Below are 55,636 nucleotides of genomic sequence, written 5' to 3'. Positions count from 1 at the left end.
AGAGCTCAAGGCCCGTGGCCTGGAAGAGTACGTGCGTGAAAACACCGGTCTGGTGCTGGATGCCTACTTCTCCGGCACCAAGGTGAAGTGGATCCTCGACAACGTCGAAGGGGCCCGCGAGAAGGCCATGAACGGCGAGCTGCTGTTCGGCACCATCGACACCTGGCTAGTGTGGAAGATGACCAACGGTGAAGTGCACGTCACCGACCCGACCAACGCCTCCCGTACCATGCTCTACAACATCCGCGACCTGAAGTGGGATCAGCGCATGCTGGACGAGCTGGGCATCCCTGCCTCCATGCTGCCGGAAGTGAAGCCCTCCTCCGAGGTGTATGGCTACACCACCCGTGGCGGCGGCTCCCGTATCCCTATCGCCGGTATCGCCGGTGACCAGCAGTCTGCCCTGTTCGGCCAGCTCTGCTTCGAGAAAGGGATGGCCAAGAACACCTATGGCACCGGCTGCTTCATGCTGATGAACACCGGCACCGAGCCGGTTCGCTCCAGCAACGGTCTGCTGACCACGGTCGCCATCGGCCCGAAAGGGGAAGTGAATTATGCCCTCGAGGGTGCGGTATTCATGGGCGGCGCCACCATCCAGTGGCTGCGCGACGAGCTCAAGATCATTCACGATGCCCGCGACACCGACTACTTCGCCTCCAAGGTGGGCGACACCAACGGCGTCTACCTGGTACCGGCCTTCGTTGGTCTGGGCGCCCCCTACTGGGATCCGTATGCTCGCGGCACCATGGTCGGCCTGACCCGCGGTGCCAACCGCAACCACATCATCCGTGCCGCGCTGGAATCCATCGCCTACCAGAGCCGCGATGTGCTGGATGCCATGCAGCAGGACTCCGGCATCAAGCTGGCGGCCCTCAAGGTGGACGGTGGCGCGGTAGCCAACGACTTCCTGATGCAGTTCCAGGCCGACATGATGCACACCCCTGTGGTGCGTCCGACCCGGATCGAGACCACCGCCATGGGCGCCGCCTTCCTGGCCGGCCTTGCCGTCGGCTTCTGGAAGAGCTCGGAAGAGCTGGAAGACAAGTTCAGCGTGGACCGTGAGTTCATCCCGCAGATGGACCGCGACGATCGCGCCAAACGCTACAACGGCTGGAAGAAGGCAGTCGAGCGTTCACGCCGCTGGGCCGAAGAGGAGTGATCGGGCAACCGATATCCTTGAAATAAAAACTGAAGGGGCCGACAGCAATGTCGGCCTTTTGTTTTATGGCCTGCCGGCCCCCTGCCAGCCGCCCCTGCCTTGATGACGATTTCATGTCAGCCATTCTCAATTGAGCTATCTATCTATAATCATCTCTTGGGTCGCATATGCGACCTTATTTAATACAGGAGAGCGTTATGGAGCGGGCGATACACCTTGTTAGATTGCAATCACTCTGGTCGGGGCTCGGGATCCGCAGCCGGATCCTGCTCGGAGTAGCCATCCTGATGATCATTGCCATCAGCTGCATCACCCTGATCCTGGAGCAGATCTCCCACGACCAGGCACAGCAGCGGGTGGAACGCTATGAATTGCCAAGCAGCGTGGAGCGCATCGCCAACCAGCTGACCGCCGAACTGACCCAGCACCTGACCGAAGCCGAGGCACTGGCCGGCAACAGCTTTGTCATCGACTGGTTGAGCCAGGAGATGCCCGCCGAGCAGTGGCCGGTCATGGAGCGCTACTTTCTGGCACTGCAGCAACGCATCGGGGGCAATGTGTTTATCGCGCCGCGCCAGAGCGCCACCCTGCTCAACTTCAGCAACGGCACCACGGCCCAGAAGAGACTGAGCGCATCGGACCCCAAAGACGAGTGGTTTTACGGCTTTCTGAAACGGGGCAAGCCCTACGAGCTGAACCTCGACATCTCCGACTTTGACAAGCGCGCCTCCCTCTATATCAATACCGCCGTCACGGCAGGGGGCAAGACTCTGGCGGTGGCCGGTACCTCCATCGACATGAGCGCACTGCGCAAACTCATCAGCAGCTACCGGATAGGCAAGAGCGGGCAGGTCTATCTGGCCGACATGGAGGGTCATATCGAGATCCACCCAGAGCAGGAGCTCAAAGAGGCTGCCCACCATCAGAGCGCCTTCCTCGACACCGTCAGGGCGCTGATCCCGGCAGCCAGAGAACAGGTCGCGGTCCAGGCCCTCACGCTTGGGAAAGAGACCTATCTGATCGCCGTGCGCTACATTCCGGCACTCAATCGCCTGCTGATAGGCGAGATCAATGCAGCCGAACTGGAGGAGGGACGCAGCGAATCCCGCCGGCTTATCATCATGGTGTCGCTGGCTATCGGCGGGCTCGCCATGCTGGCCTCCGCCTGGCTCGCCCACTCCATCAGCCGCCCCATTCGCCAGGCTGCCGACGGCATGCACCACATCACCGCCGATCGGGATCTGGCGACCCGCCTCGACTTCTCGGATCAGTCGGAGCTGGGCCAGATGGCGCAGAGCTTCAACCGCTTGATCCAGAGCCTGAACCAGAGTTTCTCCCGCTTCCAGCAGTCAGGCAGCGCCCTCTCGGCCCAGTCCTCCCAATCCCTGCATCAGGCTCAGGCCCTGGCAGGAGAGGCCTGCCAGCAGGCCCAGAGCATCCAGGAGCTGAGCAATGTGGTCGCCCTCATCGGTGACAATGCCGAGCAGATTGCCGGTCGTTCGGAAGGGGTCAATGAGGTGACCCACCGCATCGCCGACCACATGCTCGCCATCGAGCGGGACGTCAGTCAGAGCGCCCAGCAGCTCGACACCCTGCGCAGCAGCATCGGCAGCTCCTCCGCCCTGCTCGAAGAGGTGGTCAAGGACAGCAACAACATCACCCAGATCATGAACCTCATCCGTGACGTCTCGAACCAGACCAACCTGCTGGCGCTCAATGCCGCCATCGAGGCGGCGCGGGCGGGCGAGATGGGGCGCGGCTTTGCCGTGGTGGCCGACGAGGTGCGCCAGCTGGCAGTGCGCACCCAGACCGCCACCAAGGATGTGCAGGATCTCATCCTGCGCTTGCAGGAGGGTACCCGCCAGGCCAGCGGCTCCATGGCTGACTCCCGCACCCTGAGTGAAGAGAGCCATGACCGCATGCATCAGGCCAGGGCGGTATTGATGGATGCCAGCCGCCAGATCAAGCAGACCGCCCTCGAGATAAACGAGATCAGCGCGCTGGCCCAGGCGCAGGATCAGCAGATGGGACAAGCCAGAGCGGCGCTGGACGAGCTGGCCATGGTGGCCGAGCACCAGCGCGAACATGCAGAGGAGAGCAATGCCGCCAGTCGCGAGCTGTTCGAACTGGCCAAGGCGATAGATGAGCAGATCCGCCAATACCGGATCGGTTGAACCGCCGTCGGTCAGACAAGACGCCACCCTGGGGTGGCGTTTTCATTTTGCGAACGATTTTGCATCACTCCCGAAACGGGAATGGCACGCACATACACAACCGATTGATAAGTAACACGAAAAAATTTGGAACGGCCATTGCTAGTCATCGTTGAGTCATATCAGACGCAACCCAGGGACATCGCCATGAAGCCGACCACCACTCACACCCCCGCCGCCCAAACCTGTGTCATCCACAAGGCGGCGCTGACCCCCCGTGAAGGCACCTTGCTGATGATGGTTGCCCAGTTGCTGGTGCTCACCTGCATCGTCCTGGCCGCCACCCTGGCTGAGCTCCCCTGGTATGGGACGCTGTTGCTGGCCGTGCCGCCTGCCATCGGTGGCGCTCTGCTCAGCCGGGTATGGGGCAGATTGCCCCGCTAAGCCCTCCCCACCTTCCCCGGCAGACGGCCGCCCCTTGAGGCGGCCGTCTGCTTATCCGGTGCAGCCCCTGCCCTCTTCACCCAGCCGCGGGATCACAGGGCATGGCTTCCCAGCTGCTCCTTGAGGAAATCGAGCCAGACCCGCAGCCGGATGTCGCGCTGGGCATCGGAGTAGAAGACCGCATTGATGGGGCGCGAGGCGCCGCTGTTGCTGCGGGCCAGCACCTCCACCAGGGCCCCGCTCGTCCGATCCGGCCCGGTCATGAAATCCGACAGACAGACGATCCCCTGCCCTCGCAGCGCCAGCTGGCGCAGGGTTTCACCGCTGCTGGCGCGCAGGGTCGGGGTGATGGGAAAGCGATCCCCCTGCTCCTGGCTCAAGAGCGGCCAGTGGTTGAGGTGATCGGGGTGCAAAAAGCCGAGCAGCTCGTGCCCGCTCAGCAGATCCGCCGGCTGGCGCGGGGTGCCGTGCTCGCGCAAATAGTCGGGGGACGCCAGCAGCCGCAGTCGCGAGCGGCCCAGCGGCAGCGCCCGCAGAGAAGAATCTGTCAGTTCGCCGATGCGGATGGCCATGTCCACCCGCCGCTCCATCAGGTTGATAAAGCCCTCGGAGCTGTGCAGTTGCAGCTCGATGGCGGGATAACGGCGGCGAAACTCGCCGATGATGGGCACCAGCCGGTGCAGGATGAAAGGAGTGGCGGCATCGACCCGCAATACCCCCTCCGGCTGCTCGCGGCGCATCAGCAGCAGCCCCTCCGCCTCGCTCATCTCGGTCAGGATCTTCACCGCCCGCTGATAGAACCAGCCCCCCTCCTCGGTCAGGCTGACCCGCCTCGTGGTGCGATTGAGCAGCACGGTGGCGAGCTTCTCCTCGAGCCGCTTGATGCCGCGGCTCACCACCGAATTGTCCATGCCGAGGTTCTCCGCCGCCTGGCGAAAACTACCCGCCTCCACCACCGCCACAAACAAGGTCAGTTCATCAGAATGGGTCTTCATTGCTGCAATCCAGACAAGAGTAATGGGCCTTTATAGGCGTGTTGTCCTTGGGTTGGCAAGGGCGCTCTGGCAGCCGTGCCGGTATTTCAGGGAGAAAAATCCAGATATGAGCGCTATCCCTCAACCTGCTTAATCCGTAGAATGCCGCAAAAAAGCACCATATGACGCCGCTACGATATAAGGCAAATCAATGACATTTGAAGAACGGCTGACCATCGCCCATCAGACTCTGGCTGACCAAGGCATCAAGGAATCCGACTACAACCCATGGGGGTTCAAGCTGCTGCGCAAACTCGGCTGCACCGTCAAGCCACCTTATTACGCGGGCTGGCTGGTCAATTTTCTTTATGCCAGCCTCAGTATCGCGCCGATCTGGGGTCTGATTATGTGGACGTTCGTTTGGCACCCAGAGGGAAGATCCTTCGTATCATCCTTGTTCAGCACAGCTCTATTCGCTGGTCTGTTTGGTCTCGTTACCTCAATCAGGCTCTGGCAAAGGCGCAGGCAGCTTGATTTGACCCCATGGGAACAGCTAGCACGCCAACCCATCCGTGAAAGCGCGGCAGGAAAAGGCTGAAACCCCGCCGCAAATTGGCACCAGATGTAATACAGGCTACAGATACGGACCCCCACCTTGCCCGATTTCGTCAAATTCATGATCAGTTTTTCAGTTAACTGCTTCATTCAAACCGCAATTTGTCTTGTGGTTCTCACCTACCGGCTGTTCCGCCACCATAATGGCAACTGGCGCAGCTATCGACGCAGCCGGGATCCTCTCCCTCTCTTCATCTCCATTTTACTTGGCATGGTGGTCGCAAGAAGGCTTCATCCAGCCATCATGGCGGCCCTGGCGTGATGGGGTAACCGCTTCCTGAGATGGTCAGGCCGTCACGACAAGGAGATAACGTGACGGCACGCTCACATGCCACTCGGGGTTTGCCAGTAGAATGCGGCAACCCGGCATCGTATGGCACCAAAGACCTCAAGGAAAAACATCATGGAATTCGAACGTAGACTGGCGGCTGCCCACCGGGAGCTGGCAGAGAAGGGCGTGCAGACGCTCAACTACAACCCGCCGATCACCTGGCTGCTGCGAAAGGCGGGGTTCACCATCAGGCCGCCCCACTACGAACGCTTTCTGGTCAATGTCCTTGCTCTGGGGATTCCCACTGGCGCTATCTGGGGGGTGTTGATGTGGTTCTTCGGCTGGCAACATGAGGTGAGCCCGGCATTTGCCCTGCGCCAGAGCCTGCTGTTCGGCATAGGGGTCGGTCTGCTGATGGCATGTTGGCTCTGGTTTCGGCGCAAGCAGCTCAAGCTGACCCCTTGGGACGCTTTGCCCCACTCCACGATCCGCACGCAAAAACGCTGGCAACCGAAATAATCACCGACAAGGAAATCCTCATGACCAGGGCCCATGAAAAACTGAACTATGTGGAGTTTGCGGCCAGGGATCTTGCCGCCACCAAGGCCTTCTTTCAGGCCGCTTTCGGCTGGCAATTTGCCGATTATGGCCCCGATTACTGCGCCTTCGAGGGAGAAGGGCTGGATGGCGGCTTCTATCGCGCAGACCTCTGCAGCCAGAGTGCGCAAGGCGGCGCCCTGCTGGTGTTCTACAGTGCCGATATTGTCGCAACCCAGACCAAGGTGACCAGCGCAGGGGGCACCATAGTTCGCCCCCTGTTCGACTTTCCCGGTGGCCGCCGCTTTCACTTCGTCGAGCCCAGCGGCAATGAATTTGCGGTCTGGTCGGAGCCGGCCAGCGCCTGATGGCAAAAGGGCGCCCTGCTGGTGTTCTATAGCCCCATATTGCTGAGACCCAGAGCAAGGTAGCTAGCGCGGGGGCACCATAGTTAGTGTCCCTGTTCGATTTTCCCGCTGGCTGCAGCTTCCACTTTGTTGAACCCCGAAAAATGAATTTGCAGTCTGGTCTGGGCCAGACTGCATCTAACCCCTATGGGGAAGCAAGTCAGCATTTTTCAGCTGCTTATTCTATGCGATATCATGCTATTATATTTCGGCGCTAGGACTATTACAGGATAACACTGAAAAATGATGTTCCCGACAGAATTTGAGCGTTCTCATGAATTGTGTTTATATATTCACGATGTCATGGTGGAATTTATTAAGTCTGGGGAGATGCATGATGTTTTCAATCAGTCTATAAATATAAATGAAGAAGAAGTTTCTTCTTTAGAAAAGACCGACCAACATATCTTGGATTGGCTTGAAGAAAATAACAGAAGTGAGCAAAGAAATTTAGTAATACGAACTGTTGTGCTGCCAGCAGTCTTATCCGACATGTTACATTGTATTTTTGAATGCCTATCTACATCCAAAAAAGGTAAAATGGCAGTTTCCTTTATGTTGTTGCGAAAACCATTACAGGAAAGCTTATATCTGCTTGAGTCAATGGCGATAGATAAAAATTCATTTGTAGAGCATTTATCTAAAAACCCATTATTTCTCAGACCTAAAAATGGAGGTGGGCCAGTAGGCCATGCTCAACGAATAGACATTGTTTTAGATAAGATGGGGTTAAGGGAAATATTCAGCAGTCAATATATTTCTGAATTACGGTATGACAAAAAGAGCTATGATAGCTTCGATAGAGTTTGTAATCATGCGATGCATCTTTTTACCGAACACTCATCGATAAAAACAGATTTACTGAACATAAATTTTATTTTTTCAGGTGTTGAACAAATTTATAGTCAGCAACGATATTTATACACAAGGCTTCCATATTTACTTTATTATATATATTGCCTTTTTGAATATGTTGCTAGCGATATTGCACCAACGACTTCAGAATATGTTGAAAATATCAACCGTAGAATATCCGCATATTTTCTAATGGCCTACATCGATATGGATAATGAATTTATTACTGATGAGATACATAGACTAGCTAATCTTTTTAGGTATTCATTACAAATAGATCAGACACAATCGTTGAACTCATCCTCAATTATCAAAAGACTTGTTCATATAGCAGAAACAGGGTCACTAATGACAAATTAAGATAATCAGTCATAAAAAATCTCACTACCGCGATTGCTGCTCTCCCTTCAATACTGTTTTGTGGCCAGCGCCCTGTTTCCTGTGATAGACGGCGGGCATACTGACCCTTCGTTTTTGCAAGGAGGTTCAGATGTCATCCCCCGTGATTGTGATTGCCCAGCTTGAAGCCAAACCCGAATTCGCCGCCCAGTTTCGTGCCGCCCTGGACCCCTTGATCGCGGCCACCTTGCAGGAGGCTGGCTGCCTGCGCTACCAGTTGCATCAGGATTTGGACAATCCCCACAGCTGGATGCTCTACGAGGTATGGGAGAGCGATGCCGCCCTTACCGCCCATCAGGGCCAACCCCATTTCACCAAGTTTGTCACCACGGCCGAGCCCTGGTTTGCCGGCAGCACCATTCGCCGCTATCAACCAGTGGACGCCTGATGTGCCGCGCCGCCGAGCGCATTTTTACAACCCATTTGAGGAATAAATGATGAAGATGCCCAACCTGGGTCTTGGTACCTTTCGCCTGACCGGCCAACCCTTGCGCGACTCCCTGCTGCAGGGGCTCGAGCTTGGCTACCGCCATATCGATACCGCCCAGATCTACGCCAACGAGGCCGAAGTGGGCCAGCTGATGCGCGAGAGCGGCGTGCCCCGCCAGGATATCTACCTGACCACCAAGGTGTGGACCAGCGAGTTCGGCCCGGGCAAGGTGATCCCGAGCCTGGAGGTGAGCCTGGAAAAACTGGGCACCGACTATCTGGATCTGGCGCTGATCCACTGGCCCTCCCCCAGGGATGAGGTGCCGATGACGGTCTATCTGGAGCAGCTGGCCGAGGCCAAGGCCCGGGGTCTGACCCGCGAGATCGGGGTCTCCAACTTTACCGTGGCCCAGCTCAAACAGGCCATCGAGATCCTGGGGCCGGGCGCCATCGCCCACCAGCAGGTGGAGATCCACCCGCTGCTGCAAAACCGCAAGGTGGTGGAGTTCTGCAAGGATCACGGCATCGCCATCACCGCCTATATGCCGCTGGCCTATGGCAAGGTGCTCACCGAGCCGCTGCTGATGGAAATTGGCCAGCGCCACGGCGCCTCGGCGGCCCAGGTGTCGCTGGCCTGGCTGCTGGCCCAGGGCATGACGGTGATCCCGAGCTCCACCAAGCGGGAGAACCTGGCCGCCAACCTGGCGGCGCTGAAGGTCACGCTCACAGCCGAGGAGATGGCCGCCATCGCGACCCTGGAGCGGGGCGAGCGCTGCGCCAACCCGGACTTTGCGCCAGATTGGGATTAAACGGGAGTGGAGCCATGGCCTCTCGCTTAGGCGGCGGATAGCGGCAACCCGCACGAGCCTATTGCAACCACGGGCTATCCCCTCTCCCTGTGGGAGAGGGTCAGGGTGAGGGCAAGCTCCTCTTTTTAGGTCATCAGGCCTTCAACCAGATAGCCCCCTCATCCCCAACCCTTCTCCCGCAAGGGGAGAAGGGAGCAAAGAAAACCCGACAACATCGACGAGAACCTGAGCGGGAGGCATCATGCCTCCCGCTTTTTTGTCTCCAACACCGCGCCACAGCCGCCCGTGCCGATCTCCCAGCGCCTTCCCTCAACCCTTTGTTTCTTAACTATTTCCTCTTTTCTCGTTGTCCTGGCTCGCTATGCACGGATTGCTGCCATGCGCGTTGTCTCTGCCCCCACCTCGTGCGCTACCAGTTGTACTTGCCGCGTTGCCTCAGCCACTCCAGCAACCCCATTTCACGGCGCATTGCTGCTGATTTGGCAAAAGTAATTTGATGTCGCCGTCATTTTTGCCAACAAACCACCTCGGCATACTGGCGCCATTCTCCCGTCGGGAGTCCCTATCCAAGGAGTTGTTATGCCACTGGCGTTGTTTGCCCTTACCTTAAGTGCCTTTGCGATCGGCACCACCGAATTCGTGATCGTGGGGCTCATCCCCACAATCGCCGAGCAGCTCAATGTCTCGCTCCCCTCGGCGGGCCTGTTGGTCAGCCTCTATGCCCTTGGCGTGGCCATCGGCGCCCCCGTACTCACGGCACTCACCGGCAAGGTGCCGCGCAAGTGGCTGCTGGTGGGGCTGATGGCGCTCTTTACCGCCGGCAACCTGCTCGCCTGGCAGGCCCCCGGTTACGAGAGCCTGATCCTGGCCCGCATCCTGACCGGGCTGGCCCACGGGGTCTTCTTCTCGGTGGGCAGCACCATCGCCACGGGTCTTGTGGCCAAAGAGAAAGCGGCCAGCGCCATCGCCATCATGTTCAGCGGCCTCACCATAGCGCTGGTGACCGGCGTCCCGCTCGGCACCTGGATTGGTCAGGTCTTCGGCTGGCGCGACACCTTTCTGGTGGTGAGCCTGCTGGGCCTGGTCGCCATGGTGGGCAGCCTGCTGCTGATCCCCAATAACCTGCCCAAGGGGGCGGCCTCGACCATCCGCGAGCAGCTCTCGGTGCTGACCAAAAAGCCGCTGCTGCTGGTCTACGCCAAGACAGCGCTCGGTTACGGCGGCGCCTTCACCGCCTTTACCTTCCTCGCCCCCATCTTGCAGCAAGTGAGCGGCTTTAGCGCCGGCGCAGTGAGCCTCATCCTGCTGGTGTACGGGGTATCGGTCGCCGTCGGCAATATCTGGGGCGGCAAGCTGGCCGACAAGATGGGCCCCCTGCCTGCGTTGAAGCTGCTGTTTGCTGGTCTCGCATTGGTGCTGCTGGTGCTCACCTTCACCGCGCCACACCCGGTGCTGGCGGTGCTGACCGTGCTGGTGTGGGGCGCCTTTGCCTTTGGCAACGTACCGGGCCTGCAGGTGCTGGTGGTGAAACAGGCCGAGCAGCACACGCCGAGGGCGGTGGATGTGGCCTCCGGCCTCAATATCGCCGCCTTCAACGTCGGCATCGCGCTGGGATCCGTGGTCGGTGGCCTGGTGGTGGAGCACCTCGGCCTGATGCATACCCCCTGGATCGGCGCGCTGATCGTTCTGCTGGCCTATGGCCTCACCCATGTCAGCGAGCGGCAAGCCGCCCGGATGGCACAGGCCTGCCCCCAGTACTGAAACCGCAGGCCTTTGTTCTGCAAAATAAAAACGAGCGGCTGATGCCGCTCGTCTCGCTTTCACGCTCTGTTTATTTTTGTTATGCCGCTTGCGGCCCGGCCTTGCCCGTCACGGCGCGTGCCAGCCAGTAGTCGAGGCTGACGTAGCGACCGCCGCCGTACACCAGCAGTACCAGCAGCATCACGAAGTAGGTGGCGGCAAACTCCATCCCGTTGTTGAGCATCACGGGATCCCCAAGCTCGGTGATGTAGTTGTAACGACCGGGGAAGTTGGCGGCCAGCCACTCGATAAAGCCGTTGAGGCGCAATGTCGCCTCCATGCTGCCGGTGGCGATGGCATCCCAGCCGTGCTTCCAGTGCACCATGGCGCTCGCCACGCTCATCAGGAAGATGGTCGGAATGGCCATGACCCGGGTAAAGAGACCAAGGGCGATGCAGATGCAGCCCAGCACCTCGGTGCCCGCCGCCAGAAAGGCGAGCAGGGTCGGGAACGGCAGGTTGAGCCCCCCTTCCGAGGCTGGCGCGCCAAACCAGGCGACCGTGCCGGCAAACCCCACCACCTTGGAGTGGGCCCCCACATAGATGACCGGGATGAGGTAGAGGCGAATGGCCAGCAGGGCCAGAAAATCGAGCCGCTTGCACTGGGCCACGGCCCGCTCGTACCAATGGATAAGGGTATTGTTCATGGGATGTCTCCTTGGAAAGGGGGTACCTGACGTTCAATGGATATGGGTTCTATGGATGGCGGTTGAGTGGCCAGCAGGCCGAGCCGGTGAAAATGGCGGGCCCACCCCAGCAGATCAAAACCGCTGCGATAGTGGTGCACCTGGGCGGCCAACCCGGCCACACTGACCCCTTGCTGCTGCCCAAGCAGCTGCAGCAGGGCCACATCGAATTCGCGCAGCGCCTGGCTGACCAGCTGATGGGCGGGGCAGCGAAACAGGGCGCAGAGCTCGGGAGTCTGACCGGCCGCCACCACCCGCCCCTGCTGGATCACAAAGGGCAGCGTCAGCAACTGCAGGGTGGGGTTGAGCCAGAGCTGGCTGCCCATCTCCACCGCTTCCCCTGCAAGCGGGCGCGGCACCTGCGCGTCGTCAATCTCGACGCACAGGCAGGCCCACTCATACTCCAGCAGCGCCAGCCGCAGCCCGGGCCAGTTGAGCCAACCCTCACCCTGGCCAAGCTGCACATGGCGCACCAACTCGGTGGCAATCTGGTGAAAGGCGGGCTCGATCGCGCCATGGTGGGCGACGAAACCATTCACCAGCGCATCGCGCTCAGCCGGCGTCAGGTGGTTCAGGGTGAGCGCGAAGGTACTCTCCAGCACCGCCTCGACATTGGCCCGCACACTGCGCACATAGTGGGGGGCGAGTTCGGCTGCCGACTCTCGTATGCAACCGGCCAGCCACTCGGTCTGCTGCCACAACCGGGGCGGGACCGCTGCGGCAGGCCATGCCCCCTGCTCTCGCCTAGTCATGACACACCTCCCGTCCCGCAGGATGCGCCGTCGCCTCGCAGCAGGCCTGATGGACCCGGGCCAGCTCGGCCTCCAGCACGGGCAAGGGGGGCAGATGGTGATCCTGCTCCAGCAGCAGGGGGCGCAGGCCGTGGGTCTGCACCGTATAGCGGGCCAGCGCCACCACCTCCTCGCAGACCGGACGGCCATGAGTATCCAGCAGGGTGCCGTCCGCCTCTTCCAGATGGCCGGCGATATGGAAGTAGCGGATCGCCTGGCTCGGCAGCCCGGCAATCATCCGCTCGGGGCAGTAGCCGTGGTTGCGGCTGTTCACAAAAACGTTGTTGATGTCGAGCAGCAGCTCGCAGCCGCTGCGCGCCACCAGCTCGGTCAGAAACGCCTCCTCCGCCATCTCGTGCTCATAGCCGTGGTAGTAGGAGATGTTCTCCAGCACCAGCGGGCGGGCCAGCGCATCCTGTACCTGCCGGATCCGATCCGCCAGGTAGGGGAGGTTCTCCCACTGGCGCGGCACCGGCAGCAGCTCGTAGAGATAACCCCGGGCATCGCGGGAAAAGCTCAGGTGCTCGCTATAGATGTCGATGGCAAACTCGTCGAGAAAGGCGCGGATCTGGCCGAGCAGGCTCATATTGAGCGGCTGGCAATCGCCGAGGGAGAGGCTGAGCCCGTGGGCCACCAGCGGATAGCGCTCGGCGATCTGCTGCAGTTGCTCCCGCCTGGCGCCGCCAATGGCCATCCAGTTCTCCGGCGCCAGCTCGAGAAAGTCGATGCCAGGGCGGGCAGGCGCCCCACAGAGCTGGGCCAGATGCTCCTGGCGCAGCCCCACGCCACGGCTGCTGGCGCTTATTGGCCGCATACCCCCTCCGTCATCTTGCTCTCCTGGCGCTGGGTCTCGCCGTTGATCCCCTGCTCCGTCAGACCACACTTGCCATCGCGGGCGCGCACCAGCCGGCCCTGCGGGTCACTGTCGAGGGCCTGCTTCTCGAAGCGCTTCTCGGTGCCGCACTTGCCGGCCGCACACTTGCCGCCGTGCTGTTCGCTCGGCGCCGCCTTCACCGGCGCCTCGCTCGGGGTAGCCGCCAGCGCAAGCCCGGGGGTCAGCGCGATCAGGCCGGTCATGGCGATGGAGAGGCTCAGTTTGCAGGAGGTTTTGATGCTGCTTGCGTTACTCATGGCTGGACTCCTTGACGGATGAAACGGGGTAACTGGAGAGATCGCGGGCGGCCACCACCTGGCCGTGGAACTGCTGCTTGACGATGGCCATCGCCTCCTTCTTGTGATTGAGGCCGACCCCCATCCAGTGGTTGAGCACCAGCAGCTTGGGGTTCACTTCGGCGGCAATCCTGGCAACCACCGAGGGCTTGGCATGGAGCGAGGCGGAGACGGGATCGGCGCCCTCGTGGATGGCGAGCGGCATCACCAGGATGTCGGCCCCCTTGGCAAACGGCACAAAAGCCGGATTGCTGCCGTTCTGATCCGCCGAGATGACGATGGTCCCCTCGGCGCTCTCGATGCGATAGGCCAAACAGGGCACGTCCCCGTGAGGGATGCCGAGCGCCGTGATGGTCAGGCCATCCTGCTGATAGACCTGTTGCGGCCGGGGCGCCTGGTAGGGCACATCGTGCACATTGATGGGGAAGAGACCATCGGTGCCATCCTTGAAGCCGCCGAGGTAGGCATAGGCCCCCTTACTCGGGTTGAACAGGGCGTCAAAGTAGCCGCTCATGCTGGGGAAGGCCGAGCCGGCCTGCGGCCCCGCCAGATCGAGGGGATCGCTGCGCTTGAAGAAGTAGGCTCCCTTGAGCAGCGCAGGCAGGTCGGTCACATGGTCGGTGTGAAAGTGGGTGATGCCGATGAAGTCGACCTCTTCGAGCTTGGCGCCCGCCTGGCCGAAGCGCAGATAGACGCCGCCACCGGCATCGATCAGGATGCGCGATTTGCCCTTCCACCAGATCACCTCGCTGGAGGAGGCGCGCAGATCGTCGGAGATGGGGCCGCCGCTGCCGAGCACCTGCAGGGTGAATGCCTTGTCCAGTGGCGTCAGTTGTACGGGCTCGGCCCAGGCCGGCGTGGTGGCGAGCGCGCAGCCGATGGCCAGCGTCACCGCTTTGATTGTCTGTTTCATAACGGATTACCTGTCGGTTGGATGACAAGAGAAAGGGGCCGGGGCAAGGCAGTGTCTGCCCTCCCCGACCGAGGGGGATCAGGGTTGAGAGCGGGGCTCATCCCGTTCATCGGCTTCCCAGCGTGCTTCCAGCCAGAGCAGGTTGCACAGGCCCAGCAGCAGGGCGAAACCCAGGCCCAAAATCCAGGTGAAGTACCACATAGCGGCTCCCTTGGGGTCAGTAGAGTTGATGGCTGTCGCGCTTGATGCCGGCACGATCCAGCTTGCCGCGCACCACCCGGTAGACCCAGCCGGTATAGCCGAGGTTGATGGGCATCAGCACCAGCACGATCCCGAACATGATGATCAGGGTCTTGAAGCTGGAGGTGCCGTCCCACAGGGTCAGGCTGCTGGCCGGATCCAGCGACGAGGGCAGCACGAAGGGGAACAGGGCGATGGCCACCGAGCAGAGCATGGCGGCGCAGGCCAGGCCGCTGGCCAGCAGCGCCAGTCGTCCCTTCTCCTGCCAGGCGGCGATGCCGCTGGCCAGCGGTGCCAGGGCACCGATGAGGGGCACCAGCCACAGCAGCGGGTAGTCAAAGTAGTTGCCAAGCCAGCCGCAGGCGTGGGGGATCACCCCCTTCATCAACGGGCTGATGGCGGCATTGGGGTCAAAGGGCTGGCCCGTCAGGCCGGTCAGCTGATAACCCGGCAACCCCAGCAGATGCCAGCCGGCCAGCAGATAGCAGAGGGTCACCAGCGGCGCCAGCAGGATGGCGAGGCCACGGGCCCGCAGGGCAGGGGTGCCCGTTACCTTGGCTTGCAGGAAGCTGGCGCCGTGCAGCAGCAGCAGGCTCACCCCGGTCGCCACCACGCTGACAATCCAGCTCCAGTGGAAGTCGAAGGCCCCGTAGTGCAGGCGCAGTGCGCTGTCGAAGCGAAACGGCAGGCCCTGCATCACCAGCGCGATGGCGGCAGAGAGCACCAGGGTCGGCACCAGACCACCGGCCACCAGAGCGCGATCCCACCAGCGGCGCCAGAGGGGATCGGCCAGCTTGCTGCGATAGTCAAACCCCACCGGGCGCAGGAAGAGGCCAAGCAGCAGCACTATCATGGGCACATAGAGCGCCGAGAAGGCGGCGGCGTAGACCAGCGGCCAGGCGGCGAACAGGGCGCCGGCGCCGGCGATGAGCCACACCTGGTTGCCCTCCCACACCGGCCCCACGCTGTTGATCACCAGTCGGCGGTCTTCATCCTCTTTCGATACCACCGGCAGCAGCATGGCGATGCCCAGATCGAAGCCATCCATCACGATGAAGCCGACCAGCATGAACAGCACCAGCCCCCACCAGATGAGTTTCAGGGTTTCATAATCCATCAGGCGATCCTCGCAAGTTCGAGTTGTTCACCGCTGTAGCGGCCGGTATGCAGCACGGCGGGCCCCTGGCGGATCACGCGGCGCAGCAGGAACAGCTCCACCACCAGCAGGCAGGAGTAAATGAGACAGATGGAGATCAGGCTGAACCAGAGCTGGCCCGGCTGCAGCAGCGACACCGAGGCCGACACCGGCAGCACGTCGCTGATGGTCCAGGGCTGGCGACCGAATTCGGCCACGAACCAGCCCGCCTCGATGGCAATCCAGGGCAGCGGAATGCTCCACAGCAGCGCCTTGAGTAGGCGGGGCGAGGCGAGCAGCCGGTTGCGGCAGAGCTGGACGAAACCCGCCACGAACAGCCCGAGCATCACTACCCCCAACCCGACCATGATCCGAAATCCCCAGAACAGCGGCGCCACCTGCGGCACCGAGTCTTCCACCGCCCTGGCGATCTCGGCCTCACCGGCCTTGGCGATGTTGCTGGCATAGGGGGTGAGCAGCAGCCCGTAGCCGAGATCCTGGCCGTGCTGGTCGAACAGCGCACGGTTCTCGGCCGAGTCTTTGCCGGCGCGGATCTGCTCGAGCGCCCCGGCGGCCACCATGCCGCTGCGAATGCGGGTCTCGTGCTGGGCCTTGAGATCCTTGATGCCGGTCACCGCCTCATCGAGGGAGCGGGTGGCGATGATGCCCATCAGATAGGGGATTTTGACCGCAGCGTGGGTGGTCTCGGCCCCCTGATCCGGGAAGCCGAACAGGGTGAAGGCGGCCGGCGCGGGCTCGGTCTCCCACTCCGCCTCGATGGCGGCCAGCTTGACCTTCTGCACCTCGCCGGTGCGATAACCCGACTCGTCACCCAGCACGATGACCGAGAGAATGGCTGCCAGCCCAAAGCCGGAGGCGATGGCGAAGGAGCGCAGGGCGAAGCGCACCTCCATGCGGCGCAGCAGATACCAGCTGCTCACCCCCATCACGAACAGGGAGGCAGCCACGTAGCCCGCCGCCACCGTGTGCACGAACTTGACCTGGGCCACCGGGTTGAAGATCACCGCGGCCACGTCCACCAGCTCCATGCGCTGGGTCACCAGGTTGAACTCGGCGCCCACCGGGTTCTGCATCCAGCCGTTGCCGATCAGGATCCAGAGCGCGGAGAGGTTGGAACCGAGTGCCACCAGCATGGTCACCAGCAGATGCTGACCGCGGGAGATCTTGTCCCAGCCGAAGAAGAACAGACCCACCAGGGTGGACTCGAGGAAGAAGGCCATCAACCCCTCCACCGCCAGCGGGGTGCCGAAAATGTCCCCCACATACTGGGAGTAGTAGGCCCAGTTGGTGCCGAACTGGAACTCCAGGGTGATGCCTGTGGTCACCCCCATCACGAAGTTGATGCCAAACAGCTTGCCCCAGAAACGGGTGATGTCCTTGTAGATCACCTTGCCGGTCATCACATAGGCCGACTCTGCGATCACCAGGATCCAGGACAGCCCCAGCGTGAGGGGCACAAACAGGAAGTGGAACATGGCCGTGGCGCCAAATTGCAGGCGCGACAGGCTGACCACGTCATCCGGATTGATCATGCGTCACTCTCTTTTGTTGTATTTACCTTGCACGTTTTGTGCGAGACAAGTACACCACGGAGCATGACACCTATAACAGATGCAGTTATATTGAATTACACCTATAACAGTTACTGCATCACATGTCCCTTTACCGTCAACTGGCCGACCGCCTGCAACAGCAGATTGAAGCCGGGGTGTGGCAACCCGGCGAGCGCATCCCCTCCATCCGCCAGAGCTGCAAGACCCATGGCCTGAGCCCCATGACGGTGCTGCAGGCCTATCAGCTGCTGGAGAGCCAGGGGCGGATCCTCGCCCGCCCCCAGTCCGGCTACTACGTCAAGGCGGCACCTTCCCGCCCTGCCGCCAGCCTGCCCCAGCAGGCGCACTACAGCGGCTCGGTGGACATCAACGATCTGGTGTTCGAGGTGTTGCAGGCGAGCAAATCACGGGGGCTGGTGCCCCTTGGCATGTCGGTGGCCGACCCCACCCTGTTCCCTCATCCCCAGCTCGGCCGGGCACTGGCCAGCTGCATGCGCCGGCTCGACCCCTTCAGCACGGTGGCAGACCTGCCCCCCGGCAACGAGGCGCTGCGCCGGGCCATCGCCCAGCGTTACGCCAGCGAGGGGCTGGCGGTGGATCCCCAGCAGATCATCATCACCACCGGTGCCATGGAGGCGCTCTCCCTCAGTCTGCAGGTGCTGACCGAGCCCGGTGACTGGGTGGTGGTGGAGTCCCCCACCTTCTATGGCGCCCTGCAGGCCATCGAGCGACTCAAGTTGAATGCGGTGGAGATCCCGGTGATCCCCGGGGTGGGCATCGATCTCGCCCTGCTGGAGGAGGCCCTCGCCCAGCGCCCCATCAAGGCGTGCTGGCTGATGGGCAATGTTCAGCACCCGCTGGGTCACACCATGCCGGATGAGCACAAGCAGGCGCTGATGGCGCTGCTCAACCGGCACGAGGTAGCGCTGGTGGAGGATGACGTCTATGCCGAGGTCTATTTTGGTCGTGAGCGGCCAAGGCCCATCAAATACTGGGATACCCGGGGTGAGAGCCTGCTGTGCAGCTCCTTCTCAAAGTGTCTGGCACCGGGCTTTCGGGTCGGCTGGGTGGTGGCCGGTCGCCACGCCGAGCGGGTGCAGCGGCTGCAGTTGATGTCGACCCTCTCCACCAATGTGCCCAGCCAGCTGGCGCTGGCCGAGATGCTGCGCCAGGGCGGGGTGGATGCCCACTTTCGCCGGCTGCGCCACACCCTGGCCCAGCGCCAGCAGCAGATGCGGGCCGCCCTGCTGCGCCTGCTGCCGGGGGAAGTGAGCATCTCCTCCCCCGATGGCGGCTATTTTCTCTGGCTCGAGTTTGACCCGCGCCTCGACAGCCGAGCCCTGCACGCCCGGGCGCTGGCCAGCGGTTTCTCGCTGGCCCCCGGCGCCCTCTTCTCCAGCAAGGGACTGCACAACCACTGCCTGCGACTCAACAGCTCCCATCCCTGGAGCGAGCAGCTGGAGGCGGCCCTCACCCGGTTGGCCGAACTTATTCACCAACAGCTGGACACAGCTCCCGCCAAGGACCAAAAGGCCCCATGACGGGGCCTTTTCCTTGCGAAATTATCCGGTTGAAACGGGCTTATCTGGCCATGGTCTGTGACAGTATCTTGAACCCCAACCTCTCGTAGAGCGCCTTGGCGCGCTCGTTGAATGCCATCACCTCCAGCCGCAACTGGCTGGCGCCCTGCGCCTTGCCCCACTCATCGCAATGGGCGATCAGCGCCTTGCCGATCCCCCGGGAGCGCTGCCCCTCATCGACCACCAGGGTGCCGATGCGGCAGATGGGCTCCTTGCTCAGAAACGGGATGGTCTCGTTGATGTCGATGCGGGCGGTCAGAAAGCCCGCCACGGCTCCATCCTGCTCGGCTACGCAAAACAGGCGCCCTTCGGCGGCGATGGCTGCCAGCAAAAAGGCCCGCTCCTCGGGGGATGGCGGGCAGAATACCTGCGGCGCCTGCGCGAAGTGGATCTCCCCTATCTGCCGGTTCAGCTCGAGGATGGCGTCTATGTCCTGCTCACGTGCCTTGCGTATTTCCAATGAATGCTCCTTGCCTCAGTGTCCTGACGATGATGTGTCCTGGCGATGAGACGGTCTCATCTGCTCCCTTTGACCTGGGTTCCATCATAGTGGCTGCCGAGCCAGACAAGCCAGACAAGCCAGACAAGAAGTACTGCAACAGCCTTTGGCAGGCATCTGAAAACAACAAGGCCCCGTCACGGGGCCTTATCGACAATCCATGTACTGAGCGGGGGTCAGGCGGGGGCATCCAGCTGGGCCACCTGGCGCTCAATGCTGCCTTTGAGGTTTTCATCGAGCTTGAGGGCGCGCGCCAGCTCGTCCAGATAACCGCGCTCCATGAAGTGATCCACGTCGATGGCAAGCAGGGAGGCGAGATAGACCTCGGTGGCCAGCTCCATGTCGGTCACTTCCCGCGCCAGAGCGTGGGGATCCAGGGGGCGAGCCAGCTCGGCATCAATCCAGCGGGCCGCATCGCTCTGGCCCTGCTCGGTCAGGTACTGCTGGATCTTCTGACGCTCGTCGTTGTCGATATGGCCGTCGGCCCGGGCCGCCGCCACCATGGCGCGCACCAGGAGGGCGGCTCTGGCATCCAGCGCATTGCCCTGCAGGGTATCGAGGGGCTGGGTCGGCTGGGCCGGGGCAGACTGCTGGGCCTGCCAGTCCTGATAGAGTTTGTAGGCCAGGCCGCCGAGGGCCGCCGCGCCGCCCACCGCCGCCACCTTGCCGCCATATTTGCGCACCTTCTTGTTGCCAAGCAGCAGGGCCATGGCACCGGCGGCGAGGCCCCCTTGCGCCATCCCCTTCATCTGCGCCTTGCGGCTGTCGCCACCTTCGTTGAGCCAGCCCTTGCCAGCTCCCATCAATTGCTCCAGCATTTGTTTCATGGGACCTCCTCGTTGGATGGTGAACCATGCTGAACCTGCCCCACTGAACTCAAGGTGAATGGATGCCACTGCCCCGCCTGCTGTCGCTGACCCTGCTGACCCTGATGGCGTTCGCCGCCAACTCGGTGCTCTGCCGGCTCGCCCTGTTCGAAGAGCGGATGGATCCCGCCCTCTTCACCCTGCTGCGCCTGACCAGCGGCGCCCTGGTGCTGGTGCTGTTGTGCGGCGCGCGCCAAAAATCCCCCCGCCAGGGGGACTGGGGCGGTGCCCTGGCCCTCATCACCTATGGCGCGGCGTTCTCGTTCTCCTACCTCACCCTGACCGCGGGCACCGGCGCCCTGCTGCTGTTTGCCGCCGTCCAGCTCAGCATGCTGGCGCCGCCCCTGCTGCGCGGGGAGGCTCTGCCCCGCCGCCAGTGGCTCGGCCTGCTGCTCGCCATGGCGGGCCTGGTGGTATTGCTGCTGCCCGGCCTCAGTGCGCCGGATCCGCTGGGGGCTGCCCTGATGATGGTGGCCGGCATCGCCTGGGCCGGCTATACCCTGCGGGCCTCGCGCTTTGCCGACCCGGTCGCCGCCAACGCCGGCCACTTTCTGCGCGCCAGCCTGCCGGCGGCCCTGCTCTATCTGCTGCTGGGGCAGCTGCAGACCAGCCCCGCTGCCATCGGCTATGCCCTGGCCTCGGGGGCGCTGGCTTCCGGTCTTGGCTATGCGCTCTGGTATCTGGTGCTGCCCCACCTTGGCCGCACCCTGGCCGCCAGCGTCCAGCTGCTGGTGCCCCTGCTCGCCGCCCTGGCCGGGCTCATCTGGTTGGATGAGTCCTGGTCGCTGCGCTTGGTATTGTCGACCCTGGGCATCCTGGGGGGGATCGCCCTGGTCATCGCCGGACGCCCCCCATCAGGAGAAAAATCATCATGAAGATGCTCGTATTGCTGCTCGGTTGTGCCCTCTCGCTCCCCCTGCTGGCCGCAGTGGAGGACAGAGATGCCAAACAGGCCAAGCTGGATGCGGCCTGCCAGCAGGCCCAGCAACAGCTGGTCGAACAGGGCAAGCAACAGAGGATCGACGCCTGCATCAAGGCGGGCGGCAAGGCCGCCAAGTGCCAGCAGGAGTTCGCCAGCTTCGGCCAGCGCGAGGGCAACAAACGGCCCGATCTCAACAACCTGCCCCCCTGCCAGCAGGCTGATGCCTATCGCAAGAGCTACCGGCAATGACCCTCAATCAAGGAGACCCCATGACCCCACCCCGCGAGCTGACCCTGCAGTTTCTGGCCGAGCCCGCCGATGTGAATTTCGGCGGCAAGGTGCACGGCGGCATGGTGATGAAGTGGATCGATCAGGCGGGTTACGCCTGCGCCGCCGGCTGGTGTGGCGGCTATGCGGTGACCGTCTATGTGGGGGGGATCCGCTTTCTGCGCCCCATCCAGATAGGTCAGCTGGTGGAGGTACACGCCCAGGTGATCCACACCGGCACCACCAGCATGCACCTGGCGGTGGATGTCTACAGCCGCCACCCGACCCAGCGAGAGCGTCTCAAGACCACCCACTGCATCATCATCTTCGTGGCCATGGACGAGCACGGCAAACCGACCCCGGTGCCCCAGTGGCAACCGCAGAACGAGAGCGATCGGCAGCTGCAGCAGTACGCCCTCAAATTGATGGCCCTGCGCGAACAGATCGACCAGGAGATGCGCCAGCACCTCTAGCCGGGTCGCCCGCAACCAGACAGGTCCCCATCCGGGTGCGGCCCTGTATAATGGCGTTTTCCCCGTTACGGAGTCTGTCATGTCATTGGAAACTGCCCCGCCCGAGGTCCAGCTCGCGGTGGATCTCATCGAACTGCTGGAGACCAACCGGATTGAGCCGGCCCTCGCCCTGGCGGCGCTGGCCATCGTGGCCGCGGACTATCAGCGCAAGCTCAACGAAGGCAAGGAGTGCTGAGCAAGGTTGCCTTGCCACCCCACCTTGCACAGGAGGTGTCATGACGGATCCCGTTCGTTTTGAAACCGGCCGCCCCATGCTGCTCGGCGGCCTGCGTCGTCACCATGCCTTCGCCCACGCCGACTTCGGCGGCCAATGGCGCGATTTCAGCGCCCTGGGTCCGTTGACGGGCCAGCTGGATGAGCATGCCTATGGCGTCATCTGCGGCGTGACCGCCACCGAGTGCGAATACATGTGTGCGGTAGAGGTCGCCGCGCTGGAGGTACTGCCCAAGACGCTGGGGCGGATGCGCATCGAGCCCCAGACCTATGCCGTCTTCCTGCATCGGGGGCATGTCTCGGCCATGCCGCACACCTGGCAGCAGGCGCTGGAGTGGCTGGCGCAGTCCGCTTACCAGTCTGCCCACAAGCCAGACTTCGAACGCTATGGCGCCGCCTTTGACCCGGACACCGGCAGCGGCGAGGTCGAACTCTGGCTCGCCGTGCTGCCGCGCCAGGCCATCGCCTGAACATACCGCGCTCTGCCCTGGTAAACCGGCCAGGTTTAACCCAGACGAGGGGCTGACTCGGCGCACGGGCGGTGCAAGGATATGGCTCCCTTACTGCCCGAGAGTTGTTATGGATAACCAGGAATGTCTCGACCAGGCTGGTCTCTGGAGCCGCTCCGCCCGCATCATGACGCTGGCCTGCCTCATCGTCTTCATGGCCCAGATGGCCACCACCGTTTACCTCCCCTCCCTGCCCGTGGTGATGACGGATCTCGCCATGACCCGGCAGGGGGCCGAGCTCTCCATCTCGCTGTTCGTCATCGGCGCCGCCCTGCCGGTGCTGTTCTGGGGCGCCGCCGCCGATCGTTACGGTCGCCGGCTGCCCCTCGCCCTGTCACTCTTGCTGTTTGTCGGCCTCAGCCTGCTGCTGGCCACCACCAGCCAGGGGCCGCTGCTCTTGATCCTGCGTACTCTGCAAGGGGTAGCGGCCGGCGGTGCGGCCATCATCGCCCGCATCCTGGTGCGGGATCACTGGCACGGGGATGAGCTGGCGCGCCGCCTCTCGGTGCTCTCCATCGCCTTCATCACCGCCCTCGGCGGTGGTCAGTGGATAGGCGGCCTCATCAGCCGTTATGCCCATTGGCAGTTGGGATTCGTGCTGATGGCCGGGGTCGGTGTGCTGGCGCTGCTCTTGATGAGCAGCCTGCCGCTGCAGGGGCCCAACCCGGCGGCGACGGGCGGCGGCATGTGGGCCCGTTACGCCAGCCTGCTGCGCCGCCCCGGCTTTTTCTGGCCGGCCTGCGCCGGTGGCATCGGCTTTGCCATCACGGTGACCCTGCAGGAGGTGAGCCCCTTCGTGCTGCAGCAGGGGTTTGCCCTCGAGGTCACCACCTTCGGCAGCCTGGGGTTGCTGATCGGTATCGCCTACTTCGCCGGCGCCATGACGGTCAACCGACGGGTCGCCAGGGTGGGAGGCCGCCAGCTGATGCGCCAGGGGGCCGCGCTCATACTGCTGGCGGCCGGCGGCATGCTGCTGCTCTGGGCTCTGGGCGCCCTGCAGGGCAGCGGTGGCTTGGTGGCCATGATGACCTGCTACTGCCTCATCATCTTCGGGCAGGCGGTGCTCTTTCCCAACAGCATGGCGCTGGCGGTGAGCGATGGCCGCGAGCACGGCGCCTACGCCATGGCTCTGTGCGGCTTCCTGCAGCAGGGGGTGGCCGGGGGGGCTGCCGCCGGCGCCACCCTGGTGAGCCATCACGGCGCCTGGGCTCCGCTCGTCTTCACCCTGGCGCTCATCACCCTGCTCATCGTGCGCACCAAGGTTAGCTAAGCAGGCCCCTGCCTGCGTCCCCTCACCGCTCAGCGGGCCCCATCACCCGATCACACAGTCTGATGAGGGCCTCGCAGAGGCGCGTGAGCGGCTCGCCGCGCTCCGCCCCTAGGTGCAGCGCCAGCTCCACCGGCGCCACCGCCGGCCAGTGGGTCAGCTCCTGCTGATCCGGCTGCAGCAAGCGCCGGGGCAGCAGGCTGACCCCGATCCCGGCGCTCACCGCCCCCTGCAAACTGGCCAGGCTGGCACTGACGTAGGCGATGCGCCAGCGCCGCCCCATCCCATCGAGCACCTCGGTCAGCTGCCGTCGATAGAGCCCTTCGCTCGGGAACACCACCAGTGGCAGGGGATCCCGCTCGCTGGCGGGCCAGGCACGGCTGTCGACCCAGGCCAGCGGCTCGCGCCAGCAGGCGCACGGCGCCCCCTGTCCCCGCGCCTGTTTGACCAGCGCCAAATCAAGCTCGCCGGCCTCGAAGCGCTGCCAGATCTCGTGGCTGAGGCCGCTGTGCACCTCCAGCCGCACCTGCGGGTAATCGCGGGCAAAGGCCGCCAGCACCGGGGCGATGGCGCCGGCGGCAAAATCCTCCGGCACTCCCAGGCTCAGCTGCAGGCTGGCTTCAGCCACCTGCTCCTCGGCCCGGGCCAGCAGGGTCAGGATGCTGCGTGCCAGCCCCAGCAGCTTCTCCCCCTCTGCCGTGGTCACCACCTGGCGGCCGGAGCGGTCCAGCAGCGGGCAGCCGAGCTGCTGTTCGAGCCGCCGCATCTGCTGGCTGATGGTGGACTGGGTGAGGTGCACCCGTTCACCGGCGCGGGTAAAACTGCCGCTGTCGACGATGGCGACAAAGCTGCGCAGCAAGAGGGGATCCAGCATGGTGACTCCATTTACAAAACCACTGGATGTCATTCTATCATTTAATTTCCCCATGGCTGCCTTCCCCGCTAGGCTGGTCTCCTCCCCTTGCCTTGAGGATCCGTCATGCCCCACTCCCTTGCCGAACCCGCCGGCTCACGTCTGATCGCTTCGCTCACCACCAATCCCACTCATCAGGAGTGGCTGGAGCAGGCGCTGCAACTGGCCCTCCATAACCGCCGACAGGGAGGCCGCCCCTTTGCCGCCCTGCTGGTGCAAGGCAACCAGCTGGTGACCAGCGCCGTCAACGCCATGCACCTGGATGGCGACCCCACCCGCCACGCCGAGCTGGAAGCCCTGCGCCAGGCCAGCCAGGTCGGGCCGCTGGCGGGGGCCATCGTCTACGCCAGCGGTCACCCCTGCCCCATGTGCCTGAGCGCCCTGGTGATGAACGGCATCGCCGCCGTCTATTACGCCTTCGATAACGAGGATGCGGCCCCATTCGGCTTTGACAGCACGGCCGCCTACCACAAGCTGGGCCTGCCCCTCGCGCCGCCCCCCCTGCCGCTTATCAAGCTGCCGAGCCCGCTGGCCGCCGCTGAGCTCTACGGTGCACCAGACCATGCTTGAGGCCCGCATCGATACGCGCCAGCAGCAGGCCCTGCTGGTGCTGGTGATCCTGATCGGGCTCAACCTGCGACCGTTTCTCACCGCCATCGGCCCCCTGAGCCGCGACATTGCCGAGGCGCTCGGGCTCGGCATGGATACCCTGGCCTGGCTGACCCTGCTGCCGCTCTGGCTCATCGGTGGCGGCGTGCTGCTCACCCCGGCCCTGCGCAGTCGCAGCGGGCCGCGTCAGTTGCTGGGGGCGGCCCTGCTGCTGCTGGGAATGGGCAGCGCCATGCGCTTCGAGGCGGCCAGCGGCGCCCTGCTCATCGCCAGCGCCGCCCTCTGCGGGCTGGGCTCGGCCCTGGTGCAGGGGGTGCTGCCCGGTCTCATCAAGCAGGCCTTTGCCCAGAAGGTACCGCTGGTGATGGGCATCTTCTCGGCCTGCATGATGGGGGGCGGGGCGCTGGGTGCCAGCCTCACCCCGCAGCTCGCCGCCCGGTTCGACTGGTCCCAGGCGCTGGCGCTGTGGAGCCTGCCGGTGCTGCTGGCCATGGGCTGGCTCGGCTGGCGGGTACGGCTGCCCGCAGCGCCGGTGGCGGTCTCCGGCGGTGGCGAGCAGCGCCTCATCAGCCTGCCCCGCAGCTGGCTGCTGATAAGCTGCTTTGGCATCATCAACAGCGGTTACGGCATCGTCGTGGCCTGGCTGGCGCCGGCCTACATGGTGCAGGGCTGGAGCCCCCAGCAGGGGGGCGAGCTGGTGGCCTGGCTGGCGCTGGCCCAGACCGTGAGCGGCCTCGGCCTGCCGCTGCTGGCCGCCCGCCGGCTCGACCGCCGACCCTGGATGGGATTGGCCATCGCCATGCAACTAGTAGGCTTTGGCGGCCTCTGGCTGGCGCCGACGGCCGCCCCCATCCTCTGGTGCATGCTGTGCGGCGCCGGGCTCGGCGGCAGCTTCTCCCTCATCATGGTCATCGCGCTCGATCACCTGCCGGATCCGCGCCGTGCCGGCACCCTCAGCGCCCTGATGCAGGGGTTCGGCTTCATGCTGGCGGCCACCGGCCCCTGGGTGGCGGCCCGTCTGCATCACCTGAGCGGTGACTTCGCCGCCGCCTGGCAGTGGCAGCTGGCCGGCCTGGTACTGATGAGCCTGCTGGTCCTGCGCCTGGATCCACGCCGCTACCCCAGCGCCATGAAGCTGACCACACCATCTCCCGCCCCCACGCCCATCAGCTGATCTGTGCTCGCCTCCTCTTCCCTAGATGAGGAGGCTGGCTCACCCCCCTGCTATGCCTTCCCATCCTTTGCTCGCTTTCCGGTATCGGGCCAGCTGAGCAAATTATCAGCAAAGCACTTCATATCCATTTGATTTGTAACACATTAAATCTTCCCATATGGAGGGTTGTGCCGCCATATGAGCCCATTAAGGTAAGGCACTCAGACGAGAATCATTCTCGTTTCGTCTGACAGGGAAGAGGCTGTATTCATCAGGGAGGAGAGCGCCACGCGCCAGTGGCTTTGCTATCACACAAAGGAAATCACATGCAGACAAACACAAAATGGGCTTCTCTACTCGGTGGCTTGGCCATGCTAGGCGGTGCCATCTCACCGGTTATGGCCGACGAGTCATTCAACCTGTGGCAGGAGTGCGCCACCCGCTGCACCCTGGATCTGGCCCAGGGGGTGCGCGCCAGCCAGCTCGATGTCGCCAGCCTGCTGGGCGGACAGACCGATTCCGGGGTACTGCACTACTCCATGGTATTGGAAGAAGGTGGAGACAGCCTCAAGCTGGCCCTCGGCAATGCGCTGACCCTGCGCACGGATGGCACTACCATCACCCTGACCAGCGCCACCGCGGGCAAGGGCCCACGCACCTACAGCTATACCCGCCAGGGGCGCGGCAACTGGTCGCTGCACTGGCTGGTTCCCGTCGGCGACGATGCCCCCGCCAGCATCAAGGTCTTCTTCCACGAGCTGGATGCAGGATCCGAGGTGAGCCATATCTCCCCCATCTACAGCATCGAAGTGAGCGATGACCTGCTGCGCACCATGGCCAGCAACTCGACGCTCTTCGTCAGGCACGTGGAAAACAACGAGATCAATCGCAGCCTCACCCTCAGTGCGGCCGGTGTCGGCTTCGTGGCGGCGCCCACCCAGCACAGCCGTCAGAAGCGCTGGAGCGAGTGGCATACCGGCAAGGTGCTGTGCCTGCTGGATCCGCTGGATGCGGTCTACAACTACCTGTCGCAGCGCACCTGCAACCTGGGTGATACCTGGGAAGGCAAGGTCTACCGGGTATTGGCCGGGGCACCCGCCTCTCACGACACCCATATCGTGCCGACCGCCATCAGTCATCGGCTGCACTTTGCCAAGGGAGACGGTCTGGCGGCCCTCACCACTCATCAGGTTTGCGCCATCCCCCTTGAATCCCTGGCCAGAAGCCGTCAGCCCAGAGGCTGGGAAGAGCTCAGCCAGTGCGGCTATCCGGTCCACAATCTCGTCACCCTCTATCTGCTGACCCGCCTGCCATGGTCCCAGCTTGATACCGTGATCACCCAGGCGCTGGCCAACACCACGCCAGAGGATGGCTCAACGCCACGAGGGCAGCTGGCGCAAGCCATTCGGGAAAACCCGGCCCAGGCACGGCTGGCCCTGAGCATGGCGGCCGCCCAGAGCGATGCCTTCAGCCACCAGCAGGCGGGCAATAGCCAAGAGCAGGCCGCCAGCGCTGACGTGGTCAATCTCACCTGCCCCGCCGCCGATCTCAACTGCCTGGCGCCAGCCGACAGTGCCGATGCCCTGCAGGAGCGGGACTATCCGAACGGTGCCAGCTTCCTGGGTGACGGGGACGAGGTCAGCTTCAGCACGGCCGGTACTCGCAACTGGTCGGTGACCCGCCTGGAGCAGGCCCATCGCCAGCTGCTGGCGCGCGGTTATCTCTTCGTCGGTTATCACGGCACCTTCCTCGAAGCCGCCCACAGCATAGTGTTTGAGGGGGTGCATGAACGGGATCAATCCTCCATCGCCCCCTGGCAAGGCTTCTATGTCGCCGGCGATCCGGCCCTCGCCTACGGTTACGCCCAGGATCAGGAAGCGGATGCCCGTGGCCGCATCCGCAATGGCGTGCTGCTGCGGGTGTATGTGCCGCGCGCCGCACTGCCCCGCCTCTACGCGACCCAGCAGAACCTGGCCGATCCCGGCGCCGTCGATGAGGTCGGCCGCCTGATCGGTCACCCCCTGCCGCTGCAGCTGGAGGCCATCACAGGACCGGAAGAGGAGGGCGGCCGCCTGGAAACCATTCTGGGCTGGCGACTGGCGGAGCAGGCGGTAGTGATCCCCTCCACCATACCGACGGATCCGCGCAACGTCGGCGGCAATCTTGACCCTGCCAGCGTACCGCAGGAAGAGAGCGCCATCAGCACCTTGCCTGATTACGCCACCCAGCCCCGCGAAGACCTCTGAATCGCGGTTCATCGATACAAAAACACCGGCCTGTGGCCGGTGTTTTTTTACTGTCAACGCAGGGAGTGAGAGAGCGCCTAGCGCCCCTTCTTCTGCCGCCCACCCTGACCGGCGCGCGGTTTGCCGGCGGCCGGTTTGGCCCCCTTGTTCGGGGCGCCTTTACCTGCGCTCCCTTTGGCCGAGCCGCCTTTGCCCGCAGCACCCTTGCCTGCTGGGGTCCGTTTCTCGAACGCCTCCGGACCCGGCACGTTGGGGCGGCCACCAATCTCGTGATCGTCATCGCGCCGTGGCTTCTTGCCCGGTGCCGACTTGCTGCCTTGCACCGCAGGCGCCTTGGGTTTGCCACCCTGGGCATTGCCCGGTTGCGCCCCCTTGGCCGGTTTCACCTCGGAGGAGGAGTCTTCAATCAGCTTGAACAGTTCGATCAGCTCGTCACCGTCGAGATCGCGCCACTCGCCCACCGGCAGCCCCTTGAGGCTGACGTTCATGATGCGGATACGCTCGAGCTTGGTCACCTCGAAGCCGAAGTGCTCGCACATGCGGCGGATCTGGCGGTTCAGCCCCTGCACTAGCGTGATGCGAAACACGAACGGCGCCTCTTTCTTCACCTTGCACTTCTTGGTGACGGCCCCCAGGATCGGCACGCCGGCGCCCATGCCCCGGATAAACTCGTCGGTCACCGGCTTGTCGACGGTCACCAGATACTCTTTCTCGTGATCGTTGCCCGCCCGCAGGATCTTGTTGACCAGATCGCCGTGGTTGGTCAGGAAGATGAGCCCCTGGGAGTCCTTGTCGAGCCGGCCGATGGGGAAGATGCGGGTACTGTGGTTGACGAAGTCGACGATGTTGTCCTTCTCCCCCGCCTCTGTGGTGGAGACTATGCCCACCGGCTTGTTGAGGGCGATAAAGACCAGGCTGTCCGCCTCGCGCGGCTCGATCACCTGGCCGTTGACCTTGACCAGATCCCCGGCAAACACCTGATCCCCCACCCCGGCCCGCTTGCCGTTGATGAAGACACAGCCCTGCTCGATGAAGCGATCGGCCTCGCGACGCGAGCAGATGCCGCTCTCGCTGATGTATTTGTTCAGACGCATGGATTCATCAGCCAGCATGGGTCACCTGCCAGCGGCCCACGGCCTGCGCATGTATCATCAGAGCGCGGGATGGCCGGCTCACCAGGTCAAAATTGTGCATATCACTCCATCTTTAAAACCGGCCGAGGTCGGCCTTGTCAGCAAAAAACGCCGGCACATTAGCACATTGCTCTGCCGCACACGCAGGATAGTTGCAGCAGGCCGGCACAGCACCCCGTAAAATGCGCGCCGCGTCACGCCAAAACGGTGCGCCATGCGTCTCCATATAAACGGCGCCGCAGGCGGCAAGTGCCGCCATGAAAGCGCCTTATCCCCAGACCTGACAATGCCCAATGCCTCCCCCCCTGGCGCCCCTCATTAACCTCATCCCGGCCTGCTACCTGTACTTATCACCTTGTTTCCCTTAGGCTTTAAGCCAACTTTCGAGCTTGAGTACGGCTGCCGTGGACGCGGAGCCGCCCCTCTTTTATCAGTGCCAAGGACTCTGCCATGCTGGCTCGCACCCGTCGCCTCGTTCGCCGCCTTCTTCTCAGTCTGCTGGGCTTGCTGCTGTTCGGCTGGGCACTGATCGCCTACTTCGCCTGGCAGGCTGAACCGCTACAACCCTGGCACACCCTGGTGCCGCCCGAGCTCAGCGCCGAGCAGCTCGATAACAGCGACTGGCAGGCCTATCTGGCCCACGAGCAGCAGCTGTTCGAGCTGGTGACCAAGGAGGTGATCGCCAGAACGCCGCCGGAGCAGCAGCTCGACAGCAATCGCTACTATAAGGATGCCCCCATCAATCCGGCTCATTTCGAAACTGACTGGAACCGCACCTATCTGCTGCGCCCGAGCGGTGAGGTGAAAGGGGTGGCGGTGTTCCTGCACGGTTTGACCGACTCCCCCTACAGCCTGCGCCACCTGGCCCAGCGCTACCGCGAGCAGGGCTTCATCGCCCTGGGGCTGCGCATCCCAGGCCACGGCACCGTGCCGGCCGGGCTGGTCGACATCGACTGGGAGACCTGGCTGGCCGCCACCCGGCTGGCGGTGCGCGAAGCCAGGGTACTGGCGCCAAGCCCGCTGCCACTGCATCTGGTGGGGTTTTCCAACGGCGGCGCACTGGCGGTGAAATATGCGCTCGATGCGGAAGGTGACAAGACCGGCACGCTGGCAAGGCCGGATCGGCTGGTGCTAATCTCCCCCATGATAGGGGTGACCCGCTTTGCCCGCTTCGCCGGCCTCAAGGCGGTGCCCGCCCTGCTGCCCGCATTTGCCAGCGCCGCCTGGCTCGACACCATGCCGGAGTTCAACCCCTTCAAGTACAACTCGTTTCCGGTCAACGGCGCGCGCCAATCCTACCGGCTGACCCACGCCATCCAGCAGCAGGTGCGTGAGCAGGCCGCCAGCGGCGCACTTGCGGCCTTCCCGCCCACCCTCACCTTCCAGTCGGTGATGGACTACACCGTCAGCACCCGCTCCATCATCGCCGATCTCTATCACTTCCTGCCTGCCAACGGCAGCGAGCTGGTGCTGTTCGACATCAACCGCGGCACCCTGTTCGGCCCACTGCTGAGCAGCGCCTCCGAACTGGCACTGAGCCACCTGCTGCCGCGCCCGCCGCTCTCCTACCGGCTGACGGTGGTGGGCAACCAGGCTCCCGCCAGCACCCGCACCCAGGCCAGCAGTTTGCCGGCTGGCGGCGGGCCTGAGCAGATCCAGCCCCTCGACATCGACTACCCCAGGGAGATCTACTCCCTCTCCCACGTGGCCCTGCCCTTCCCGATGGATGACCCCCTCTACGGCATGGCGCCACGGCCCGAGCAGCGGGAGCAATACGGTATCAATCTGGGGGGGCTGGCCCTGCGCGGTGAGCGCGGGGTGCTGATCGTCAACCCCGGCGCCCTCACCCGCACCTCCTCCAACCCCTTCTACCCCTATCTGCAGCAGAAGGTGATAGAGACGCTGACCGCGCCTGCCCAACCGCCGGTCGGCAAACAACCAACCCCGGTCTGGGACAGCGAAGACGAGGCCGCCTATCAGGCTGAGCGGGAAGCGTTTCTAAACGATGGGCAGGAGAGCGAGGCTCCCTTCTAGAGCCCTTGCCAGGGCCCGTTGCGGCTGTGTGTCAGTATGGTGCTGACGTAGGCCCCCTCAGTACTTGCTCAGGCAGGGCGGCATCCACCGGCCGTCACCCGATGCCAAGCGCCATCAGGGATAACGGCTGATCTCAATCAGGTTGTGATCCGGATCCAGGCAGTAGACCGACTCGATGGGGCCGCAGGCTCCGCTCTTGGTCACCGGCCCCTCTACTATCTCCACCCCGTGGCAATGGAGCTGGGCGATGACCTGTTCCAGCGGCCAGCGGGTGATGAGGCAGAGATCCCCCGAGCCCACCTGCGCCCGGTTGCGCGGCTCCTGCCCCAGCAGTTGCAGATTGATCTTCTGGTTGCCAAAGCGCAGGGCCCGGCGCCCTGCCCCAAAGGTGATGGCTTCCATGTTGAGCACTGAGCTGTAAAACACGACGGCCCGCTCGATGTCACTGACCGTCAATACCAGATGGTCGATATGGCTGATCATGTCCCCTCCTGGCTGATGTATGTCGATAGCGCTAGCCCGACAGACTGCCCTGTGGGCACCCTCATCATACCCAATTGTCTAGCAATCAACTGTGCCGAATGGCGCAAAGATGGCCGAGCAAAGCCGCTAGCTGAGTGAAGGCGGCGGTGGCCTGATCACTGCGTATGATAAGTCTCTTACAGGCCACAACTAACGTAATTGGTTGATGATGAACACATTATTGTACCGACACAGCTGAAATAAGGTGTCGATTGGATTAAGATGCGCGCCATATCAGGTAACTCGGATGGGGCCATCCCGATCATGTCGGGACTCAGGGCGACCGAGAAACAGGGCTGAGGAACCAGTTTTGCGCGAGTCATGGACAGAAGAGGAACTAAGGGCGACGGTCAGCGCCTACCTGGCGATGCGCACCATGGAGCAAAATGGCATCCCCTTCGTCAAGAAGCGCTATTACACCGAACTCGCTAACCAGTTTGGCCGCACCGAGAAGGCATTCGAATATCGAATGCAGAACATCTCCTATATCTGCGCTCTGCTAGGACGAACCTGGGTACCAGGTCTCAAGCCGGCTAAGAACGTGGGCCCCCACAATGCCCCCATCATAGAGCGCCTGCTCTGTGAACTCGATGGCCAACCCTATACCGGCAAGGCTACTTTTGAGCATCAAGTGAGCCGCTACCAGGCCAAGCCAACACTCCCCATGCCCATCGGCATCCAAGAACCACAGCAGCGTTATGGGACCAACCTTAGCTATGGTCGAGATCCAAAGGTGAAGGCTTTGGTATTGATGACGGCGGCAGGCCATTGCGAAAGCTGCGCACAACCGGCCCCTTTTCATGCCACCACGGGGGAGGCCTTTTTAGAGGTGCATCATCTGCGCACACTCGCCGAAGGGGGCTCGGATACCATCAGCAACACGGTGGCGCTCTGCCCTAATTGCCACCGTGAGCTGCACTATGGCGTCAACCAAGCACAAAAGCGTGAGGCCCTTTATCAGGCGCTACCCAGGCTGGTGCGAGAATAACGCGCCTTCGTCGCTCATAAAAAACGGCTCGCCAGTGGCGAGCCGTGTTGGTCTGGGTCAGCAGGGGATCCGCTCGATGCGGCCGCCGCTCAGTTTGAAGAAGGCATCCTGCGGCAGTTCCTGCAGCCAGGTGGTGGTGTAGTCCAAATCCGCATAGGCGCCGCGCAACATGGAGCCAAACAGCCCATGAGAGACCACGATGGCGCGCTCAGCGATGCGCTCATCCTGCAGCCAGCTCAGCGCCCGGCCCTGAATGCTCTGAAAACTCTCCCCCTCTGGGGCCTGCAGGTACCAGTCTGGCTGCTCCAGATCGAGCTCGGGGTGGGCCGCCAGCAGCTCGGGTACCCGGCGACTCTCCCACTCTCCCATCCCCAACTCCACCAGCCGCTCGTCCCAGACGATACGCGCTTGGTCCAAGCCAAGCTGCTGGCACACCCGCTCCGCGGTCTGGCGCGCCCGGCCGAGGGGGCTGGCGTAAATGGTCCAGTCGGCGGGCTCGGCCAGCAGCTTGGCCAGACGGGCCCCCATGGCGAGGGCTTGGGCTTCGCCCTTGGCGGTCAGTTCGGAGTTGCAGCGCCCCTGCAGTCGCAGTTCGGCGTTGTAACGGGTCTGGCCGTGGCGCAGCAGATAGAGGGTACGGGACATGGTTTCTCCAGCAGGTTCAACGAGATAACAAAAACAAGAGAGGCATGGTAGCAGATGTGCCGGGGCAGCCAAGGCACAGACGGGGGAAAGAAAAAAACAAAACGGGTCAATGGTGACCCGTTTATGCCGGCAGGCTCCGTGCTCAGCCCTTCTTGATCTCCCGCAGATAGCGGTAGATGGAGTGAACCGAGATGCCGAGCTGGCGAGCCGCTATCTGGGCGCTGTCTTTGAGCTCGAAGATGCCGAGCTCGTGCAGCTGGTTGACCATGACCCGGGTCTTCTGGGACGGGGGCACCGCCTCGTTGCCGCGCACCTCGGCACTGACGGTGTCGATGGTGCTGTTGAGGGCCTCGTCGATGTTGCGGGCAAAGACCTCAGGGGTGGCGTGACCATCGTGGCCATGCAGGCACTCCGGCATCATGGTGCGCAGCACGGATTGCAGCGGGGCATCCATGTCGGTGTTGATGCAGAGCAAGCCGATGGCCTGCCCTTCTCCATTGCGAATGACGGTGGTGAGCGAGCGCAGCGTCTTGCCGGTGGCGCACTTGGTCATGTAGGGGCTGGAGATATCCTGCCCGCTCTTGAGTTTCATCATCGCCAGGTTGGTGATGGGGGCACCGACGCTACGCCCCGTGATATGGCCGTTGGCAATCTTGATGATCGACGGATTGCGCGCATCCAGGCTGTGCAGCAGCACCTCGGTGTGCTGACCATACATGGCGGCGATGCCGTCCACGATGATCTCCATCGCCTTGAGGATCTCGAAATCGGTCTGACTCAGCTCTTGCAGCTTCACATTGAAACCTTATAAAAGGGCCGCCGACCCGGGCAAGGGCGGCAGCCGACAGGGACACTCAGGCGGACATGATATCAATAATGGTGCTGTCTGTGGCAGACATGCCGTCTTTGACCATCTGGCCCACGTTGCGAATGGTCTGCTCCACGTTGCCCGCCACGATCCCCTGCCCCGACACTGCATGGCTGTTGAGCGCCATCAGGAAGCCGCGCACCGCCGCCCCGGAGGAGGTGCTCACCTTCATGGCGCAGGAGGCCTTGGCGCCGTCACACACCATGCCGGCGCTGTCGCTCAGCACGTTCTGGATGGCGTGGCAGGATTGTTCGAAACTGCCGCCCGCCAGATAGACCATGGCCATGGCCGCCGCCGCGCTGGTGACCGTGTTGCCGCAAAAGGCCGACAGCGGCGGATAGTGGGACTTGATGTAGATGGCCCCCAGGTGGCTCATGATGAGGGCGCGGGCCAGCTGCTCTTCGCTGGCACCGAAGCGCTCGGCGATGACCACCACCGGGATGGTGGCGGCGATGCCCTGGTTGCCGCTGCCAAAGTTGCTCATGGCCGGCAGGCTGGCGCCCCCCATGCGGGCATCGGAGGCCGCCGCGGTGCGCATCACGATGCGGTTCATCACGTCCTCGCCGATGAGGCCGGCCTGGATGTTCTGCTGCATGGTGCGGCCAATTTCGAGGCCGTAAGGGTTGTTCATCCCCTCGTCGGAGAGTTTGCCGTTGAGCTCGGAGGCCTGCAGGATAAAGCGGATCTGCTCGAACTCCACCTGGGTGGCGAATTCATGAATGGCGGCGATGCTGATGTCGACCCCGTCGCAGATGGCGCCGGTGGCACCGCCCTGGCCCTGCTCGGCCGTGAAGGTCACTTCATCATTGCGGCGCTGCTCGACGATGCGGGTATGGCCGCCGCACAGGGTCACCTCGGCGCTGTGCTCGGTGCCCTCTGCATCAAGGCCCAGCAGCCGGACCCGGCAATAGATGAACTCGGGGGCCGAGGTGCGGCTCACCTGCACCTGGCCTGCATCGATCAGCGCCTGCGCCTCTGCGACCTGAGCCGGCGTGATGGCGGCCAGCACCTCCAGCCCGGCCTCGGCGTTGCCGCCGATGGCGCCGGCGGCAGCGGCAATGGCCAGCCCGATCTTGCCGGTGCCCGGTACATAGACCCCCATGGAGTTCTTGTAGAGGTTGTCCGAGACCACCACCTCCAGCCGGATGGGCTTGCAGCCCAGTTGCCGGGCGGCGACGGCGGCGGCATAAGCGGCGGCGATGGGCTCGGTACAACCCAGCGCCGGTTTGACAACCTGTTGAATAATCTGCAGATACTGCTGCCACGCTTGCTTCATCAGAACACCCTTTCTATCAACATTAACCAGCGATGTGAGCGATCGCTTCCACTTCCACCCTGACACCCATCGGCAGATCCTTCACGGCAAAGCAGCTGCGGGCCGGACAATCTTTCAGGAAATAGCGTTTATAAACCTCGTTGAACGCGGCAAAATCACTGATCTCGGCGAGATAGCAGGTGGTCTTGAGCACAGTATCCAGGTTGCCGCCGGCGGCTTCCAAGACATGCTTGAGGTTCTCCAGCGCCTGACGGCTCTGGGCTTCGATGCCCCCTTCCACCACGCCTCCCTGCTGTTTGCACACCGGCAGCTGGCCAGAGGTAAAGATGAGGTCGCCATAGGCAGTGCCATGGCTGTAGGGACCGATGGCATCGGGTGCGGCATCCGCCACGATGATCTTTTTCATATCGCCACTCCTTAAAATGCAATTATTTTTGCAATAATTTGTAATCAACAGTCTTGTCTTGTTCAATATTATTTGCTCATTAATCATTTCATTCAACAAAAACCTGCAAAAACAGCGATAAATTCGGTAATAGTGCAAATGGAAAGCGTGATCAGCCTCCCTTTTTGGGTACAAGAGCGATAAAAGACATTGTTTTGCCACTTTTTATTCAACTATATTTGCACTTGATTTTTACCCCTACAAAAACAAGGTATTTTATGGACGCGCACAGTACGACACTCACCCGGCCCGTGATGGGCACGCTGGAATGGAAAGAAGCGGTTCGTTTTGACAGCACCGACTGGGGCTGGGTCATCATGAGCATCGGCATGGCCATCGGGGCGGGGATCGTCTTCCTGCCGGTGCAGGTGGGACTGATGGGGCTGTGGGTGTTTCTGCTGTCGGCGGTGATCGGCTACCCGGCCATGTACATGTTCCAGCGCCTCTTCATCAATACCCTGGCCACCTCGCCCGAATGCAAGGACTACCCCAGCGTCATCAGCGGCTACCTCGGCAAGAACTGGGGCGTGCTGCTCGGCGCCCTCTACTTCGTGATGCTGGTGATCTGGGTGTTCGTCTACTCCACCGCCATCACCAATGACAGCGCCTCCTTCCTGCAAAGCTTCGGGGTCACCCAGCAACTGCTCTCCGAGAATCCCTTCTACGGGCTGGTGCTGATCTGCGCCCTGGTGGCACTGGCATCGCGCGGCGAGAACCTCTTGTTCAAGATCTCCACCTTAATGGTGCTGACCAAGATCAGCGTGGTGGCAGTGCTCGGCCTGATGATGGTGGGCAAGTGGGACGCCGCCAACATCACCGCCATGCCGGACAGCGGTGACTGGCTGAAGGATGCCATCGTCATGCTCCCCTTCACCCTCACCTCCATTCTCTTCATCCAGAGCCTGAGCCCCATGGTGATCTCCTACCGCTCCCGGGAAAAATCCCTGGAAGTGGCCCGCTTCAAGGCGATGCGCGCCATGAACATCGCCTTCGGCATCCTGTTCGTGGTGGTGTTCTTCTACGCCGTCTCCTTCACCCTGGCCATGGGCCACGAGCAGGCGGTCAAGGCCTCCGAGGAGAACATCTCGGCGCTGGCCATGGTGGCCCAGGGCATGCCGGGCCAGACCCTCAAGCTGCTCAGCCTCACCTTAAACATCTTCGCGGTGATGACCGCCTACTTCGGCGTCTATCTGGGCTTTCGCGAGGCCTGCCAGGGGCTGGCGATGAACCTGCTGCGCCGGGTGATGCCGGAAGATCGCATCAACAAGGGGCTGGTAGGCAAGGGCATCATGGTGTTCACCGTGCTGCTCTCCTGGGGGGCCATCGTGCTCAATGCCCCGGTGCTGAGCTTCACCTCCATCTGCAGCCCCATCTTCGGCATGGTGGGTTGCCTCATCCCGGCCTACCTGGTCTATCAGGTGCCGGCGCTGCACAAGTACAAGGGGGTTTCCCTCTACATCATCATCGTCACCGGTCTGCTGCTCTGCGTCTCACCCTTCCTCGCCTTCAACTGATCTGCCGGCACCCTGTGTCATCGGCGGCGGGCCACCCTGAGGGTGGCCCGTCTGTTTGACCCATTCAGCCCCCTTCCAGAGTGAAAAAGCCAAGAGGATCACAACTTCCACCGCCCTTCCAACCGAGCCTCCCCGGCGAGGAGTAATATCCAGCCATCCCGCTACACGCCCCCCTCGGGGCCCGAGGCTTCATATGAAATGGATATTCATGCCCGCCATCCGGCTCGGCAATCAGCTCTCCTTCAAATACAAGTTTTTGCTCTGGTCCTGCCTGATGCTGCTGCCGCTGGCCTACAGCATGACCAACCTGCTGGGCCGGCTGCAGGACGACAATGCCCAGGCCCGCAAGGAGCTGGCTGGCGTGGTCAAGCTGGCGCCGCTACCCGCCATCGAGCAGGCCCTGCTGAGCCATCGCAACCTGGTCACCCGGCACGGCTATGAGCAGAACCCGGTCGGCGAAGAGGAGATCAAGGCCGCGGCCCAGGCCGTCGATGCGAGCCTTGCCGCCTTTGCCGCCAGCGGACAGCAAAACCCCACCTTCGATGCCCTCGCCCAGGGCTGGGCCGGCCTGCAAAACGAGGCGCTCGGGCTCGAGGTGGATCAGAGCAACCTGCGCCACGACAAGCTGCTGACCGAGGTGCGCCACCTCTACAAGAGCATTACCGCCGCCAGCAGCCTGGTGCAGGATCCCGTGCTCGGCACCTACAACATGGTGGTGCTCGCCAGCGAGCGGTTGCCCCAGCTGCGCGATCTGCTGGCCCAGGTACGGGATCGGGCCGCCACCATCGCCGACTTCGGCCTGTTTCAGGCGCAAGGCTACAGCGCACTGCGCTTTCGCCTCGACCTCATCAACGCCACCCTGCAGGAGCTGGAGGCCGACCTGACCCTGCTCTACGAGATGGCGCCCGCCTATCGCAGCGAGCTGGGCCAGCAGACCGACGCCCTGTTGCTACAGGCCCATCAGGGGGTCGACACCCTGGAAAACAAGATGATGAAGGATCAGCAGGTGCAGCTCTCCAGCCAGGAAGTGCTGGCGCTGGGGGATGGGCTGGATGCCGCCATCACGGCACTGGCCGGTCAGGTGCGCCAGCGGCTGGAGGCGGATCTGCACCAGCGCATGGCCGCCAACCAGCGCCACTTCTGGTGGGTAACCGGGCCGCTGACTGCCATTCTGCTGGTCTATCTCTACCTGATGATCGGCGCCTACCTCTCCTTGCGCGCCACTGTGGGTCGGGTGCGAGAGATCGCCGCCCGGGTCAACGCCCAGGATCTCGGCCAGCAGATCGAGATCGTCGGCCAGGATGAGCTGGCCGCCATCAGCCGGGATTACAACGTGACCCTGCAGACCCTGCGCACCCTGATGCTGCGGGTGCGGGAGAACGGCGTCAGCGTGGTGGAGAGCGCCACCGAAATCGAAGCGCGGACCTGCCGCTCCCAAGAGGTGATCGCCGATCAGCAAGGGGAGACCCATCAGGTGGCCACCGCCATCAAGGAGCTGGCCGCCACCTCCCACGACATGGCAGGCAACGCCCAGCAGGCCGCCCGCATGACCCAGGAGGCGCAGGCCGTGGTGGGCCAGGGCGAGGCGGTGGTCGAGCGCACCATCACCGCCATCGACCACATCAACCGCGAGGTACTGCGTACCGCCGAGGCCATCGGCCAGCTGGAGCAGCAGTGCAGCCAGATTGGTGGCGTCATCGGGGTGATCCGCGGCATCGCCGAGCAGACCAACCTGCTGGCCCTCAATGCTGCCATCGAGGCAGCCCGCGCCGGCGAGCAGGGGCGTGGCTTCGCGGTGGTGGCCGACGAGGTGCGCTCGCTGGCCAGTCGCACCCAGGGGGCCACGGTCGAGATCCAGCAGATGATCGAGCAGTTGCAAACCGGCGCCCGCGCCTCGGTCAGCGCCATGTCCGCCGCCAGCCGCGAGGCGCAGGAGGGGGTCGGTCTGGCCCAGGAGGCCCAGCAGGCCTTTGGCGCCATCACCGAGCGGGTGGGCAGCATGGTCGACACCAACTCGGTCATTGCCAGCGCCATCGAGCAGCAGGGGGCCGTGGTCAACGAGATAGAGCGCAACGTGGTGCGCATCTCCGATGGCAGTGACGAAGCGCTGCAGGTAGCCAACGCGGCCCGCGACGCCGCCCGCCAGATCCACCAGCTCACCGAGCAGCTGCGTGCCATGGTGCAAAGCTTCGTGCTCTGAGCCGGCGCCCGTCACCCACGCCAGCCCCTTGCTGGGCTGGTTTTTTTGCAAATTCAGACCGTCAGGCTGCATTGTTTTTCTTGGCGAAAAAAGTATCGACTACCCATTGTGCAATGAGATGAAAGCGGGGTAATCTGCAGCCACAACAAGATTCGAACGTTACCTTTATTGCCTGCAACAGGCCCGGGGATCAGTTCGACGCCCCAGAGGCAGTTCGACAAGAGGAAGCTCGCATCACGACACAACCGTTCAGGCGAGGTATCGCAAATGGCGAAGTACCAGTTTTTCTCTATCCCGGCCTCCAACCGGCAGCAGTACACCTTTATCGACATGGCCTCCCCCACCTTTCTGATTGAGAAAGCCGCGCTGCTGGCGCAGGGGTTCGAGATAGAAGAGGATTTCATCGACGCGGCCAACCCGCGCGAGGCGGTGGAGAAGTATTGCTCCAACTTCCTCTACGTGGCCGACGAGATGGGCAAGTCGGACGCCGGTTACGCCGCGGCCGTCGCCGTGCATGCGCTCGGCAAGGCGCTGCGGGGGCAGCGCCAAGAAAATTGAATAAATTGAGCAGATAGACGACATGCAGCCATCGGCAAGCTGCCGATGGCTGCAGCAATATGGTTCAACCGCAGGCGAGCTGGCGGAGCATCTCGATAAGCTCCTCCTCGCTGCTGGGCTCATAAGCCAGCGTCATGCTCGGCGCCGCCCCTCCCATCAGCATGTAAACGTGCGTGCTGCAGTGGTCATAGTGATACCACTTACCGTCGATACAGACGTCGGTATAACATCTCGGGTCCCTTTCAAGTTCCATACATCCATCCTTCTGTTACCTACTACCCACATCCTTTTTCGACCGTAAAGTAACCAGAGCGTTACAAACTTGATGCAGATCAAGCCAGGTTGCCGACGCCACCATTTCTCGGTAAAAGAGCCCCGAAAGGCGCTTCTTCTGCCTCAGCGATGGTCATATGCTGCTCGTTAAGTTCTCAGTCAGCCACGCCCGCCACAATGTGAGCTGGGGCAGCGGATCCTGCGCAGCCCCTCAGGCGCCCTTCACCCCATGGCGGGGCCCGGCGACAGCCAGCGCCTGGCGCCACACGACCAGGCCCGCAGAGGAGGTATAGATGAGCCACTCCCACATAGATCTGAACCTGTTTCGCATCTTCGATCGCGTCATGACCGAGAAGGGGGTATCGGCCGCGGCCGCCAGCCTGGAGATGACCCCCGCCGCCATCAGTCAGGCCATTCGCAGGCTCAGCGATCTCATCGGCGAGCCCCTGTTTCGCCGCGATGGCCGCGGGATCATCCCCACCAGCCGTGCCCTCGCCCTGCACCGGGAGATCCGCACCGCCCTGCACACCATGGAGCGCTCCCTGCTGCTCAATCAGGCGTTCGATCCCCTCACCAGCCAGCGCATCTTTCGCATCGCCAGCCACCCGGACCTCGATCTCCTGCTGTTGCCGGCGCTGCTCGCCCATCTGGCCAGGGTGGCGCCCCACTGCCGGGTGGAGTCGGTGCCCGGCATGTTTGAAGAGCACCTGCGTCAGCAGGCGCTGCGCCTTCGCAACATCGACCTGGTGCTGGCCAGCACGGCGCTGGAAGAGACCGGCTTTTGCAACGAATCCCTGCTGACCCTGGAGCTCAGGGTAGCCTGTCGCGCCGATCATCCGCGCATCGGGGAGAGCCTCGACTTCGAGACCTTCTTTGCCGAGGAGCACGTGGTCTGGGATGTGCGCCGCAAGGACGACTGGGTCATCCGCAGCCTCAGCGAGCAGGCCCTGCCCCCCCGCAAGATTGCCTACGAGAGCAACGCCCTGCTCACCGCCCTCTCCCTGGTCAGCCAGACCGAGTGGCTCTGCGTGGTCAGCCAGTGGCATGTCGCACAGGTGCGCGACACCCTGCGGCTCAAGGATTTTCCGCTGCCCTGGGCCTCCAGCCACTGTCCCGTCTACATCAGCTGGCACCAGGCGCAGGGCCGGGATCCCGCCCTCCAGTGGTTTATCCGCCAACTGCACCTGATTGCCGCAAGCTGACCCTCCTCATTTAACCACCGCTTAACTGTCGTTTATTGCCGGCTGCCATGATTGTTGCGGCCGGCTTGACTACTCTGGTGCCGACCCCGTTGCCGTGCCCTCGGCGCAATGCCGCAACGCCCGACTAACCAAGCGATGCTGGCCATGTTCATGGGACATGTCGTCAGGGGCATCTCTCGCCCAACGTTTCACTCCGGGTCCGGATAGCGCCAGCCATGGCTGGCGTCATCTCGGCTACCCGTCACTCACCCTGTTTATTACTGGGAGGCATCAGAGTCTGACTACACTTGGTCCTGCCTGCCCACCACAATCTGGAGAAAGACAGATGAAGCTCAAGTTCTCGACGCACACCATTGTCACCCTATGGCTCTCCGGCTCCCTGCTGTTGCAGCCGGCCTGGGCCGTCATCAACCCCAAGCCAGCCAGCGAATTTACCATCCAGGCCAACCAGAATGTGCTGCACACCCTGCCATTCAACGACAAGCAGGATTTCGAGGACGCCCGGCGCGGCTTCATCGCCAAACCGGATACCCTCACCATCAAGGATGAGCAGGGCAACGTGGTGTGGGATCTGGAGCAATACAAGACCTACATCGGCCTGGACAAGACGGCGCCGGATACCGTCAACCCGAGCCTGTGGCGCAATGCCCAGCTGAACATGGAGTACGGGCTGTTCAAGGTGACCGACAAGATTTACCAGATCCGCGGCTTCGATCTCTCCAACATCACCTTCATCCAGGGTGACAAGGGATGGATCGTCTTCGACCCGCTGATCTCGCCGCAGACCGCCAAGGCTGCCCTCGCCTTCATCAACAAGACCCTGGGCGAGCGGCCGGTCACTGCCGTGGTCTACAGCCACTCCCACGTGGATCACTACGGCGGGGCCGCCGGCCTCTTCAACTCGCCGGACGAGGTGAAAAAGAACGGGGTTCAGATCATCGCCCCCGAAGGGTTCACCGAGCATGCGGTCTCGGAAAACGTCATCGCCGGCAACGCCATGGCCCGCCGCGCCGTCTACATGTATGGCGCCCTGCTGCCGCGCAATGCCCAGGGAGGCGTGAATGGCGGCCTGGGGCAGACTACCTCCACCGGCGTGCCCTCCCTGCTGCTGCCGACCCGTTTCATCACCAAGAGTGGGGAAGAGGTCACCCTGGACGGCGTGCGGATGGTCTTCCAGATGACCCCGGGCACCGAAGCGCCGGCCGAGATGAACACCTGGTTCCCGGAGAGCAAGGCGCTCTGGATGGCCGAGAACACCACCAACACCATGCACAACATCCTCACCTTGCGCGGCGCCCAGGTGCGCGATGCCCTCAAGTGGTCCAGCTACCTCAACGAGACCATCGAGACCTGGGGCAACCAGGCCCAGGTCAAGTTCCAGAGCCACCACTGGCCACGCTGGGGCAATGCCAGCATCGTCGACTACTTCAAGAAGCAGCGGGATCTCTACAAGTACATCCACGATCAGTCGGTGCGGCTGATGAACATGGGCTACACGGGTGAGGAGATTTCGGAGAAGATTGCCCTGCCCCCCGAGCTCAACGACTTCTGGCCGAACCGCGGTTACTACGGCACCCTGCGCCACAACAGCCGGGCCGTCTATCAGCGCTACATGGGCTGGTACTCCGGCAACCCCTCCGATCTGGACAACCTGCCACCCGAGATGGTCGGCCCCAAATACGTCGAGTTCATGGGCGGTGAGCAGGCGCTCCTGAAGAAAGCCAAGGCGTCGTTCGACAAGGGGGAATATCGCTGGGTAGCGGAAGTGCTCAAGCATCTGGTGTTCGCCAACCCGAACAACCAGGAGGGCAAGCTGCTGCTGGCCGATGCGCTCGAGCAGCTGGGTTATCAGGCCGAGTCCGGCCCATGGCGCTCCGTCTATCTGCAGGGGGCCTATGAGCTGCGCAACGGCGTGCCCACCGCTGGCGGTACCGTCACCGCCTCGCCGGACACCATTCGCGCCATGAGTCCCAGCATGCTGTTCGACTATCTGGCGGTGCGGATCAATCCGGAGAAAGCGGCCGGCAAGAAGATGGTCATCAACATGGACTTCACCGACATCGGAGAGAAACACACCCTGAGCCTGGAGAACGCCGTGCTCAACCACACCACCCACTATGCCGCCAAGCCGGATGTCACCCTCACCCTGAGCAAGCAGACCCTGGACGACATCCAGCTGGGCCAGGGCACGCTGGAGCAGAAGATCGCCAGCGGCGAGATCAAGGTTCAGGGGAACCCGCAGACCTTCAGCGACTTCGTCGGCCTGCTCGACAAGTTCAACTTCTGGTTCAACATAGTGACCCCATGATGCGACGCACCCTGCGCGTGTGCATGACCCTGCTCTGCCTCATCCCCGGGATGGGGCAGACCTGCGGTTATGACGCCCTCTACCCCAATCCGTTTGAACAGAGCTGGCCCGGCACACTCGACGTTGCCATGGCGACCGCGGCAGCGGTCAATGATGACAGGGTGGCCCGTCTGCCCACCCTCACCGGCGAGGCGGGGTTTGCCCGCAGCCAGGCCTGGCTGCAGACCCTGAAGAGCCGCTTCCAGCAGGCCGGCGTCAGGGGCGGCGTCTCCATCCTGCTGATCGATTCCGGGCTCTGGTCGAGGCTGCGTGGCAAGGAGTCACTGCTGCTCCAGCTCCATACTGCCGGCCCGCACCCCAAGGATCGGATGATGCTGCTGAGCGAGGCGGCCCTCGACGCCCTGCTGGCCGGCACCCTCACCATAGAGGAGGCGCTGCGGCTGGGCGTGGTTGCCTTGCCGGGCGAGGAGGGCCGGCAGTTGCAGCATGACTTGCACCTGGCCCTGGGCTCATGACCGTTCAGACATGAAAAAAGGGAGGCATCTGCCTCCCTTTTCTTTGCTGCCATCGGGGCAACGAACCAGCGCGGCCGCTTATTCGTCTTCCAGGTAGGCGTAGCCTTGCAGACCCAGCTCCAGCTCTTCGAGCAGGGCCTTGCGAGCCGCGTCGTCCAGCGCCGGGTGGGAGACGATCCGCTGATAGTTCTCGCGGATGACGGATGGATCGATGTTGACGTAACGCAGCAGCTGGTCGACGGTGTCGCCGCGTACCACGTTGCGAATGTCCATCTTGCCTTCCTCGTCCAGCCACACTTCCGCGCAGTGGGTGTCACCGAACAGGTTGTGCAGGTCGCCGAGGATCTCCTGATAGGCACCCACCAGGAAGAAGCCGACGTGGCACTCTTCGTTCTCGCCATACACCGGCATCGGCAGGGTGCTTTCCACACCCAGACCGTCGACGTAGTGCTCGACCTGACCGTCGGAGTCACAGGTGATGTCCATCAGGATACCGCGGCGGGTGAGCGGACGCTCGAGGCCGGCCAGCGGCATCACCGGGAACACCTGACCGATACCCCAGGCATCCGGCAGGGACTGGAACAGGGAGAAGTTGGCAAAGCACTTGTCAGCCAGTTTCTCGGAGAGCTCGTCAGCCAGCGCGCGGTGGTTGCGGTTGACCGGGTTGAGCATCTCTTTGAGCGCCAGACAGGTGTTCTGGTGCAGCATCTCGGCCCAGGCGCGTTGCTCGAGGTTGAGCAGACCCATGGTGTACTGGGTATTGACGTCACCGAGGTCAGCCACCGAGTCGTGGAAGATCTCCAGCAGGGAGGGATCTTCGCCGCGCAGATCCAGCCACCCTTTCCACATGTTCTGCAGAATGGTCGGTGCATCCTCGTCCGGCGCGCTGATGTCGTTCATCTCCACCCCTTCGGCACCAATGATGTTGGTGACCAGCACGGCGTGGTGAGCGGTCAGGGCACGGCCGGACTCGCTGATGATGGTCGGGTGCGGCAGGTCGAACTCGCGGCACACGTCGCCGATGCCCCACACCACGTTGTTGGCGTACTCGGAGAGGCTGTAGTTGGCGGAGCAGTGGCTCTGGGAGCGGGTGCCCTCGTAGTCCACCCCCAGGCCGCCGCCCACGTCAACCACTTCGATGTTGGCACCGAGGCGACGCAGTTCGGCGTAGAAACGGCCGCACTCGCGGATGCCGCCCTGGATGTCGCGGATGTTGGCAATCTGGGAACCCAGATGGAAGTGCAGCAGTTGCAGGCAGTCCAGCTTACCCAGGCCGCGCAGACGCTCGATCAGCGCCAGGATCTGGGAGGCGGACAGACCGAATTTGGACATGGAGCCGCCGCTCGATTCCCACATGCCGGAGCCGGTGGAGGCGAGCTTGGCACGCACCCCGATGTTGGGCTTGATGTTGAGGCGAGCTGACTCGTCCAGCACCATTTCCAGCTCGGAGGGCTTCTCCACCACGATGTAGACCTTGTGGCCCATCAGGTTGCCCAAGAGGGCGTGGCGGATATATTCGCGGTCTTTGTAACCGTTGCAGACGATCACCGAGCCTTGCTCATGGTGATGGGACAGCACGGCCAGCAGTTCCGGTTTGGAACCAGCTTCCAGGCCAAGCCGGGGCTTGTCGCTGTAGGACTGGCTGATGGTCTCGATGACGCGACGCTGCTGGTTTACCTTGATCGGGTAAACGCACAGGTAGTCCCCTTCATAGCCTGACTTCTCGATGGCCTGACCGAAGGCGTTGAACAGCGCATCGACCCGGCTCTTGAGGATGTCGGGGAAACGCAGCAGTACCGGAGTGGTCAGCCCGGATTGACGCAGTTGTTCGATGGCATCGGAGAGCACGATCTGTGCGTCAGGGCGTGACTTGTCGGGAGCGACGGTCACATGACCGGCGTCATTGATGTTGAAAAAACCCGCACCCCAGTAGGGAACGTTGTAGACCTTCAAGGAGTCCTTGCTGGACCAGTTAGTCATGGGCTATGCCTCGCAAATGAGCGGCCGGTGGCCGCCTTCGTTACCCTCAATCACATCCAGACCATCGATGAGCAGGTGTGGCGCGCCGAAGCGGCCTGCGGGCGAGCAAGGCAAGAAGTCCGGCACCGGGCGCTGACGCCGCGGGTTGACCTGAACGTTCACCTGTCGCCACCTCCCTGGTTCATCGCGGCAAGCCTAGGCTGCCTGGTGGATCTTGGGGAAGTAACGAGTCTTGATGTGGGGCTGGTGGCTTTACATCAAGCTCAACGGTATGCGGTGCTGCAATCAGCGCCGCGGTACTTTGATGACAAACGACATCAGCCACGTCGTTCGTTCATCATTCGGCAGCCGTCACGACAGCAGGGGAGGGTTTCAAGGAAGAGATGCGAAGGCGTCAGCACGCAAGCGTGTTGATAGACGACAACAACCACAGCCAGCTCACCGCCAGTGACCGCCCATGACAAGGGAAGATGATGAGCCGATGGCTCACTCGGTCAGCCGGAAAATGAGAGTCCGTTGTTCTCCCTGATACCGGAGCCTAACCGGTATTAAAGAAACCATACCCTAGCAGTGTCTGTCGTTTCTGCGTGCCTCGCCCTATAGGCGTATGATCCTGCGGGAGTCTGGCGGCCTCTGCCTGCTCAGGGTTGCCCTTGGATCGGCGCGGAGTGTACACACTTACCGCCAGCGGTGACAATAAAAAATAGTGTTCAAAAACAGCTTTTCATAAGGCGATCAAATCTTGCTGCCAGCGGGCCTGGCAAGCGGGGGGAGAAGTCCCGCCACGCGCCCTTTTTCACCCTGAAAATAACCCCGTCTGGCCCGCCCTCGCCCCTCCCCCGCCACCAAGGGCATTGACGGAAAAATGAGTCCCATCACAAGCCGCTTAAAAATGCGGTTGATGGACCATTTTATGCTGTCATTGATATCAACAACCACAGCCTCAACCACCTTACACCTTTCCAACCCGATCTTCGCCAAAAAATGTGGCAAAAACTGCGCTGACGCAAAAAGCCCCGCCGCCAGATTGGCCACAATGACCCTCCACCACAGGTTTGAGGCTTGCCAATGGATACCTTGCTTGAGCGTTTTCTGCGTTACGTGACTTTTCATACCCGCTCCGATGCGACCAATCCCGTCTGTCCCAGCAGCGAAGGGCAGCTCGTCTTCGCCCGTGCCCTCTGTGATGAAATGACGCAGATGGGGCTGAGCCGGGTCACCCTGGACGAGCACGGCTACCTCACCGCCTGCCTGCCGGGCAATCAGCCGGACGCGCCGGCCATCGGCCTCATCGCCCACATGGATACCGCCGACTACGAGGCGGCGCACGTGGTGCCCCAGATCATCGAAAACTATCAGGGGGGGGACATCTGCCTGGGCAAGGGTGACGAGGTGCTGGCCATTCGCGACTACCGTTTCTTGAAAAACTACCTGGGCCAGGATCTCATCACCACCGACGGCACTACCCTGCTGGGGGCCGACGACAAGGCGGGCATCGCCGAGATCCTCAGCGCCATCGACCACCTGCTGGCCCACCCCGAGATCCCCCGCGGCGATGTCTGGCTTGGTTTCACCCCGGACGAGGAGATAGGCCGAGGCGCCGACCGCTTCCCGCTGGACCGCTTCCCGGCCAAATGGGCCTACACGGTAGACGGCGGCGAGCTGGGTGAGCTCGAGTACGAGAACTTCAACGCCGCCGGCGCCACCGTGCGCTTTATCGGCAACAACGTGCACCCCGGCACCGCCAAGGGCAGCATGATCAACAGCCAGACCCTGGCCGCCCGCTTCCATGCCGCCATGCCCGCCGAGCAGACCCCGGAGTGCACCGACGGCTATCAGGGCTTCTTCCACCTGGCCCAGATGAACGGCACAGTGGAGGAGACCTGCCTGCACTACATCATCCGCGACTTCGACGACGAGGGTTTCGCCGCCCGCAAGGCCCAGCTCAAGGAGCGGGTCGCCTCCTTGCAGTTGGAGGCGCCAAAAGCGCGCATCGAGCTCACCCTGACCGACAGCTATCGCAACATGCGCAGCCAGATCGAGCCGCACATGCACATTGTCGAGCTGGCCAAGGCCGCCATGCTGGCCGCCGACGTGGCGCCAAAGATAAAACCCATTCGCGGCGGCACCGACGGAGCCCGCCTCTCCTTCATGGGTCTGCCCTGCCCGAACATTTTCACCGGTGGCCACAACTTCCACGGCAAGCACGAGTTCATCCCGCTGCAATCCATGGAAAAAGCGGTCGCCACCCTGGTGGAACTGGTGCGCCTGACTTCGGCCTGGCGCGACTAGACCAGCCATCGTCACCGCCATGACCACAAGAGGGGGAGCCGGTTCACCGGCTCCCCCTCTTTGCCATCAAACTGTCATCCCGCTGCCATCGGGCGGGAACAAAAGGGCGTCACGCTAGGGCAACGACTCATCGGAGCCCAGCCCATGTTCAGTGTCGATGCCCTGCTACAACAACACCTGCCCCGCCTGTCGGCCAACGACCTGCTACGCCCCCTGCTTCGACAAGGGCTGCGCTGGCTGCTGCACGAGCAGGCGTTTCAACGCTTCGCCGCATGCCACCCCCATCTGCGCGGACTCGACTTCGTCGAGCAGGCGCTGACCGAGCTCGACTTCGACTACCGGGTGAGCGAGGCCCAGCTCGAGCACATTCCGGCCAGTGGCCGGGTCATCATAGTCGCCAACCACCCCATCGGCTCCCTCGACGGGCTGGCCCTGCTGCGTCTGCTCGGCCGCATCCGGCCGGACGTCAAGATAGTGGCCAACCAGTTGCTGTCCCAGCTGACGCCGCTGCGCCCCCTGCTGCTGCCGGTGGACAACCTGGGGGGCAAGACGGACAGGCGCGCCATCCTGGCGATGGGGGAACACCTGGCGGGAGAAGGGGCGCTGGTGATCTTTCCCGCCGGCGAGGTGTCGCGCCTCGGCCCCAAGGGGGTCAAGGACGGCCCCTGGCAATCAGGCTTCATCAAGCTGGCCCAGCGCACCCGCACCCCGCTGGTGCCGATCCATCTGGACGGGCGCAATGGGCTCTCCTTCTATCTCGCCGCCTGGCTCAACAACGACTGGGCCGGGCTGTTGCTGGTCAAGCAGCTGTTTCGCCAGCAGGGCAAGCGCATCGCCATCACCATAGGTGCCCGCATTCCGGTGAGCGGGGTGCAGGAGCTGCCCGCCAAGAGCGCGGCCCGGCTGGTGCGCAGCCACCTCTACCGAGTCGGGCGTGGCAAGCGGGGCTTGCTGGCCACCGAAGCCCCTATCGCCCTGCCGGAGGAGCGCCGTCAGCTCAAGCAGGCCATCGAATCCTGCGAGGCCCTCGGCCACACCCCGGACGGTCAGGGGATCTACCTCTACCGACGCCACGAGCTGAGCCACTCGGTGATCCTGCGCGAGCTGGGGCGCCTGCGGGAGATCGCCTTTCGGGCAGTGGGGGAAGGCTCCGGCAGACGGCGGGATCTCGACACCTTCGACGATGACTATCACCACCTCATCCTCTGGGATCCGGCCCGGCTCGAGATCATCGGCGCCTACCGTTTCGCACCGGTGGCCGAGCTGCTGGCCAGCAAGGGGCTAGGCGGCCTCTACAGCCACACCCTGTTTGGCTTTGAAGAGAAACTACTGCCCAGGCTGGAGCTTGCCATCGAGCTTGGCCGCAGCTTCATCCAGCCCGCCTACTGGGGCAAGCGGGGGCTCGATTACCTCTGGTTTGGCATCGGCGCCTATCTGGCCCGCTATCCCCGCTATCGCTACCTGTTTGGCCCGGTGTCGCTCTCCGGCAGCCTGCCGGTGGCGGCCAAGGATCTGCTGGTGAGCTTCTATCGCCAGCACTTTGCCCCCGAGCTCGCGCTCGCCCCCTCGCGCCGCCCCTACCCCGCCACGCCGCCGCTGTTTGCCGGGCTGGATTACGGCGCCGATCTCAAGGAGCTCAAGGCCCGCCTCGACAACCTGGGCTGCGCCATCCCCACCCTCTACAAGCAATACTCCGAGCTGTGCGAGCCGGGCGGTGTGCAGTTCATGGATTTTGGCATCGACCCCGACTTCAACCACTGCATCGACGGCCTAGTGTGGGTGGATGTGAGCCGCCTCAAGCCCCACAAGCGGGCCCGCTATATTGGCCTCCCTGCCGAAGATAAGCCGGGCACAGCTGCCGACCATTGAGCGGACGCCACAACGAGAGAGGGAGGCCAGCGCCTCCCTCTCTTTGTCATTGATGCTGTGGCCTACTCGGCGGCCGGCTTGCGATCGGCATGGCCGAGGTCGCGCTCGGGGGCAATGACATCGCGTACCCGTTGCTTGATCTCCTTGGCCTCGGGGAAGCCCTCGTCCGCCACCCGATCCCACACCAGCACCCCGTCCACCAGGATGCGAAACTCCCCCTTGCTGGCCGGCACCAGCGCCACCTCCCCCAGCTCGCTGTCGAAGGTGGAGAGCAGCTCCTGGGCCAGCCAGGCGGCGCGCAGCATCCAGCGGCAGAGGGTGCAGTAGCGGATCTCGATGCGGGGTTTGGGGGCGGACAAGGTCGTCTCGCTCATGTGGTCACTCCATCAATGGCGGCAAGAAAAAAGAGGTTCACTGAGTGACCCCGTGGAAGTCGGCCAGCCAGTGGCGGGCAATGGTGCGCATGGTCGACTGCGGCAGGTCGAACAGACCGGGGGCCAGCGGCTGCAACGCCAGCTGGCGCACCCCTTCGATGATCTCCGCCAGCACCAGGTAGACATATTCGCCGATGACGGCACCGTGGACGAAGTTGACCGCCTCGCCCCGGTTGAGCAGGAAGATGGTGCTGCCGTCGGGACGGGTCAGCGCCAGCACGTGGGGGCACACCTCTTCGCTCGGCCAGGGCAGCTGGGAGAGACAGAACGCAAACTCGTCGTCCGCCGAGGTGACCGAGGCGACCATGGTGCCGGGGCGCAGCCGCTGCAGATCCGCCAGGTCCAGCGCGCCGTTGCCGGTGGAGCAGATCACCAGCTCGGCCCGGCTGAGGGCCTCGGCCTTGCCCACCAGCTTGAAGCCATGGGAGAGCGCCTCCACCTGGCGCAGCACGTCGGTCTCCACCAGCTCCAGATGCAGGTTGCGGCACCTGAGCTCGCGGGCGATGCTGCGCCCCACCTTGCCGTAGCCGAACAGGGCGGCCTGGCAGACATTGAAGGTGCGGTTGAGGGTGCGGGCCAGGGATTCGGCGGAGTAGACCACGCTCAGGCCGATCTGGATATCCTCGGCCTGCTTGAGAGGGCTGCGCGCCACCGAGATGACCGGGGTGGACAGCACCTCCTGCTCATAGCGCTGATGACCGTTCTCGGTCATCTCCACCACCCCGAGGAAACGGGGACCGAAATACTCGCTGAGGGTGGCCTGGGTTCTGGCGAAATAGCCGCCGATATCGAGAATGATCAGCCGTTCATGGGGCGCCACCAGCGGGGCTATGTGCTCTATCACCCCCTGCGGGATATTGGTCCACTGGCGGTTGAGAGGCAGCACCGGATAGTGCTGCTGGGCCCAGGTCAGGGTCGGTCCGTGAACTGACTTGGGTTTGGGCAGGATGGCGCCGATCCGCCCGATCTGATCGAGGGCCTGGATAAACTGGGGGCGATCGGGAAGCAGATGGGTAACCAGCAGGATGCAGAGACCGTCGAGACGTCCCTGCTCGGTGAAATGGCGAAAAAACAGATGCTCAGATCCTTGACTGCGCAACTGTGGCCTCCTTAGCGCGCCGCAAACAAGCAGGCAAACAGAACCCGGTCAGACCGGGTTCTGTGTGTGTCCAGATAATTGAAAATCCTTTTTATCTGAAACCACTATGGGGCTCAATCTTTATCTGTACAGACTATGACGAAGTCGGCAACTTTTGGGTTAATTGCCTGTTTTTTATGCTAAAAATCAGTAAAGAGAGGCCTCTGGCCACACCTTCCACAGACTCAGACCCGCCCCTACGCCCGCCAGCAGGATCAGCAGGGCCCAGCGCTGGAACCAGGGTTTATTGCGCAGTGCCCACTCCAGCAGCGGCAGCAGCCAGACCGGTAGCAACACCAGCAGCGGCACTTCCACGTATTGCCAGGCGAGCATCTGCATAAAGGCCAGCGCCAACCCGAGCGCCGCAGGCGCCACCTGGCTGCCGGCAAAGGCCCCGAGCAGAGCACGGAAACCGGCGAAGGCCGCCAGCGCACCGGCCAGCTGGGCAATCAGCAGGCTGCCGTCGATGCCGATCACCAGTGCCAGCCAGATGAAGCCGAGGGCAAAGCCGAGCCCCTCGCGGCTGTCACCGCGCAGTCCGGTCCACCCCTGCCAGCCAATGGCGGGCAACAGCGCCAGCCAGATGGCGGGCTCGCTTGCCAGCACCGAGGCCAGCCCCTGCCACCATACCAGTGCCCCGAGCGCGGCAAACAGCGCAAGCGCGGCCCGCTGGTCGGCCAGCTGCGCCGCCAGGGCAGGCACCAGCAGGGTCAGCGGCAGCCATTGCCACGCCTTGACCGGCAGCCCGTAGGCTCCGCCCAGCAGGCAGCCCACCAGCCAGAGCGCCAGGGCGCCCCACAGGTATCCCAGTCGCGGCCAGCGCCACGACAGCAAAGCGGCCCCCAAAGGAGCCGCCAGGGTTTGAAGCAGGAGTGCCGCGCCCATTACTTGCGCACACCTTCGACAAACAGTGCGATGGTCATCTCGTCCGGGATGTTCGGCACCATGTAGTTCACGCCAAAGTCGCTGCGCTTGATGGTGGTGGTGGCGTTGAAGCCGCTGCGGTAGCCGCCCCAGGGATCCTTGCCTTCACCGATGTGAACCAGATCGAAGGCCACTTCCTTGGACACGCCGTGCAGGGTCAGGGTGCCTTTCAGCACGCCCTTATCCTTGGTGCCCTCGTAGCCGGAGCTGACGAAAGTCATCTTGGGATACTGCTTCACGTCCAGGAAATCGGGGCTGCGCAGGTGTTTGTCGCGTGGCTCGTGGTTGGAGTCCACGCTGGCGGCATCGATCTCGAAGCTCGCCTTGGCCGCTGCCGGGTTGGCATCGTCCATGCTGAAGGTGCCGCTGAAGGTGTTGAAACGACCCACCAGCTCGGAGAAGCCGAGGTGTCCCACCTTGAATTGCACCGTGGTATGCGCCGCATCCACATCGTAATCGGCTGCCATCAGGGGCGCCGCCATAAACAGGCAGGAGGCCAGCAGGGCCTTGGTCATCTTCATCCGTTCGTTCCTTCATATTGGGGGTTCACAACAACAGCCAAGATGCTAACCTCCATACCGTATATAGATAATCAGCGATTTATTAAAATAATTATCAACTGAGAGTGAAAGATGGACCAGATAGCCGCCATGCGCACCTTCATCAAGGTGGTGGAGTGTCAGAGTTTTACCAAGGCCGCCAACCAGCTCGGCATCTCGGTCGCCATGACCTCCAAGCTGATGCAGCAGTTGGAGGAGTCCCTCTCCACCCGGCTGCTGTCGCGCACCACCCGCCAGGTCAACCCCACCGAGGCGGGCCAGTTCTACTACCAGCGCTCCCAGGCGCTGCTGGCGGAGCTCGAAGAGACCCACAGCCAGCTGACCCGCAACAACCAGCAGCCCCAGGGCACCCTCAAGCTGTCGGTGCCGATGGATTTCGGCTACCTGCACCTCTCCCCCGCCCTGCCGCTGTTTCGCGAACGCTACCCGGATCTGAAGCTGGAGATAGAGTACAGCGACCGGCGGGTGGCACTGGTGGAAGAGGGGTTCGATCTGGCGCTGCGCATCGGCAACCTGCCGGACTCCTCCCTGGTGGCCAAGCCGCTGGCCATGATGCGACTGGAGGTGTGCGCCAGCCCGGGCTACCTGGCCCGTCGGGGCACGCCGAACAGCCCGGAGGATCTCAAGCAGCACGACTGCCTGCTCTATACCCTGACCCAGCCGGACTGGGTATTCAAACGGGATGGCGAGCAGCTGAGCGTGCGCCCGCAGGGGCCGCTGCGGGCCAACAACGGGGTGGCCCTGACCCGGGCGGCCTGCGACGATCAGGGCATCATCTTGCAGCCAACCTTCATCGTCGGCGATGCGCTGCGATCCGGCGCCCTGGTGTCACTGCTGCCGGAGTGGGAGAAGGGGCAGGTGGGGCTCTATGCCCTCTATCCGCACCGCCGTTTCGTCTCGGCCAAGGTGCGCTGTTTCATCGAATTCGTGCAGGAGCGCTATCTCGCCCCCCACTACTGGGATCGCAAGGCTTAACACCTTTGCGGCGGTGATGGAATGGCTATGAGGCGGCACTCTCGGC

58 protein-coding genes (2 of these 58 only partly in view) are annotated in these 55,636 nt (G+C 63.0%); 32 read left to right on the top strand and 26 right to left on the bottom strand.

What is annotated here, in order from left to right:
• From glpK to ACB033_RS03755, 3 genes are all read left to right on the top strand, one after another.
• Positions 1–1,159, top strand: partial view of a glycerol kinase GlpK gene (glpK, locus tag ACB033_RS03765; protein ID WP_005299552.1) — the 3' portion only. It extends 344 nt beyond the left edge of the window; only the last 1,159 of its 1,503 coding nucleotides appear in the window; the start codon falls outside the window, past its left edge; the stop codon is at positions 1,157–1,159.
• 197 nt (positions 1,160–1,356) lie between these two features.
• Positions 1,357–3,333 (top strand): methyl-accepting chemotaxis protein, encoded by a 1,977-nt coding sequence (locus tag ACB033_RS03760; RefSeq protein ID WP_139725640.1) that lies wholly within the window; start codon positions 1,357–1,359, stop codon positions 3,331–3,333.
• A gap of 186 nt (positions 3,334–3,519) precedes the next feature.
• The gene (locus ACB033_RS03755; protein WP_117404065.1) at positions 3,520–3,756 is read left to right on the top strand and encodes a hypothetical protein; all 237 of its coding nucleotides are present in this window, start codon (positions 3,520–3,522) and stop codon (positions 3,754–3,756) included.
• A gap of 92 nt (positions 3,757–3,848) precedes the next feature.
• On the opposite strand, the gene ACB033_RS03750 is transcribed toward ACB033_RS03755, so the two are convergent.
• Positions 3,849–4,751, bottom strand: a complete 903-nt coding sequence (locus ACB033_RS03750; RefSeq protein ID WP_005299545.1) for a LysR substrate-binding domain-containing protein — start codon at positions 4,749–4,751, stop codon at positions 3,849–3,851.
• A 190-nt stretch (positions 4,752–4,941) separates the two neighbouring features.
• On the opposite strand from ACB033_RS03750, the gene ACB033_RS03745 reads away from it, so the two are divergent.
• From ACB033_RS03745 to ACB033_RS03710, 8 genes are all read left to right on the top strand, one after another.
• Positions 4,942–5,328, top strand: a complete 387-nt coding sequence (locus tag ACB033_RS03745) for a DUF6404 family protein (RefSeq protein WP_324051923.1) — start codon at positions 4,942–4,944, stop codon at positions 5,326–5,328.
• Between the two features lie 57 nt (positions 5,329–5,385).
• Entirely contained in the window at positions 5,386–5,607 is a 222-nt protein-coding gene (locus tag ACB033_RS03740) for a hypothetical protein (protein ID WP_156559979.1), read from the top strand.
• Between the two features lie 141 nt (positions 5,608–5,748).
• Entirely contained in the window at positions 5,749–6,135 is a 387-nt protein-coding gene (locus ACB033_RS03735) for a DUF6404 family protein (RefSeq protein ID WP_371140336.1), read from the top strand.
• 20 nt (positions 6,136–6,155) lie between these two features.
• Positions 6,156–6,521: a VOC family protein gene (locus tag ACB033_RS03730; RefSeq protein ID WP_024942200.1), complete on the top strand. Its 366-nt coding sequence runs from the start codon at positions 6,156–6,158 to the stop codon at positions 6,519–6,521.
• A gap of 282 nt (positions 6,522–6,803) precedes the next feature.
• Complete coding sequence (locus tag ACB033_RS03725) at positions 6,804–7,775, top strand: hypothetical protein (RefSeq protein ID WP_157835336.1); 972 nt, start codon at positions 6,804–6,806, stop codon at positions 7,773–7,775.
• A gap of 130 nt (positions 7,776–7,905) precedes the next feature.
• Positions 7,906–8,202, top strand: a complete 297-nt coding sequence (locus tag ACB033_RS03720) for a putative quinol monooxygenase (RefSeq protein WP_139725644.1) — start codon at positions 7,906–7,908, stop codon at positions 8,200–8,202.
• A gap of 46 nt (positions 8,203–8,248) precedes the next feature.
• Complete coding sequence (gene dkgB / locus ACB033_RS03715; protein ID WP_139430402.1) at positions 8,249–9,052, top strand: 2,5-didehydrogluconate reductase DkgB; 804 nt, start codon at positions 8,249–8,251, stop codon at positions 9,050–9,052.
• Between the two features lie 579 nt (positions 9,053–9,631).
• A complete protein-coding gene (locus tag ACB033_RS03710) occupies positions 9,632–10,813 on the top strand; it encodes an MFS transporter (RefSeq protein ID WP_124250163.1) in 1,182 nt (393 codons plus the stop codon).
• Positions 10,814–10,892: 79 nt separating this feature from the next.
• Here ACB033_RS03710 and ACB033_RS03705 read toward each other — a convergent pair whose 3' ends face one another.
• The 8 genes from ACB033_RS03705 to ACB033_RS03670 form a co-directional block, all read right to left on the bottom strand.
• On the bottom strand, positions 10,893–11,498 hold the full coding sequence (locus ACB033_RS03705; RefSeq protein ID WP_010634390.1) for a DoxX family protein: 606 nt from the start codon (positions 11,496–11,498) through the stop codon (positions 10,893–10,895).
• Positions 11,495–12,238, bottom strand: a complete 744-nt coding sequence (locus tag ACB033_RS03700) for a putative DNA-binding domain-containing protein (protein ID WP_010634391.1) — start codon at positions 12,236–12,238, stop codon at positions 11,495–11,497. The genes ACB033_RS03705 and ACB033_RS03700 overlap by 4 nt, the downstream gene beginning before the upstream one ends.
• 43 nt (positions 12,239–12,281) lie before the next feature.
• Positions 12,282–13,142: a DUF692 domain-containing protein gene (locus ACB033_RS03695; protein WP_139725645.1), complete on the bottom strand. Its 861-nt coding sequence runs from the start codon at positions 13,140–13,142 to the stop codon at positions 12,282–12,284.
• A complete protein-coding gene (locus ACB033_RS03690) occupies positions 13,130–13,459 on the bottom strand; it encodes a hypothetical protein (RefSeq protein ID WP_017779407.1) in 330 nt (109 codons plus the stop codon). Before ACB033_RS03690 ends, ACB033_RS03695 begins: the two co-directional genes overlap by 13 nt.
• Positions 13,452–14,411: an MBL fold metallo-hydrolase gene (locus ACB033_RS03685; RefSeq protein WP_139725646.1), complete on the bottom strand. Its 960-nt coding sequence runs from the start codon at positions 14,409–14,411 to the stop codon at positions 13,452–13,454. The genes ACB033_RS03690 and ACB033_RS03685 overlap by 8 nt, the downstream gene beginning before the upstream one ends.
• A gap of 78 nt (positions 14,412–14,489) precedes the next feature.
• Positions 14,490–14,612 (bottom strand): cytochrome bd-I oxidase subunit CydX, encoded by a 123-nt coding sequence (gene cydX, locus ACB033_RS03680; RefSeq protein ID WP_017766001.1) that lies wholly within the window; start codon positions 14,610–14,612, stop codon positions 14,490–14,492.
• Between the two features lie 16 nt (positions 14,613–14,628).
• Positions 14,629–15,768, bottom strand: a complete 1,140-nt coding sequence (gene cydB, locus ACB033_RS03675; protein ID WP_371140335.1) for a cytochrome d ubiquinol oxidase subunit II — start codon at positions 15,766–15,768, stop codon at positions 14,629–14,631.
• Entirely contained in the window at positions 15,768–17,339 is a 1,572-nt protein-coding gene (locus ACB033_RS03670) for a cytochrome ubiquinol oxidase subunit I (protein ID WP_371140334.1), read from the bottom strand. The genes cydB and ACB033_RS03670 overlap by 1 nt, the downstream gene beginning before the upstream one ends.
• Positions 17,340–17,461: 122 nt before the next feature.
• Here ACB033_RS03670 and ACB033_RS03665 point away from each other — a divergent pair, with 122 nt between their 5' ends.
• On the top strand, positions 17,462–18,901 hold the full coding sequence (locus tag ACB033_RS03665) for a PLP-dependent aminotransferase family protein (RefSeq protein WP_139725649.1): 1,440 nt from the start codon (positions 17,462–17,464) through the stop codon (positions 18,899–18,901).
• A 40-nt stretch (positions 18,902–18,941) separates the two neighbouring features.
• Here the strand turns inward: ACB033_RS03665 and ACB033_RS03660 are convergent, their stop codons facing one another.
• Together ACB033_RS03660 and ACB033_RS03655 are read right to left on the bottom strand one after the other, a co-directional pair.
• Positions 18,942–19,400, bottom strand: a complete 459-nt coding sequence (locus tag ACB033_RS03660; RefSeq protein ID WP_026141311.1) for a GNAT family N-acetyltransferase — start codon at positions 19,398–19,400, stop codon at positions 18,942–18,944.
• A gap of 215 nt (positions 19,401–19,615) precedes the next feature.
• A complete protein-coding gene (locus ACB033_RS03655) occupies positions 19,616–20,266 on the bottom strand; it encodes a tellurite resistance TerB family protein (protein WP_017766005.1) in 651 nt (216 codons plus the stop codon).
• 62 nt (positions 20,267–20,328) lie between these two features.
• Between ACB033_RS03655 and ACB033_RS03650 the strand changes: the two genes are divergently transcribed.
• The 6 genes from ACB033_RS03650 (at position 20,329) to ACB033_RS03625 (ending at position 24,019) form a co-directional block, all read left to right on the top strand.
• Positions 20,329–21,180, top strand: a complete 852-nt coding sequence (locus ACB033_RS03650; RefSeq protein ID WP_139725650.1) for a DMT family transporter — start codon at positions 20,329–20,331, stop codon at positions 21,178–21,180.
• Positions 21,177–21,476, top strand: coding sequence for a hypothetical protein (locus ACB033_RS03645; RefSeq protein WP_010634401.1), 300 nt, complete (start codon positions 21,177–21,179; stop codon positions 21,474–21,476). The genes ACB033_RS03650 and ACB033_RS03645 overlap by 4 nt, the downstream gene beginning before the upstream one ends.
• Positions 21,477–21,496: 20 nt before the next feature.
• Positions 21,497–21,967 carry an acyl-CoA thioesterase gene (locus tag ACB033_RS03640; protein WP_139430392.1) on the top strand — a complete coding sequence of 157 codons (471 nt, stop codon included), beginning with the start codon at positions 21,497–21,499 and terminating at the stop codon, positions 21,965–21,967.
• Positions 21,968–22,046: 79 nt separating this feature from the next.
• On the top strand, positions 22,047–22,202 hold the full coding sequence (gene rsmS, locus ACB033_RS03635) for a pleiotropic regulatory protein RsmS (protein WP_021467678.1): 156 nt from the start codon (positions 22,047–22,049) through the stop codon (positions 22,200–22,202).
• 40 nt (positions 22,203–22,242) lie between these two features.
• A complete protein-coding gene (locus ACB033_RS03630) occupies positions 22,243–22,710 on the top strand; it encodes a GyrI-like domain-containing protein (RefSeq protein ID WP_139725651.1) in 468 nt (155 codons plus the stop codon).
• Between the two features lie 109 nt (positions 22,711–22,819).
• On the top strand, positions 22,820–24,019 hold the full coding sequence (locus tag ACB033_RS03625; RefSeq protein ID WP_024942215.1) for an MFS transporter: 1,200 nt from the start codon (positions 22,820–22,822) through the stop codon (positions 24,017–24,019).
• A gap of 22 nt (positions 24,020–24,041) precedes the next feature.
• Here ACB033_RS03625 and ACB033_RS03620 read toward each other — a convergent pair whose 3' ends face one another.
• Positions 24,042–24,890 (bottom strand): LysR family transcriptional regulator, encoded by an 849-nt coding sequence (locus tag ACB033_RS03620; RefSeq protein ID WP_025201888.1) that lies wholly within the window; start codon positions 24,888–24,890, stop codon positions 24,042–24,044.
• A 105-nt stretch (positions 24,891–24,995) separates the two neighbouring features.
• On the opposite strand from ACB033_RS03620, the gene ACB033_RS03615 reads away from it, so the two are divergent.
• The 3 genes from ACB033_RS03615 (at position 24,996) to ACB033_RS03605 (ending at position 28,937) form a co-directional block, all read left to right on the top strand.
• A complete protein-coding gene (locus tag ACB033_RS03615; protein WP_139725653.1) occupies positions 24,996–25,499 on the top strand; it encodes a nucleoside deaminase in 504 nt (167 codons plus the stop codon).
• Positions 25,492–26,712 (top strand): cyanate transporter, encoded by a 1,221-nt coding sequence (locus ACB033_RS03610; protein ID WP_139725654.1) that lies wholly within the window; start codon positions 25,492–25,494, stop codon positions 26,710–26,712. The genes ACB033_RS03615 and ACB033_RS03610 overlap by 8 nt, the downstream gene beginning before the upstream one ends.
• A 344-nt stretch (positions 26,713–27,056) precedes the next feature.
• Positions 27,057–28,937, top strand: a complete 1,881-nt coding sequence (locus tag ACB033_RS03605) for an exotoxin A binding domain-containing protein (protein ID WP_139725667.1) — start codon at positions 27,057–27,059, stop codon at positions 28,935–28,937.
• A 77-nt stretch (positions 28,938–29,014) separates the two neighbouring features.
• Here ACB033_RS03605 and rluF read toward each other — a convergent pair whose 3' ends face one another.
• A complete protein-coding gene (gene rluF / locus ACB033_RS03600; RefSeq protein WP_139725655.1) occupies positions 29,015–30,049 on the bottom strand; it encodes a 23S rRNA pseudouridine(2604) synthase RluF in 1,035 nt (344 codons plus the stop codon).
• Positions 30,050–30,520: 471 nt separating this feature from the next.
• On the opposite strand from rluF, the gene ACB033_RS03595 reads away from it, so the two are divergent.
• The gene (locus ACB033_RS03595) at positions 30,521–32,104 is read left to right on the top strand and encodes a carboxylesterase (RefSeq protein WP_139725656.1); all 1,584 of its coding nucleotides are present in this window, start codon (positions 30,521–30,523) and stop codon (positions 32,102–32,104) included.
• A gap of 114 nt (positions 32,105–32,218) precedes the next feature.
• Here the strand turns inward: ACB033_RS03595 and ACB033_RS03590 are convergent, their stop codons facing one another.
• The gene (locus ACB033_RS03590; protein ID WP_139725657.1) at positions 32,219–32,587 is read right to left on the bottom strand and encodes a VOC family protein; all 369 of its coding nucleotides are present in this window, start codon (positions 32,585–32,587) and stop codon (positions 32,219–32,221) included.
• Positions 32,588–32,936: 349 nt separating this feature from the next.
• Between ACB033_RS03590 and ACB033_RS03585 the strand changes: the two genes are divergently transcribed.
• On the top strand, positions 32,937–33,614 hold the full coding sequence (locus ACB033_RS03585) for an HNH endonuclease signature motif containing protein (RefSeq protein ID WP_240041768.1): 678 nt from the start codon (positions 32,937–32,939) through the stop codon (positions 33,612–33,614).
• A gap of 57 nt (positions 33,615–33,671) precedes the next feature.
• Here ACB033_RS03585 and ACB033_RS03580 read toward each other — a convergent pair whose 3' ends face one another.
• The 4 genes from ACB033_RS03580 to ACB033_RS03565 form a co-directional block, all read right to left on the bottom strand.
• The gene (locus ACB033_RS03580) at positions 33,672–34,259 is read right to left on the bottom strand and encodes a histidine phosphatase family protein (protein ID WP_017781763.1); all 588 of its coding nucleotides are present in this window, start codon (positions 34,257–34,259) and stop codon (positions 33,672–33,674) included.
• Positions 34,260–34,401: 142 nt separating this feature from the next.
• Entirely contained in the window at positions 34,402–35,055 is a 654-nt protein-coding gene (locus ACB033_RS03575; protein WP_005299461.1) for a transcriptional regulator, read from the bottom strand.
• Between the two features lie 58 nt (positions 35,056–35,113).
• The gene (locus ACB033_RS03570; RefSeq protein WP_017781764.1) at positions 35,114–36,403 is read right to left on the bottom strand and encodes a serine dehydratase subunit alpha family protein; all 1,290 of its coding nucleotides are present in this window, start codon (positions 36,401–36,403) and stop codon (positions 35,114–35,116) included.
• 22 nt (positions 36,404–36,425) lie between these two features.
• On the bottom strand, positions 36,426–36,809 hold the full coding sequence (locus ACB033_RS03565) for a Rid family detoxifying hydrolase (protein ID WP_005299455.1): 384 nt from the start codon (positions 36,807–36,809) through the stop codon (positions 36,426–36,428).
• A gap of 257 nt (positions 36,810–37,066) precedes the next feature.
• On the opposite strand from ACB033_RS03565, the gene ACB033_RS03560 reads away from it, so the two are divergent.
• The 3 genes from ACB033_RS03560 to ACB033_RS03550 all read left to right on the top strand — a co-directional run bounded on the left by ACB033_RS03560 (position 37,067) and on the right by ACB033_RS03550 (position 41,120).
• Positions 37,067–38,362: an aromatic amino acid transport family protein gene (locus ACB033_RS03560; RefSeq protein ID WP_205124895.1), complete on the top strand. Its 1,296-nt coding sequence runs from the start codon at positions 37,067–37,069 to the stop codon at positions 38,360–38,362.
• A gap of 193 nt (positions 38,363–38,555) precedes the next feature.
• A complete protein-coding gene (locus ACB033_RS03555) occupies positions 38,556–40,562 on the top strand; it encodes a methyl-accepting chemotaxis protein (protein WP_139725660.1) in 2,007 nt (668 codons plus the stop codon).
• 267 nt (positions 40,563–40,829) lie between these two features.
• Positions 40,830–41,120 carry a hypothetical protein gene (locus ACB033_RS03550; RefSeq protein WP_162519901.1) on the top strand — a complete coding sequence of 97 codons (291 nt, stop codon included), beginning with the start codon at positions 40,830–40,832 and terminating at the stop codon, positions 41,118–41,120.
• Between the two features lie 64 nt (positions 41,121–41,184).
• Here the strand turns inward: ACB033_RS03550 and ACB033_RS03545 are convergent, their stop codons facing one another.
• Positions 41,185–41,373, bottom strand: coding sequence for a hypothetical protein (locus ACB033_RS03545; RefSeq protein WP_010634417.1), 189 nt, complete (start codon positions 41,371–41,373; stop codon positions 41,185–41,187).
• A gap of 313 nt (positions 41,374–41,686) precedes the next feature.
• Here ACB033_RS03545 and ACB033_RS03540 point away from each other — a divergent pair, with 313 nt between their 5' ends.
• From ACB033_RS03540 to ACB033_RS03530, 3 genes are all read left to right on the top strand, one after another.
• A complete protein-coding gene (locus ACB033_RS03540; RefSeq protein WP_017779227.1) occupies positions 41,687–42,595 on the top strand; it encodes a LysR substrate-binding domain-containing protein in 909 nt (302 codons plus the stop codon).
• A gap of 325 nt (positions 42,596–42,920) precedes the next feature.
• Entirely contained in the window at positions 42,921–44,903 is a 1,983-nt protein-coding gene (locus tag ACB033_RS03535) for an alkyl/aryl-sulfatase (protein WP_139725661.1), read from the top strand.
• Positions 44,900–45,418: a hypothetical protein gene (locus ACB033_RS03530; protein ID WP_162852106.1), complete on the top strand. Its 519-nt coding sequence runs from the start codon at positions 44,900–44,902 to the stop codon at positions 45,416–45,418. The genes ACB033_RS03535 and ACB033_RS03530 overlap by 4 nt, the downstream gene beginning before the upstream one ends.
• A gap of 78 nt (positions 45,419–45,496) precedes the next feature.
• Here ACB033_RS03530 and speA read toward each other — a convergent pair whose 3' ends face one another.
• Entirely contained in the window at positions 45,497–47,398 is a 1,902-nt protein-coding gene (gene speA, locus ACB033_RS03525) for a biosynthetic arginine decarboxylase (RefSeq protein WP_005299427.1), read from the bottom strand.
• Positions 47,399–48,133: 735 nt separating this feature from the next.
• Positions 48,134–48,511 carry a hypothetical protein gene (locus ACB033_RS03520; protein WP_336290427.1) on the bottom strand — a complete coding sequence of 126 codons (378 nt, stop codon included), beginning with the start codon at positions 48,509–48,511 and terminating at the stop codon, positions 48,134–48,136.
• On the opposite strand from ACB033_RS03520, the gene pepT reads away from it, so the two are divergent.
• Both pepT and ACB033_RS03510 read left to right on the top strand, forming a co-directional pair.
• Positions 48,467–49,690, top strand: coding sequence for a peptidase T (gene pepT, locus ACB033_RS03515; RefSeq protein ID WP_139725964.1), 1,224 nt, complete (start codon positions 48,467–48,469; stop codon positions 49,688–49,690). The two genes, ACB033_RS03520 and pepT, sit on opposite strands and share 45 nt — an antisense overlap.
• Before the next feature lie 144 nt (positions 49,691–49,834).
• Positions 49,835–51,559, top strand: a complete 1,725-nt coding sequence (locus ACB033_RS03510) for a lysophospholipid acyltransferase family protein (RefSeq protein WP_139725965.1) — start codon at positions 49,835–49,837, stop codon at positions 51,557–51,559.
• A gap of 62 nt (positions 51,560–51,621) precedes the next feature.
• Here ACB033_RS03510 and ACB033_RS03505 read toward each other — a convergent pair whose 3' ends face one another.
• The 4 genes from ACB033_RS03505 to ACB033_RS03490 all read right to left on the bottom strand — a co-directional run bounded on the left by ACB033_RS03505 (position 51,622) and on the right by ACB033_RS03490 (position 54,576).
• Positions 51,622–51,933, bottom strand: a complete 312-nt coding sequence (locus tag ACB033_RS03505) for a SelT/SelW/SelH family protein (protein WP_123245904.1) — start codon at positions 51,931–51,933, stop codon at positions 51,622–51,624.
• A 37-nt stretch (positions 51,934–51,970) separates the two neighbouring features.
• The gene (locus ACB033_RS03500; RefSeq protein ID WP_371140333.1) at positions 51,971–53,092 is read right to left on the bottom strand and encodes an adenosylhomocysteinase; all 1,122 of its coding nucleotides are present in this window, start codon (positions 53,090–53,092) and stop codon (positions 51,971–51,973) included.
• Between the two features lie 186 nt (positions 53,093–53,278).
• Positions 53,279–54,016, bottom strand: coding sequence for a hypothetical protein (locus ACB033_RS03495; RefSeq protein ID WP_025201907.1), 738 nt, complete (start codon positions 54,014–54,016; stop codon positions 53,279–53,281).
• Entirely contained in the window at positions 54,016–54,576 is a 561-nt protein-coding gene (locus ACB033_RS03490; protein ID WP_010634427.1) for a YceI family protein, read from the bottom strand. Before ACB033_RS03490 ends, ACB033_RS03495 begins: the two co-directional genes overlap by 1 nt.
• Positions 54,577–54,687: 111 nt before the next feature.
• Between ACB033_RS03490 and ACB033_RS03485 the strand changes: the two genes are divergently transcribed.
• Positions 54,688–55,590 (top strand): LysR family transcriptional regulator, encoded by a 903-nt coding sequence (locus ACB033_RS03485; protein WP_010634428.1) that lies wholly within the window; start codon positions 54,688–54,690, stop codon positions 55,588–55,590.
• Between the two features lie 25 nt (positions 55,591–55,615).
• Here the strand turns inward: ACB033_RS03485 and ACB033_RS03480 are convergent, their stop codons facing one another.
• A protein-coding gene (locus ACB033_RS03480) for a hypothetical protein (RefSeq protein WP_139725966.1) crosses the window boundary here: on the bottom strand, positions 55,616–55,636 show its 3' portion. Its footprint extends 396 nt past the window's final position; only the last 21 of its 417 coding nucleotides appear in the window; its start codon lies beyond the right edge, outside the window; its stop codon occupies positions 55,616–55,618.

This window comes from Aeromonas sp. S15(2024), assembly GCF_041402265.1.
Taxonomy (GTDB): Bacteria; Pseudomonadota; Gammaproteobacteria; order Enterobacterales; family Aeromonadaceae; genus Aeromonas; species Aeromonas dhakensis.
Note: the sequence above shows the minus strand (reverse complement) of the source record. Positions and strands in the feature narration are given on the sequence as shown.

Coding starts and splice junctions, on each gene's coding strand:
- ACB033_RS03545 (WP_010634417.1), bottom strand. CDS start 41,373: ATGGAACTTGAAAGGGACCCGAGATGTTATACCGACGTCTGTATCGAC.
- ACB033_RS03540 (WP_017779227.1), top strand. CDS start 41,687: ATGAGCCACTCCCACATAGATCTGAACCTGTTTCGCATCTTCGATCGC.
- ACB033_RS03705 (WP_010634390.1), bottom strand. CDS start 11,498: ATGAACAATACCCTTATCCATTGGTACGAGCGGGCCGTGGCCCAGTGC.
- ACB033_RS03580 (WP_017781763.1), bottom strand. CDS start 34,259: ATGTCCCGTACCCTCTATCTGCTGCGCCACGGCCAGACCCGTTACAAC.
- ACB033_RS03620 (WP_025201888.1), bottom strand. CDS start 24,890: ATGCTGGATCCCCTCTTGCTGCGCAGCTTTGTCGCCATCGTCGACAGC.
- ACB033_RS03590 (WP_139725657.1), bottom strand. CDS start 32,587: ATGATCAGCCATATCGACCATCTGGTATTGACGGTCAGTGACATCGAG.
- ACB033_RS03730 (WP_024942200.1), top strand. CDS start 6,156: ATGACCAGGGCCCATGAAAAACTGAACTATGTGGAGTTTGCGGCCAGG.
- cydB (WP_371140335.1), bottom strand. CDS start 15,768: ATGGATTATGAAACCCTGAAACTCATCTGGTGGGGGCTGGTGCTGTTC.
- ACB033_RS03745 (WP_324051923.1), top strand. CDS start 4,942: ATGACATTTGAAGAACGGCTGACCATCGCCCATCAGACTCTGGCTGAC.
- ACB033_RS03530 (WP_162852106.1), top strand. CDS start 44,900: ATGATGCGACGCACCCTGCGCGTGTGCATGACCCTGCTCTGCCTCATC.
- ACB033_RS03665 (WP_139725649.1), top strand. CDS start 17,462: ATGTCCCTTTACCGTCAACTGGCCGACCGCCTGCAACAGCAGATTGAA.
- ACB033_RS03610 (WP_139725654.1), top strand. CDS start 25,492: ATGCTTGAGGCCCGCATCGATACGCGCCAGCAGCAGGCCCTGCTGGTG.
- ACB033_RS03550 (WP_162519901.1), top strand. CDS start 40,830: ATGGCGAAGTACCAGTTTTTCTCTATCCCGGCCTCCAACCGGCAGCAG.
- ACB033_RS03640 (WP_139430392.1), top strand. CDS start 21,497: ATGACCCCACCCCGCGAGCTGACCCTGCAGTTTCTGGCCGAGCCCGCC.
- ACB033_RS03630 (WP_139725651.1), top strand. CDS start 22,243: ATGACGGATCCCGTTCGTTTTGAAACCGGCCGCCCCATGCTGCTCGGC.
- ACB033_RS03645 (WP_010634401.1), top strand. CDS start 21,177: ATGAAGATGCTCGTATTGCTGCTCGGTTGTGCCCTCTCGCTCCCCCTG.
- ACB033_RS03535 (WP_139725661.1), top strand. CDS start 42,921: ATGAAGCTCAAGTTCTCGACGCACACCATTGTCACCCTATGGCTCTCC.
- ACB033_RS03495 (WP_025201907.1), bottom strand. CDS start 54,016: ATGGGCGCGGCACTCCTGCTTCAAACCCTGGCGGCTCCTTTGGGGGCC.
- ACB033_RS03615 (WP_139725653.1), top strand. CDS start 24,996: ATGCCCCACTCCCTTGCCGAACCCGCCGGCTCACGTCTGATCGCTTCG.
- ACB033_RS03490 (WP_010634427.1), bottom strand. CDS start 54,576: ATGAAGATGACCAAGGCCCTGCTGGCCTCCTGCCTGTTTATGGCGGCG.
- ACB033_RS03560 (WP_205124895.1), top strand. CDS start 37,067: ATGGACGCGCACAGTACGACACTCACCCGGCCCGTGATGGGCACGCTG.
- ACB033_RS03625 (WP_024942215.1), top strand. CDS start 22,820: ATGGATAACCAGGAATGTCTCGACCAGGCTGGTCTCTGGAGCCGCTCC.
- ACB033_RS03755 (WP_117404065.1), top strand. CDS start 3,520: ATGAAGCCGACCACCACTCACACCCCCGCCGCCCAAACCTGTGTCATC.
- ACB033_RS03695 (WP_139725645.1), bottom strand. CDS start 13,142: ATGCGGCCAATAAGCGCCAGCAGCCGTGGCGTGGGGCTGCGCCAGGAG.
- ACB033_RS03555 (WP_139725660.1), top strand. CDS start 38,556: ATGAAATGGATATTCATGCCCGCCATCCGGCTCGGCAATCAGCTCTCC.
- ACB033_RS03485 (WP_010634428.1), top strand. CDS start 54,688: ATGGACCAGATAGCCGCCATGCGCACCTTCATCAAGGTGGTGGAGTGT.
- ACB033_RS03505 (WP_123245904.1), bottom strand. CDS start 51,933: ATGAGCGAGACGACCTTGTCCGCCCCCAAACCCCGCATCGAGATCCGC.
- ACB033_RS03655 (WP_017766005.1), bottom strand. CDS start 20,266: ATGAAACAAATGCTGGAGCAATTGATGGGAGCTGGCAAGGGCTGGCTC.
- ACB033_RS03685 (WP_139725646.1), bottom strand. CDS start 14,411: ATGAAACAGACAATCAAAGCGGTGACGCTGGCCATCGGCTGCGCGCTC.
- ACB033_RS03725 (WP_157835336.1), top strand. CDS start 6,804: ATGATGTTCCCGACAGAATTTGAGCGTTCTCATGAATTGTGTTTATAT.
- ACB033_RS03595 (WP_139725656.1), top strand. CDS start 30,521: ATGCTGGCTCGCACCCGTCGCCTCGTTCGCCGCCTTCTTCTCAGTCTG.
- ACB033_RS03710 (WP_124250163.1), top strand. CDS start 9,632: ATGCCACTGGCGTTGTTTGCCCTTACCTTAAGTGCCTTTGCGATCGGC.
- ACB033_RS03510 (WP_139725965.1), top strand. CDS start 49,835: ATGTTCAGTGTCGATGCCCTGCTACAACAACACCTGCCCCGCCTGTCG.
- ACB033_RS03720 (WP_139725644.1), top strand. CDS start 7,906: ATGTCATCCCCCGTGATTGTGATTGCCCAGCTTGAAGCCAAACCCGAA.
- pepT (WP_139725964.1), top strand. CDS start 48,467: ATGGATACCTTGCTTGAGCGTTTTCTGCGTTACGTGACTTTTCATACC.
- ACB033_RS03650 (WP_139725650.1), top strand. CDS start 20,329: ATGCCACTGCCCCGCCTGCTGTCGCTGACCCTGCTGACCCTGATGGCG.
- rluF (WP_139725655.1), bottom strand. CDS start 30,049: ATGCTGGCTGATGAATCCATGCGTCTGAACAAATACATCAGCGAGAGC.
- ACB033_RS03690 (WP_017779407.1), bottom strand. CDS start 13,459: ATGAGTAACGCAAGCAGCATCAAAACCTCCTGCAAACTGAGCCTCTCC.
- cydX (WP_017766001.1), bottom strand. CDS start 14,612: ATGTGGTACTTCACCTGGATTTTGGGCCTGGGTTTCGCCCTGCTGCTG.
- ACB033_RS03570 (WP_017781764.1), bottom strand. CDS start 36,403: ATGAAGCAAGCGTGGCAGCAGTATCTGCAGATTATTCAACAGGTTGTC.
- dkgB (WP_139430402.1), top strand. CDS start 8,249: ATGATGAAGATGCCCAACCTGGGTCTTGGTACCTTTCGCCTGACCGGC.
- ACB033_RS03670 (WP_371140334.1), bottom strand. CDS start 17,339: ATGATCAATCCGGATGACGTGGTCAGCCTGTCGCGCCTGCAATTTGGC.
- ACB033_RS03750 (WP_005299545.1), bottom strand. CDS start 4,751: ATGAAGACCCATTCTGATGAACTGACCTTGTTTGTGGCGGTGGTGGAG.
- ACB033_RS03520 (WP_336290427.1), bottom strand. CDS start 48,511: ATGAAAAGTCACGTAACGCAGAAAACGCTCAAGCAAGGTATCCATTGG.
- speA (WP_005299427.1), bottom strand. CDS start 47,398: ATGACTAACTGGTCCAGCAAGGACTCCTTGAAGGTCTACAACGTTCCC.
- ACB033_RS03735 (WP_371140336.1), top strand. CDS start 5,749: ATGGAATTCGAACGTAGACTGGCGGCTGCCCACCGGGAGCTGGCAGAG.
- ACB033_RS03760 (WP_139725640.1), top strand. CDS start 1,357: ATGGAGCGGGCGATACACCTTGTTAGATTGCAATCACTCTGGTCGGGG.
- ACB033_RS03565 (WP_005299455.1), bottom strand. CDS start 36,809: ATGAAAAAGATCATCGTGGCGGATGCCGCACCCGATGCCATCGGTCCC.
- rsmS (WP_021467678.1), top strand. CDS start 22,047: ATGTCATTGGAAACTGCCCCGCCCGAGGTCCAGCTCGCGGTGGATCTC.